This is a genomic window from Phyllobacterium myrsinacearum, from assembly GCF_002980555.1.
Classification (GTDB): Bacteria; Pseudomonadota; Alphaproteobacteria; order Rhizobiales; family Rhizobiaceae; genus Phyllobacterium; species Phyllobacterium myrsinacearum.
Map to the genome: position 1 here is coordinate 1 of NZ_PVBT01000004.1, position 56,305 is coordinate 56,305.

61 protein-coding genes and 3 pseudogenes (1 of these 64 cut by a window edge) are annotated in these 56,305 nt (G+C 55.5%); 31 read left to right on the forward strand and 33 right to left on the reverse strand.

The features are described from left to right. Positions 1-3 precede the first annotated feature (3 nt). The gene (gene repC, locus C5750_RS14575) at positions 4-663 is read left to right on the forward strand and encodes a plasmid replication protein RepC (protein ID WP_280952416.1); all 660 of its coding nucleotides are present in this window, start codon (positions 4-6) and stop codon (positions 661-663) included. A gap of 50 nt (positions 664-713) precedes the next feature. On the opposite strand, the gene C5750_RS14580 is transcribed toward repC, so the two are convergent. Next, positions 714-1,019 (reverse strand): hypothetical protein, encoded by a 306-nt coding sequence (locus C5750_RS14580; RefSeq protein WP_105734654.1) that lies wholly within the window; start codon positions 1,017-1,019, stop codon positions 714-716. 693 nt (positions 1,020-1,712) lie between these two features. On the opposite strand from C5750_RS14580, the gene C5750_RS14585 reads away from it, so the two are divergent. Beyond that, the gene (locus tag C5750_RS14585; protein WP_245421115.1) at positions 1,713-2,837 is read left to right on the forward strand and encodes an alpha/beta fold hydrolase; all 1,125 of its coding nucleotides are present in this window, start codon (positions 1,713-1,715) and stop codon (positions 2,835-2,837) included. Between the two features lie 243 nt (positions 2,838-3,080). On the opposite strand, the gene C5750_RS14590 is transcribed toward C5750_RS14585, so the two are convergent. From C5750_RS14590 to C5750_RS14605, 4 genes are all read right to left on the reverse strand, one after another. Continuing rightward, the gene (locus tag C5750_RS14590) at positions 3,081-4,250 is read right to left on the reverse strand and encodes an epoxide hydrolase family protein (RefSeq protein WP_105734655.1); all 1,170 of its coding nucleotides are present in this window, start codon (positions 4,248-4,250) and stop codon (positions 3,081-3,083) included. 222 nt (positions 4,251-4,472) lie between these two features. Beyond that, a complete protein-coding gene (locus tag C5750_RS14595; protein ID WP_105734656.1) occupies positions 4,473-5,108 on the reverse strand; it encodes a glutathione S-transferase family protein in 636 nt (211 codons plus the stop codon). 75 nt (positions 5,109-5,183) lie between these two features. Next, entirely contained in the window at positions 5,184-5,954 is a 771-nt protein-coding gene (locus tag C5750_RS14600) for an alpha/beta fold hydrolase (protein WP_342588466.1), read from the reverse strand. Positions 5,955-6,138: 184 nt separating this feature from the next. Beyond that, positions 6,139-7,047 carry a LysR family transcriptional regulator gene (locus C5750_RS14605; RefSeq protein ID WP_105734658.1) on the reverse strand — a complete coding sequence of 303 codons (909 nt, stop codon included), beginning with the start codon at positions 7,045-7,047 and terminating at the stop codon, positions 6,139-6,141. Positions 7,048-7,132: 85 nt separating this feature from the next. On the opposite strand from C5750_RS14605, the gene C5750_RS14610 reads away from it, so the two are divergent. The 3 genes and pseudogenes from C5750_RS14610 to C5750_RS14620 form a co-directional block, all read left to right on the forward strand. Beyond that, the gene (locus tag C5750_RS14610) at positions 7,133-7,447 is read left to right on the forward strand and encodes a CoA transferase (protein ID WP_199538088.1); all 315 of its coding nucleotides are present in this window, start codon (positions 7,133-7,135) and stop codon (positions 7,445-7,447) included. 274 nt (positions 7,448-7,721) lie between these two features. Further along, entirely contained in the window at positions 7,722-8,189 is a 468-nt protein-coding gene (locus tag C5750_RS14615; RefSeq protein WP_105734660.1) for a hypothetical protein, read from the forward strand. A 154-nt stretch (positions 8,190-8,343) separates the two neighbouring features. Continuing rightward, a pseudogene (locus tag C5750_RS14620) lies at positions 8,344-8,499 on the forward strand (class I SAM-dependent methyltransferase); the annotation flags it as partial. A gap of 142 nt (positions 8,500-8,641) precedes the next feature. Here C5750_RS14620 and C5750_RS14625 read toward each other — a convergent pair. The 17 genes from C5750_RS14625 to C5750_RS14705 all read right to left on the reverse strand — a co-directional run bounded on the left by C5750_RS14625 (position 8,642) and on the right by C5750_RS14705 (position 23,641). Further along, positions 8,642-9,316, reverse strand: a complete 675-nt coding sequence (locus C5750_RS14625) for a hypothetical protein (RefSeq protein ID WP_105734661.1) — start codon at positions 9,314-9,316, stop codon at positions 8,642-8,644. Between the two features lie 847 nt (positions 9,317-10,163). After that, complete coding sequence (locus tag C5750_RS14630; RefSeq protein WP_105734662.1) at positions 10,164-10,892, reverse strand: amino acid ABC transporter ATP-binding protein; 729 nt, start codon at positions 10,890-10,892, stop codon at positions 10,164-10,166. Between the two features lie 37 nt (positions 10,893-10,929). Next, positions 10,930-11,604, reverse strand: a complete 675-nt coding sequence (locus C5750_RS14635) for an amino acid ABC transporter permease (RefSeq protein ID WP_105734663.1) — start codon at positions 11,602-11,604, stop codon at positions 10,930-10,932. Then, the gene (locus C5750_RS14640) at positions 11,601-12,278 is read right to left on the reverse strand and encodes an amino acid ABC transporter permease (protein WP_105734664.1); all 678 of its coding nucleotides are present in this window, start codon (positions 12,276-12,278) and stop codon (positions 11,601-11,603) included. Before C5750_RS14640 ends, C5750_RS14635 begins: the two co-directional genes overlap by 4 nt. Before the next feature lie 104 nt (positions 12,279-12,382). Then, complete coding sequence (locus C5750_RS14645; protein WP_105734665.1) at positions 12,383-13,171, reverse strand: ABC transporter substrate-binding protein; 789 nt, start codon at positions 13,169-13,171, stop codon at positions 12,383-12,385. Positions 13,172-13,255: 84 nt separating this feature from the next. After that, a complete protein-coding gene (locus tag C5750_RS14650) occupies positions 13,256-13,762 on the reverse strand; it encodes an AsnC family transcriptional regulator (protein WP_105734666.1) in 507 nt (168 codons plus the stop codon). A gap of 12 nt (positions 13,763-13,774) precedes the next feature. After that, entirely contained in the window at positions 13,775-14,047 is a 273-nt protein-coding gene (locus tag C5750_RS26380; RefSeq protein ID WP_130502103.1) for a hypothetical protein, read from the reverse strand. Positions 14,048-14,108: 61 nt separating this feature from the next. Next, positions 14,109-15,176, reverse strand: a complete 1,068-nt coding sequence (pheS, locus tag C5750_RS14660) for a phenylalanine--tRNA ligase subunit alpha (protein ID WP_105734668.1) — start codon at positions 15,174-15,176, stop codon at positions 14,109-14,111. 4 nt (positions 15,177-15,180) lie between these two features. Then, on the reverse strand, positions 15,181-16,653 hold the full coding sequence (locus tag C5750_RS14665; RefSeq protein ID WP_105734669.1) for an FAD/NAD(P)-dependent oxidoreductase: 1,473 nt from the start codon (positions 16,651-16,653) through the stop codon (positions 15,181-15,183). Then, positions 16,650-16,901 (reverse strand): (2Fe-2S)-binding protein, encoded by a 252-nt coding sequence (locus C5750_RS14670; RefSeq protein WP_245421138.1) that lies wholly within the window; start codon positions 16,899-16,901, stop codon positions 16,650-16,652. The genes C5750_RS14665 and C5750_RS14670 overlap by 4 nt, the downstream gene beginning before the upstream one ends. A 79-nt stretch (positions 16,902-16,980) precedes the next feature. After that, positions 16,981-18,096 carry an NAD(P)/FAD-dependent oxidoreductase gene (locus C5750_RS14675; RefSeq protein ID WP_105734671.1) on the reverse strand — a complete coding sequence of 372 codons (1,116 nt, stop codon included), beginning with the start codon at positions 18,094-18,096 and terminating at the stop codon, positions 16,981-16,983. A gap of 126 nt (positions 18,097-18,222) precedes the next feature. After that, a complete protein-coding gene (locus C5750_RS14680) occupies positions 18,223-19,590 on the reverse strand; it encodes an amidase (protein WP_158531352.1) in 1,368 nt (455 codons plus the stop codon). A gap of 13 nt (positions 19,591-19,603) precedes the next feature. Beyond that, positions 19,604-20,350 carry an amino acid ABC transporter ATP-binding protein gene (locus C5750_RS14685; RefSeq protein WP_105734673.1) on the reverse strand — a complete coding sequence of 249 codons (747 nt, stop codon included), beginning with the start codon at positions 20,348-20,350 and terminating at the stop codon, positions 19,604-19,606. Positions 20,351-20,379: 29 nt separating this feature from the next. Continuing rightward, positions 20,380-21,042, reverse strand: coding sequence for an ectoine/hydroxyectoine ABC transporter permease subunit EhuD (ehuD, locus tag C5750_RS14690; RefSeq protein WP_105734674.1), 663 nt, complete (start codon positions 21,040-21,042; stop codon positions 20,380-20,382). Beyond that, the gene (locus C5750_RS14695) at positions 21,032-21,691 is read right to left on the reverse strand and encodes an amino acid ABC transporter permease (protein ID WP_105734675.1); all 660 of its coding nucleotides are present in this window, start codon (positions 21,689-21,691) and stop codon (positions 21,032-21,034) included. Before C5750_RS14695 ends, ehuD begins: the two co-directional genes overlap by 11 nt. Continuing rightward, the gene (gene ehuB / locus C5750_RS14700; RefSeq protein WP_105734676.1) at positions 21,688-22,575 is read right to left on the reverse strand and encodes an ectoine/hydroxyectoine ABC transporter substrate-binding protein EhuB; all 888 of its coding nucleotides are present in this window, start codon (positions 22,573-22,575) and stop codon (positions 21,688-21,690) included. The genes C5750_RS14695 and ehuB overlap by 4 nt, the downstream gene beginning before the upstream one ends. 148 nt (positions 22,576-22,723) lie before the next feature. Beyond that, complete coding sequence (locus tag C5750_RS14705) at positions 22,724-23,641, reverse strand: LysR substrate-binding domain-containing protein (protein WP_105734677.1); 918 nt, start codon at positions 23,639-23,641, stop codon at positions 22,724-22,726. Between the two features lie 145 nt (positions 23,642-23,786). Here C5750_RS14705 and C5750_RS14710 point away from each other — a divergent pair, with 145 nt between their 5' ends. The 6 genes and pseudogenes from C5750_RS14710 to C5750_RS14735 form a co-directional block, all read left to right on the forward strand. Further along, positions 23,787-24,986 carry a trans-sulfuration enzyme family protein gene (locus C5750_RS14710; RefSeq protein WP_105734678.1) on the forward strand — a complete coding sequence of 400 codons (1,200 nt, stop codon included), beginning with the start codon at positions 23,787-23,789 and terminating at the stop codon, positions 24,984-24,986. A gap of 13 nt (positions 24,987-24,999) precedes the next feature. Beyond that, the gene (locus C5750_RS14715) at positions 25,000-25,350 is read left to right on the forward strand and encodes a RidA family protein (RefSeq protein WP_105734679.1); all 351 of its coding nucleotides are present in this window, start codon (positions 25,000-25,002) and stop codon (positions 25,348-25,350) included. A gap of 70 nt (positions 25,351-25,420) precedes the next feature. Continuing rightward, on the forward strand, positions 25,421-25,978 hold the full coding sequence (locus C5750_RS14720) for a peroxiredoxin (protein ID WP_105734680.1): 558 nt from the start codon (positions 25,421-25,423) through the stop codon (positions 25,976-25,978). Between the two features lie 14 nt (positions 25,979-25,992). Further along, positions 25,993-26,511, forward strand: a complete 519-nt coding sequence (gene ahpD, locus C5750_RS14725) for an alkylhydroperoxidase, AhpD family (RefSeq protein WP_105734681.1) — start codon at positions 25,993-25,995, stop codon at positions 26,509-26,511. Between the two features lie 132 nt (positions 26,512-26,643). Next, positions 26,644-27,318: a class I SAM-dependent methyltransferase gene (locus tag C5750_RS14730; RefSeq protein WP_105734682.1), complete on the forward strand. Its 675-nt coding sequence runs from the start codon at positions 26,644-26,646 to the stop codon at positions 27,316-27,318. Positions 27,319-27,382: 64 nt separating this feature from the next. After that, a pseudogene (locus C5750_RS14735) lies at positions 27,383-27,664 on the forward strand (HlyD family type I secretion periplasmic adaptor subunit); the annotation flags it as partial. 340 nt (positions 27,665-28,004) lie between these two features. Here C5750_RS14735 and C5750_RS14740 read toward each other — a convergent pair. Beyond that, positions 28,005-28,889: an AraC family transcriptional regulator gene (locus C5750_RS14740; RefSeq protein WP_105734683.1), complete on the reverse strand. Its 885-nt coding sequence runs from the start codon at positions 28,887-28,889 to the stop codon at positions 28,005-28,007. Positions 28,890-28,974: 85 nt separating this feature from the next. Beyond that, positions 28,975-29,766, reverse strand: a complete 792-nt coding sequence (locus C5750_RS14745; RefSeq protein WP_105735007.1) for a helix-turn-helix domain-containing protein — start codon at positions 29,764-29,766, stop codon at positions 28,975-28,977. A gap of 168 nt (positions 29,767-29,934) precedes the next feature. On the opposite strand from C5750_RS14745, the gene C5750_RS14750 reads away from it, so the two are divergent. From C5750_RS14750 to C5750_RS14780, 8 genes are all read left to right on the forward strand, one after another. Beyond that, positions 29,935-30,315, forward strand: coding sequence for a hypothetical protein (locus tag C5750_RS14750; RefSeq protein ID WP_105734684.1), 381 nt, complete (start codon positions 29,935-29,937; stop codon positions 30,313-30,315). Positions 30,316-30,328: 13 nt separating this feature from the next. Beyond that, a complete protein-coding gene (locus tag C5750_RS14755) occupies positions 30,329-30,658 on the forward strand; it encodes a putative quinol monooxygenase (protein ID WP_105734685.1) in 330 nt (109 codons plus the stop codon). A gap of 121 nt (positions 30,659-30,779) precedes the next feature. Further along, positions 30,780-30,989 carry a hypothetical protein gene (locus tag C5750_RS26580; RefSeq protein WP_130502104.1) on the forward strand — a complete coding sequence of 70 codons (210 nt, stop codon included), beginning with the start codon at positions 30,780-30,782 and terminating at the stop codon, positions 30,987-30,989. A gap of 17 nt (positions 30,990-31,006) precedes the next feature. Continuing rightward, positions 31,007-31,561 carry a hypothetical protein gene (locus tag C5750_RS14760; RefSeq protein WP_105734686.1) on the forward strand — a complete coding sequence of 185 codons (555 nt, stop codon included), beginning with the start codon at positions 31,007-31,009 and terminating at the stop codon, positions 31,559-31,561. A 192-nt stretch (positions 31,562-31,753) separates the two neighbouring features. Then, positions 31,754-32,098 carry a hypothetical protein gene (locus tag C5750_RS14765; RefSeq protein ID WP_105734687.1) on the forward strand — a complete coding sequence of 115 codons (345 nt, stop codon included), beginning with the start codon at positions 31,754-31,756 and terminating at the stop codon, positions 32,096-32,098. A gap of 214 nt (positions 32,099-32,312) precedes the next feature. Beyond that, a complete protein-coding gene (locus C5750_RS14770) occupies positions 32,313-33,173 on the forward strand; it encodes a DUF3313 domain-containing protein (RefSeq protein ID WP_105734688.1) in 861 nt (286 codons plus the stop codon). A gap of 243 nt (positions 33,174-33,416) precedes the next feature. Then, positions 33,417-33,773 carry an ArsR/SmtB family transcription factor gene (locus C5750_RS14775; RefSeq protein WP_105734689.1) on the forward strand — a complete coding sequence of 119 codons (357 nt, stop codon included), beginning with the start codon at positions 33,417-33,419 and terminating at the stop codon, positions 33,771-33,773. Continuing rightward, positions 33,757-34,260: an SRPBCC family protein gene (locus C5750_RS14780; RefSeq protein WP_105734690.1), complete on the forward strand. Its 504-nt coding sequence runs from the start codon at positions 33,757-33,759 to the stop codon at positions 34,258-34,260. The genes C5750_RS14775 and C5750_RS14780 overlap by 17 nt, the downstream gene beginning before the upstream one ends. A gap of 223 nt (positions 34,261-34,483) precedes the next feature. Here the strand turns inward: C5750_RS14780 and C5750_RS14785 are convergent, their stop codons facing one another. Further along, positions 34,484-34,936, reverse strand: a complete 453-nt coding sequence (locus C5750_RS14785; RefSeq protein WP_199538087.1) for a GbsR/MarR family transcriptional regulator — start codon at positions 34,934-34,936, stop codon at positions 34,484-34,486. A 110-nt stretch (positions 34,937-35,046) separates the two neighbouring features. Here C5750_RS14785 and C5750_RS14790 point away from each other — a divergent pair, with 110 nt between their 5' ends. Then, a complete protein-coding gene (locus tag C5750_RS14790; RefSeq protein WP_105734691.1) occupies positions 35,047-35,715 on the forward strand; it encodes a methyltransferase family protein in 669 nt (222 codons plus the stop codon). Between the two features lie 364 nt (positions 35,716-36,079). Here C5750_RS14790 and C5750_RS14795 read toward each other — a convergent pair whose 3' ends face one another. Beyond that, positions 36,080-37,156 (reverse strand): alpha/beta hydrolase family protein, encoded by a 1,077-nt coding sequence (locus tag C5750_RS14795; RefSeq protein WP_105734692.1) that lies wholly within the window; start codon positions 37,154-37,156, stop codon positions 36,080-36,082. 90 nt (positions 37,157-37,246) lie between these two features. On the opposite strand from C5750_RS14795, the gene C5750_RS14800 reads away from it, so the two are divergent. From C5750_RS14800 to C5750_RS14825, 6 genes are all read left to right on the forward strand, one after another. Next, positions 37,247-38,035 (forward strand): LytTR family transcriptional regulator DNA-binding domain-containing protein, encoded by a 789-nt coding sequence (locus C5750_RS14800; protein ID WP_130502105.1) that lies wholly within the window; start codon positions 37,247-37,249, stop codon positions 38,033-38,035. Positions 38,036-38,229: 194 nt separating this feature from the next. Next, positions 38,230-39,048, forward strand: a complete 819-nt coding sequence (locus C5750_RS14805; protein WP_105734694.1) for a chromate resistance protein ChrB domain-containing protein — start codon at positions 38,230-38,232, stop codon at positions 39,046-39,048. A gap of 1 nt (position 39,049) precedes the next feature. Further along, positions 39,050-40,450 carry a chromate efflux transporter gene (gene chrA / locus C5750_RS14810; RefSeq protein ID WP_105734695.1) on the forward strand — a complete coding sequence of 467 codons (1,401 nt, stop codon included), beginning with the start codon at positions 39,050-39,052 and terminating at the stop codon, positions 40,448-40,450. 285 nt (positions 40,451-40,735) lie between these two features. Further along, positions 40,736-41,053 (forward strand): hypothetical protein, encoded by a 318-nt coding sequence (locus C5750_RS14815; protein WP_105734696.1) that lies wholly within the window; start codon positions 40,736-40,738, stop codon positions 41,051-41,053. 217 nt (positions 41,054-41,270) lie between these two features. Beyond that, positions 41,271-42,311 carry an SGNH/GDSL hydrolase family protein gene (locus C5750_RS14820; protein ID WP_105734697.1) on the forward strand — a complete coding sequence of 347 codons (1,041 nt, stop codon included), beginning with the start codon at positions 41,271-41,273 and terminating at the stop codon, positions 42,309-42,311. Positions 42,312-42,453: 142 nt separating this feature from the next. Further along, entirely contained in the window at positions 42,454-43,560 is a 1,107-nt protein-coding gene (locus tag C5750_RS14825; RefSeq protein ID WP_130502106.1) for an acyltransferase family protein, read from the forward strand. A 67-nt stretch (positions 43,561-43,627) separates the two neighbouring features. On the opposite strand, the gene C5750_RS14830 is transcribed toward C5750_RS14825, so the two are convergent. After that, positions 43,628-45,028, reverse strand: coding sequence for an O-antigen ligase family protein (locus tag C5750_RS14830; protein ID WP_245421117.1), 1,401 nt, complete (start codon positions 45,026-45,028; stop codon positions 43,628-43,630). 383 nt (positions 45,029-45,411) lie between these two features. On the opposite strand from C5750_RS14830, the gene C5750_RS14840 reads away from it, so the two are divergent. From C5750_RS14840 to C5750_RS14855, 4 genes are read left to right on the forward strand one after another with little or no spacing between them, the layout of a single operon-like run. Further along, positions 45,412-46,464 (forward strand): ABC transporter substrate-binding protein, encoded by a 1,053-nt coding sequence (locus tag C5750_RS14840; protein WP_105734700.1) that lies wholly within the window; start codon positions 45,412-45,414, stop codon positions 46,462-46,464. A 25-nt stretch (positions 46,465-46,489) separates the two neighbouring features. Then, the gene (locus tag C5750_RS14845; protein ID WP_245421118.1) at positions 46,490-47,611 is read left to right on the forward strand and encodes an ABC transporter ATP-binding protein; all 1,122 of its coding nucleotides are present in this window, start codon (positions 46,490-46,492) and stop codon (positions 47,609-47,611) included. A 3-nt stretch (positions 47,612-47,614) separates the two neighbouring features. Beyond that, a complete protein-coding gene (locus tag C5750_RS14850) occupies positions 47,615-48,844 on the forward strand; it encodes an ABC transporter permease (RefSeq protein ID WP_105734702.1) in 1,230 nt (409 codons plus the stop codon). A 4-nt stretch (positions 48,845-48,848) separates the two neighbouring features. Then, the gene (locus tag C5750_RS14855; RefSeq protein WP_105734703.1) at positions 48,849-49,658 is read left to right on the forward strand and encodes an ABC transporter permease; all 810 of its coding nucleotides are present in this window, start codon (positions 48,849-48,851) and stop codon (positions 49,656-49,658) included. Between the two features lie 41 nt (positions 49,659-49,699). Here the strand turns inward: C5750_RS14855 and C5750_RS14860 are convergent, their stop codons facing one another. From C5750_RS14860 to C5750_RS14870, 3 genes are all read right to left on the reverse strand, one after another. Continuing rightward, positions 49,700-50,593, reverse strand: a complete 894-nt coding sequence (locus C5750_RS14860) for a LysR substrate-binding domain-containing protein (RefSeq protein WP_105734704.1) — start codon at positions 50,591-50,593, stop codon at positions 49,700-49,702. 100 nt (positions 50,594-50,693) lie between these two features. Then, positions 50,694-51,908: a M24 family metallopeptidase gene (locus C5750_RS14865; protein ID WP_105735009.1), complete on the reverse strand. Its 1,215-nt coding sequence runs from the start codon at positions 51,906-51,908 to the stop codon at positions 50,694-50,696. Positions 51,909-52,226: 318 nt separating this feature from the next. Beyond that, complete coding sequence (locus C5750_RS14870) at positions 52,227-53,219, reverse strand: GlxA family transcriptional regulator (protein ID WP_105734705.1); 993 nt, start codon at positions 53,217-53,219, stop codon at positions 52,227-52,229. A gap of 621 nt (positions 53,220-53,840) precedes the next feature. Between C5750_RS14870 and C5750_RS14875 the strand changes: the two genes are divergently transcribed. Further along, entirely contained in the window at positions 53,841-54,479 is a 639-nt protein-coding gene (locus tag C5750_RS14875; RefSeq protein WP_105735010.1) for a transcriptional regulator, read from the forward strand. 493 nt (positions 54,480-54,972) lie between these two features. On the opposite strand, the pseudogene C5750_RS27020 reads toward C5750_RS14875, so the two are convergent. From C5750_RS27020 to C5750_RS14890, 3 genes and pseudogenes are all read right to left on the reverse strand, one after another. Continuing rightward, a pseudogene (locus C5750_RS27020) lies at positions 54,973-55,074 on the reverse strand (IS6 family transposase); the annotation flags it as partial. Between the two features lie 60 nt (positions 55,075-55,134). Further along, positions 55,135-56,283 carry a galactonate dehydratase gene (dgoD, locus tag C5750_RS14885; RefSeq protein WP_105734707.1) on the reverse strand — a complete coding sequence of 383 codons (1,149 nt, stop codon included), beginning with the start codon at positions 56,281-56,283 and terminating at the stop codon, positions 55,135-55,137. 14 nt (positions 56,284-56,297) lie between these two features. Continuing rightward, on the reverse strand, positions 56,298-56,305 hold the 3' portion of the coding sequence (locus C5750_RS14890) for a FadR/GntR family transcriptional regulator (RefSeq protein WP_105734708.1). 751 nt of this gene lie beyond the right edge of the window; only the last 8 of its 759 coding nucleotides appear in the window; its start codon lies beyond the right edge, outside the window — the gene reads right to left on this strand; it ends in the stop codon at positions 56,298-56,300.

Below are 56,305 nucleotides of genomic sequence, written 5' to 3' on the forward strand. Positions count from 1 at the left end.
CTGTTGCAGGATAAGCTGAATTTAACACAAACGAGCGCCAAAGAGTCTCATTCTGAGCGCCACAAACAAAATTCAAATACCAAATCCACTTCTGATCTTGAACCTGGCTTTAGAAAAGACCAAGGCCGGAACGACACACACAATCCCGACGGGGAAGGTTTGAGCGAACCGCAGCAAGGGCAAGACAAGGCAGCGGAAAACCCGGACCGGACCCTGGACGCGGAGATGAGCGGGGCCGCCGGGCTGCCGGCAGATGTGTCCGGCCGCGGCATTGATCTTTCCGGGCTGGGCGCGGATGCCTTCGAGGCCAAACCGGTTCCGCTCGGGCTGGTGCGCCAGGCCTGCCCGGATATTGCGGCCTATGCCAAAAACGGCCTGGCCAGCTGGTCCGAGCTGATGGGGGCGGCCATTGTCGTGCGCTCCATGCTCGGGGTCAGCCCCTCCGCCTATGAGGAGGCCTGTGCGGTGCTTGGCCAGGAAAACGCCGCCATTGCCGTGGCCTGCATCCTGCAAAGGGCCGGGCAGATCAATTCGGCCGGCGGGTATCTGCGCTCCCTCACCGACAAGGCGGCCAAGGGCGAATTCTCCGTCTGGCCGATGCTGCTGGCCCAGCTCAGGGCCAACGGCTCCCATGTCCGCCTCGTCAAGGGACAGATGGAATGACACCGATGCGGAGCGTGCCATCCATGACCGCCGGCTTGTGCCCGCGCCCGTCAGCCGGGGAGCGTCTCGGCTGCCACGGCCAGCGTGTAGCGGTTGCTGCCGGCAAAGCGCCCGCCTTCATCCCACGGGCCGGCGCCGCTCAGATATTCCGCCAGCGCCAGCGCCTGCAGGCTGAGCGTGCTGCCGCCGCCGAAAGCCACCGCCGTCTCGGCGCAGTCCTGCCAGGCGGCAATCCGCGCATCTCCTGTTGCCGGAGCCAGGGCATCGCCAGCCCCGCTCAGTTCCAGCATGCGTTGCAGGATCTCGTCCTGCGCCCGCCGGTTCAGGATGATCTGCACCATCGCCATTGTCTCCATTGCACACCCTCAGTCCTGCCGTTTCAGTCCCTCTTCGAAACGTCCCCTAGCGCCTCAAGGTTGCAGGGGCGTGATCGCATGGGCCAAACCGCGCCGCTTGGCCGGCAAACAGCGGTGACACCGCCGGAAAACCCGCCATGTACAAACTCGCAAGTCACAAGAAAACGAACAGTTATATATGCCGATAAGACGAAAACAGGCACGAGCCGGCGGGTGACGGGAAAAAGCCAAGAGGGCAGGGGACACCGGAAAACCTTCAAAACCAATGCTGTACAGCCGAGCAGAACTGCAAATACTGTGATAAACCGGTAGATGGACGGCCACAGTGCGCAATCGCTCTTATAAGGCAGCTCAGGAAGCAAGCGTCACATCGTTGAGCAATATTCTTAGTCCGTAATGAGGAAGTTAGCGTCATTATAATTGCGGAATAAGGCAATTAATATAATGAAAACAACACTAACTAATCTGGGTTTGGTGTTGGAGCTCGTTTCGGATTGGGGTAAATGGGGTAAATTTTGTGGCCGCAATGAGCCTGCAGACATTGGTCCGATCTGATCTCTGGAACTGATGGTTGAGCCAAAAAGCATGTGCACCATCCGCTCGTCATTGCGAGCACTAACGGTCAGTGAGCTAATGACATCAAATGACCGCGATGGGGCCGAAACCATCTGACTTCAACAGGAGTACCTGACGATGACCGCTTTACGTCAATCAATGGATTTCGCCATCCTCCCGACGCTCGACCGGCGTGCCGTCCTTATCGACATGTGTGCGGCGGCGCTGTCCGGCACGGCGTGGGGAGCGTCCACGCCGCCGTTGTCGTCGCGCACCGTCAGCACGGATCGCCACACCACCCATTACCTTGAAAGCGGGCCTGCCGATGGGCCGCTGATCGTCTTCGTTCACGGCTTTCCGAGCTCAAGCCTGATATGGCGCGCTCAGATGGAGGCCTTTGCCGCGGAGGGATGGCGTTGCATTGCTCCCGACATGCGTGGCTATGGCGGTTCTTCGGCACCTTTGGCCAAGGACGCCTACGCCATGAAGGAAATCGTGAAGGACATGGCAGAACTTCACGATCACCTTGGCGGCAATCCCGCCGTCTGGGTGGGGCACGACTGGGGAAGCATCGTCGTCGGTTCGCTGGCCGCCCATGAAACCAAACGATGCAGTGGCGTCGTGTTGACCTCCTGGGCGTATTTTCCGCAGGGCAACAGCCTGGACACGCTCGTCTCGCTGGTCGACCGCGATATCTATCCCGCCGACGCGTATCCAGACGGCCAGTGGGATTACGCCCGCTACTACAATACGCATTTCGACCAGGCGATCGCCGACCTCGATACTGACAAGGCCGCATATCTTGCATCGGCCTATCGATCCGGCAGTCCTGCTTCCGTCGGTACGGTTTCGCCGATGGCAAAGGTCACGCGCAACGGAGGCCGCTTCGGAGCTGCCCACCGTGCCCCGCCGCGCCAGCCCGATCCAGCTCTTTGGCCCGTTGCAGACTTCGAGGCGCTGGTAAAGTCGTTCGACGCGCATGGCTTCCGTCCGCCTTGCTCCTGGTATGTGAATGACAAAGCCAACATTGCCTATGCGGGGGAAGCGCCCGATGAAGGTCGATTGTCGTTACCGGTGCTGTTCGTCAACGGCGACTATGACCAGATCTGCAGCATCCTCGGCAATCGCCAGGGGGATCCAATGCGCGCCGCCTGCCGTGACCTGAGTTTTGTGAGCTTGCCCAGCGGCCATTGGCTGCCGTTGGAACGCAAGGCTGAGCACATTCGGGCGATCCGCGATTGGCTCGACAGAAAGAACTTGTAGCACCGGTGAAAAGCAGTGGTGTCGATCCCATCTCCGGTACGGAAACCAGATGGGCTCAGCACGATGGGTAACCGGCCCCGCAACGAACTCGAGGCACAGGGGAGTCAAAGTGAGGCCTAGAGCACCACTGAGCTGGTGCACTTGAACGACCGAGATAGAGCCGCTTGATAGCTTCCTTCGTTCGACCTCCCAGTGACGCTGCACGAGCATGGCAAAGCTTCGTCCGCTGCGCTACTGGTGCATTCAAACCGCTGCGGCGGTTATCGGCGCGCGAGACACGCGGAATGAATCCTGAATATCGCGAACCAAGAGTTCGGGCTGTTCAAGCGCGGCGAAATGCCCGCCTTTCGCCATATCTGTCCATCGCCGCACATCGAATACACGCTCGACCCATGAACGCGGTGGAGTCGGTAGCTCCTTCGGGAAATGTGCGAACGACATCGGTACGCTTACGTTTGAAACATCCGGAAACGAAAAAGGCTGCAGCCGGTTTTCCTTGTACATGCGAAGGGATGAGTCGATGGTGTTTCCAAACCAGTAGATTGATACATTCGTCAGCAACGCATCTGCGGATATCACCGTCTGCAGGTCGCCGTCACAGTCGGACCAGCTCGCGAACTTTTCGGCTATCCAGCCGAGCAAACCGACAGGACTGTCTGACAAGGAGAACGAGAGTGTCTGCGGCTTGGTCGCCTGCAGCAGTGAATAGGCACCCTCTACGCTCGCGAACTTTGTGGCACGGTCCAGGAACTGCTGTTCCTCACTTGTAATGGCCGGATAATCCGCCCCCAAAGGCGGCCGAAAACTTCCGGGAATGTAATTTAAGTGAATTCCGTCGACGGAGGCCGGATAGAGAGCGCCAAGCCAGGCCGATACTCCCGCCCCGATATCGCCACCCTGTGCAAAATATCGCTCATAGCCAAGTTGAAGCATCAGCTTCTGCCAAAGTCCGGCAACCCGCCGGGCATTCAATCCAGGTTGCCTCGGCGCTGCTGAGAAGCCGAAACCAGGAAGCGAGGGCACCACAACGTCAAATGCATCGCGCGGGTCACCTCCGTGTGAACCGGGGTCCGTCAACAGTGGAATTACTCTTTCAAACTCTACGAAGGAGCCCGGCCAGCCGTGTGTCAATATAAGGGGCCGTGCATTCGGTCCCACGCCCCTTTTATGGATGAAATGAATGTCTTGCCCATCGATATCAACGGTGAATTGGGGCAACTCGTTCAATTGCGATTCCCTCGCACGCCAATCAAACTCTTCCGACCAATGTGTTGCAAGTTTTTGAACGAGTGCGAGGCTCACCCCATCCTCGTCCCCGCCCTGAAATATCGAGCCGGGCCAGCGCGTTTGGCGCACGCGTGTTTTTAAGTCCTCGATCTGTTCGTCGGTGATCCTGATCTGGAAGGGCTTCATGTAGCGGTTCCTTCAACGATGTGTTTTGTACTTCCACACTCCGCTACGTTTCGGCGGCTGCCATTTCATGCGTAGTCGGGAATAGCCTGTCAATGATCAAGGCGGAGCGGCATCACCATCTTTTTTCAGGTAATCGCCTGGGAGATCTGCGTCGTTAGTCGTGGTGATCGACTTGGGCTTTCGCCATCGTGCAAGGGCGTGCCGCGGGCGTCAACCAACTGCTCACAGGGATAGTAGGATACTTCTTTCTTTTTCAAGCACCCGACGAGTTGCCGGTCGCTCTATCAGACGATCTTTCAGGGCCATGAGATTGGTCAGGTCGCTGATCGGCAACCCAAGATCGCGCCCCCAAGAGAAGAACACCAGGGCGTATGGATCAGCAACGGTGAAGTGACTACCCATCATCCACGAACGACCTTCCATGATACGATCCATTTCCTGAAGGTGATTCCAATAGTTTTCCTTGCTTTTCGCCTTTACGGCTAAAAACAGGCCCGGCTCCGAAACCACCTGTTCAGGATGGTAAAACTTCGTGAATGTGGGATGGACGGTACCGGAGAGCCAGGCACAGGTCGCAATTGTCTGCGCCCGTTCAAACGGATCTCTGCCGAGGAGTGCTTGATCTGGAAAAGCATTCCCAATCCAGCCGAGAATGGCGGTGGATTCCAACAGAACCTGACCATCGTCGAAGCGAAGTGCCGGCACCTTTGCCCGCGGGTTGATCTCGCGGTACTCAGGTTTGAACTGTTCGCCCGTTAGGATGTTTACCTTCTTCAATTCGAAGGTAGCTCCCGCCTCTTCCAGTGCGACGTGGGAAGCCATTGAGCAGGCATGTGGAAAGTAATAAAGCGTCAACATGTGGAGTAATCCTTATTTGTAACCGGATGTAGCAATCGCTGCATCGTTCTATCTGTGCGGCGGGGATCCGCTACGCTAGGCCTGGTTCACTCCACAATCCGCCGTGGCTCTTGCCGCCTGCACAATCGTCATGGCGATGGTTTCGGGTTGGGTCATGTAGATCGCATGGCTGCCGGCGACTTCAACGACGTGCGCCCCGGCCCTCTCTGCCATCCGGCGCTGAAGGCTGGGGTGGACAAGTCTGTCGTCTGTGGCCACCACGTACCAGTTGGGTTTAACACGCCACGCGGCAGCAGTGACCTTGCCGGCCATTGATGCGATGGCCCAAGGCTTGAGCGCCGCTGCCATAAAGCCGCTTGTTTCGGGAGGAATATCCCCGCCGAAGACTTCGGGGAATTTGGAGGTGTCAAACAGGAGATAGCCATCCCCGGTTGGCAGGAAGGGTGGTTTCGATCCGACCGGCACATGATTGGCTGTCAATGTCTGGACCGACTCCCCCGCATCGGCGATGAAGGCAGCGACATATACGAGGGCAACGACCTTTGGGTCATTGCCCGCTTCTGAGATGACGACGCCACCATAGGAGTGGCCAACAAGGATCACGGCACCTGGTGCTGCAGCGATCGCGCGCCGCGTATTGGCTACATCATCCTCAAGCGATCGGATGGCGTTCTGCACGACTACGACACGATAACCGTTGCGGTTCAGTCTATCGTGCACCGCTCGCCAACCCGAACCATCCACAAACGCCCCATGCACCAGCACAATAGTTATGCCGGGCGCGGCCTCTTTGATATCTTCTTGCATGGAAGTCGTGCGGTCGTGTGAAAACTCTGCCGTAGCCACGATTCTACCTCCTTCATAATACGGGCGAGGATCTGCGAGGCTACAAAGAACTCACAACACCGCCGCTTGCCGAAAACCTATCTAGCGGCTGCGTCGGGAGCGGAGAACTACGCAAATCGACAAGACATTATTTCATTAAATGGAAGTATCGCGCCCACTCGACGGTTTACGATGGTCGTGGGGCCTATGATAGGCTTGCGAGGTCACTGCGAAGCCGCGGTGCGGCAAAGTCCAGGAAACGGCGGAGTTTGAGCGGCAGCGGAGCCTTTGATGTATGGAGCAGATGAACAGGAGACGGGGCCGGTTCCATCTCTTCGAGAACAATCCGCAGCGTTCCGGCTCTTACAGCATCGGCCACTTGATAATGAAGGAGTTGCGTCAGCCCAGCCCCCAGGATTGCCGCCGCCGCTGCCGCCTCCGGCGTTGTTACTGTCAGGCGAGATGACAATGGCGGAATGCGTGCGTCCAGGGAGCCGGGGACACCAAAGCGCCACTGTGCGACTGGAATGGGCATGTTTACCGCAATTGAGGGAAAGTGCGCGACGTCATCCAGTGCGCGCGGTTCACCCTTGTCTGCAAACAAACGGGGACTGCCACACAGGACGGTCCGGATCGATCCCACACGGCTAATGGTCATGGCGCTATCTGGTAGCTGGCCGATCCGGATCGCCACATCAACATTCTCCTCGACTAGCGCCAGATTGGTGTCGATCAGCACCAACCGCACGTGAATTCCGGAGTAACGTTCCAGAAACTCAGTGATGATCGGTAAGACATGAAGGCGCCCGAACATCGTGGGAGCTGTTACGACCAATTCGCCGATCGGCTCAATGAACTCGCCTGCGACTTCGCGCTCCGCTTGTTTTACCTTATTGAGAATCTCTCGTGCGGCGGCGACGTAGACAGCGCCGGCATCGGTCAGCATGATTTTGCGGGTCGTGCGCGTGAGCAGGCGGGCGCCAAGCAAATCCTCCAGTTCAGAAATCCGACGGCTCAGCGTTGGCAGCGATACCCGCATCGCCCGCCCGGCAGCGGAGAAACTACCACGATCGACAACTTCCAGCAGCATCGACATGGCCTCAAGGCGATCCATCCGATCCTCTCAATAAATGGAATAGTCATTTCTAACCGCAACTCATAGTTCATGCGTGGTTGGAATGCTAGTTGGCGCATGTCACATGACGCTCAACCGGGGCAAGAAGTCCGTGGTGCTTGACCTGAAGAAGGAAGATGATCTGGAGGCCATGCGGCAACTGACAGCATCGGCGGACGTCTTCATCACCAATGTCCGGGAGAAGGCGCTGGCTCGTCTCAATATGGGTTACGAGCAAGTCAAAGCGCTCCATGAAGGCATCGTCTACGTGCATTGTGCAGGCTTCGGCTCCGCGGGGCGGTACCGTGATTTACCGGCTTACGACGACGTCATCCAGGCGACGACCGGAGCGGCTACATCAGCATCGTGCTCTACACGGATAAGATTGCCGCTGACATAATTGATCTGATTGGTGACAAGAAGTTGAAGGAAGACGGCAGGTTCAAGGACCGCGAGGGGCGCATGCTCAACGCGCGGCATCTCAATGACTAAGAAGCGGCCGACAATGGCTCGTCCGGTTTCAGGCTCGCTCAAAGAACAGCTGCCCTTCGGCAACCGACCTGATGCCGAAGTTCCTTGGAACAGCGGCTTGCAAAAATTTATGGGCGCTGTCGGAATCCGTTCGTCAAATTCGTCTTTGAACAAGGTAGCGGCTTGAAGAGGAGATCGCGTCAATGTTCAATGTGACTGCTAGTGACCTGCATGCCTATTTTGGTTTCGATCCGGAGCGAGAGTCAGACCTCAAGAAATTGGATGGATTGATCCGCAGCGCTGCTCCCTCACTCAAGTGCTATTTTCATGAGGGTAAACGGGCAGGAAGCGCCGGTATGCGTATGAAAATGATAGGCTACGGCAAGTTTCGCTATTCAATAAAGTCCGGCAAATCGACCGACTGGCCGGTGATCGGCGTCGCTCTTCAGAAGAACTATATAAGCGTCTATTTCTCCGTCACCATCGATGGCCACCCGATCGTTGATTGCTACAGGGGCAAACTTGGGGAAAAGCGATCGGGGAAGAACAACTTCAGCTTCGCGAGATTTGACGAACTGAAGAGCGGAGAAGTTGTCAAACTGGTTGTGGAAACAGCCAAGGCATTCAACAGGGATCCCGAGAATCCTGTTTATTACCGGGAGGGTTCATGAATGGCGCAATCCACCCGTCTTGGAAACTGCAGTAACCTAAGCGGACCGGCTACTGTTCGGAGTCGCAGAGGCGGCTGAAGCGACCAGCATGGGTCGCATTGTCGCCCGGCAGCATTGGCAATATGGCCTGATGTCTTGAAGGAGGAGCGCTAGGATGAGCACCGACCTGGATACCGTGCGGTCCTATGATACGGTCGCGGCCCAGTACGCTGCTGAAGCCGCCGCGATGCCCGAATGGGTCGCGACAGAGATCGATGCGTTCGTGACCGCGCTGGGCGGCTCGGGCAGGGTGCTGGAGATCGGAAGCGGGGAATAGCCAGTTGTGGCACGACTATGAACTCCAGGCGGTCACTGCAATGTCGGCTTCAAGGCGAAGGCGAAGATCGCCTCTGTGGTAGACATCGGGCGCAAAGGGTGCGACGGCGCCTATGAGTTCGCCAGGATGGCGCCTATTAAAGAACCCCTCCATCTGCCTGCATGTAATCCGCGACGCTGTAGCAATGGCTCGCCTGATAGGCATTACGCCCCCGGTTCATGTGCGTCAGGTTGAACGTCCGAATGGCGCGCACCATGCGGCGGCTCGTCAGGAATTTGCGGATCGAGACGGAACCATGCACTTTGATGCCGAAAATGTCCGCACCACGCGGGAAGAAATAGCTGACGTGCTCCGGTATCGCGACACTTTGCTCGAGCAGGGGTTCGTCCACCCGGCTCGGCGTGGCTGAACGATCCGTTGTGAAATCCGAAAGATGCACGATGAATCTGGCGCGGATATCTTCGTCCTGGGCATAGAGCGTGAAAAGCTCCATCCAGCTCGCATTGACGCGGACGAGCGGTTTGTCCGAGGTCGACGGCAGACAGGAAACCGACCAGTAGTAGCGCTCGGTCTTGCGCGGGATCGGAATGCAGTTTGGACCGTACAGCCCGAGAATTTCCAGGACTTCCCCTGCTTGCGGGCGACCAAGCAGCTTCTCAAATCGCGCCAGGTATTTGAAACGCTGTTCCAGGGATTCCAAGCGGTCGGCCGTGTCCGGCAAGTCGATCTTGCCCTCTATCCAATCGCGCTGTTGTTCAAGATCAAGGAATTGCCGTAGGCCGGTGGTTCTAGGCCGAGAGGTTGCACCCATATCAAAAGCCCTGCGAATTTCGTGTGCTCATCGTCGGCCGACTCCTGTGTTCTCGCTTGGGCGTTTGCAAGTCTGAGCACCGCGCCCAACGCCCCTCCGAATGATATCTCGCAGAGGGGGAATTTGGAATGTCTGTGCGACCACGAAGGTAAAGTCACGTTGATCGTCCGTTTGGCGCTTTCACTCGACTGCCGTCCTCCACGGGAGTCGAGCTTACGCAGGGCGGCCATGCGATTTTTGGGTCATGACGCAATCACACCAAGGAATATAGCATGTTAACAAAACTGGCCAAGGTGCTGGGGCTAAGGCATTCGAACGGTTCGAGTGCAGAGCACGCTCTTGCAGTCTTAGCTTTGAAGGGCAAATGCGCCGGCGATGCCTATTACCATCACGTGGACTAGTCGACCTTCACGCGATCGCTCAGCATCACACTTATGATAGTGGTACTTGGTTCACACAGATCGTCGCTCAAGCAAGATGCGAAACGAGACGCTTGATCTTTCCTGCCAGGACACTTTTGGCCTCCTCCATGCCCAGGCCAATTTGCTCGATCAGATCGAACACAAGGCACGGTTCGACGCATTTGCGCAGAATCTTCCTGTGCTTGACATTGGATATTTCGTGGATGACCAACCGGACTGTTCGGTGAAGCCGTTCATAAATATTCCAGTCGAGCTCTGCATTTATTTGTGGAGAGTGGGGTGCTACGTCGCGGTAGTCTTGTCGCGGTCCTCAGGTCGGGGACCATAAAGAACTGTGGGGCAACTGTTCCTGAGTGCCGATCCAACAGAAACGAACTTGAACCGGCAATCGCCCTACGTTTTTTTGGCTCCCAAGCTCTTTAATATCAGTGGCGAAGGATCTTGCTGAGGAAGGCACGGCTGCGATCGGTCTTTGGATGAGAGAAAAAATCTTCCGGTGTACCACTTTCCACAATGCCACCTGCATCCATGAATACGACGCGCTGTGCGACCTTGCGCGCAAAACCCATTTCGTGGGTGACAACCATCATGGTCATGCCTTCTTCGGCTACGCTGACCATGACGTCGAGCACTTCGCTGATCATCTCGGGGTCGAGGGCTGATGTCGGTTCATCAAACAGCATGATCTTGGGTCGCATGCAAAGGCATCGGGCAATAGCGACCCGCTGCTGTTGTCCTCCGGAGAGCTCCGATGGGTAAGCGTTGAACTTGTCGGCGAGCCCAACTCTTGCGAGTAACTCGCGCCCAGCCGCTTCGGCGGTCGAACGGGCGATTTTCCGCACGTGAATCGGCGCGAGTGTAACATTCTCCAATGCAGTTTTGTGCGGATAGAGATTGAAGGATTGGAACACAAAGCCAATTTCGGCGCGCAGATCGGTCATGTTGGTTGCCGGATCGCCGACGCGTTGACCGTCGACGATGAGATCACCGTCCTTTGTGGTCTCAAGACCGTTGACGCAGCGGATCAAGGTGCTTTTGCCGGAACCGCTTGGCCCGCATATCACCACCACCTCGCGCGGTTCGATGCTGAGGGTGATATCCTTGAGCACATGCAGTGCTCCAAACCATTTGTTGACACCGCGAAACTCAATCATGCCTGGGTACCTTCCTTGATGGTGTATCTGCCAGAGTTCACAATTGCACCTCGCCATGAGCCGTTCCCATGCGACGTTCAAGTTTGCGGGCAAGCAAGATGAGGGGATAGCAAACGATGAAATAGCCAACGCCGACAATGGCGAACACAAGCAGCCCATTGGGTACCCGTTGCACCACTAGCCAGCCAACCCGGGTGAGGTCGGTCAAGCCGATTGCTGAGACGACAGAGGAATCCTTGATAAGGAGAACATATTGCCCCACCAGTGGTGGCAAAGACATTCGCATTGCTTGTGGTAACACTACTTGCTGTATTCGCTGTCGGCGCGACAGGCCCGATGCAAGCGCCGCCTCGACCTGGCCGTTTGGAACGGCGCGGATACCAGCGGCAACGATTTCGCAAATGAAACACGCCGCAAGGTTGGACAGTGCAATGATACCAGCTGTGAAAGCATCAAGCTCAATGCCCAACTCCGGTAGGATGAAGAAAATCAGAAAAATCTGCACAAGGAATGGAGTTCCACGTATCAGGTCGACCCAAGCGCCGATCACGCGACTGATCAACTGATTGCTGCCAGTCCGCACTATACCGAGGGCAAAGCCGATGAGCGTGCCCAGAACAAGACTGATCAATGACAGCGCCACAGTCATGCCAAGGCCCCGCAAGGCCAGCGGATAGCTCCCGATGAGACCTTGGAATTGTTGCCAGATCATGTTCGGCTCCTCATCGGCTGTGAACCAAGCCAACGCCCTGACAGGGCCGCCAGACCCTTCAATCCATAGTAGAGGATGAGATAGCACGCTGCGGTTGTTATAAAACCCTCCGCCGGCATGAAGCGGTCAGAGGCGAGAAGCTGCCCGGCCCGCGTTAGTTCGGAAACGGAAATCAGGGACAGCAGCGCGGAATCCTTCACCAGCACAATGGCTTGGCCGAGGAGGGGGGGAATGGTCACGCGAAAAGCCTGAGGCAGGACCACCAAGCGCATGCGCTGCATGTAAGTCATGCCGGACGCAATACCCGCTTCCACCTGCCCGCGGGCGATCGAAAGGATGCCCGCCCGGATGATCTCGGCGATATAAGCTCCACTGTTCAACGATAGAGCAAGAATGCCGACAACGAGTTCCGGCAGTACGATACCCAGTCGCGGCAAACCAAAATAAAGAAAATAAAGCTGCGCCAGCAGAGGGGTTGCACGGATGGCATCGATATAGATCTTTGCCGGAACTTTGGACAAGCGGGAGCGTTGCAAATTCATTGCACAAAGCACAATTCCAACCGCCAGTGCGCCGGCGAAGGAAACGACGGACAACCAAAGCGTGGCAAGGAAGCCGTGTCCGAACAGCGGCAGGTACTCGGCAATGGTGCGAAAGCTGAAATTTTCAAGCATGTCCGGGATGATTCCTCAGGCGACTGTGCAGACGATAATCGGGCAGACGGGTGGCCGTGGACAGGTTGAAAAACCAGCACGCGACCACCCAAATCTATCCCTGTCTAGTGATCTTTCTTCCATGCGTCTGAGTTGACCCAGTAATCCAGATTCTTCTGGAGGCGACCGTCAATGGCGACCTGATCGAGAAACAGATTCATCCAGATGAGGAGATCCTGTTCGTCATAACGTGTCGCAAAGGCCAAAGGCTCTTTCGACAGCATTTCCGGCATGATTGTGAAGCTTCCGACCGGATAGGCAGCTGACTGGCCTTTCACAGCAGAGACATCGTTGACGCCGCAATCGGCCTGACCATTGTTGACGGCGTCGAGGAGGAGTGGGCCACCACCCTTGTAGCTCTTGATGTCAGCATCCGGGAATGTGGCTTTGGCGACCTTTTCACCGGTAGCACCCAATAGTACCGCGATTTTGGCGCCGGCTGCCTTGCAGGAATCGATCGTGGTGAACTTACTGCCCGCTTTTGCAAAAACGGTACTGCCCGTGAACATGAAAGGTTTGGTGAAGGCGACTTTCATGGCGCGCGGCAGAGTCGGGGTCATGTCCGCAACCAGCAGATCGGCCTTGCCGGACAGGAGCGCCGGAATAAGCCCATCCCAGTCGAAGTCGAGAAAACTGATTTTCACGCCCATTTCCTTTGCCATCAGTTCGGCAAGTTCCACAGAACTTCCTGTGCGCTTACCGGCTTGATCAACCATGGAAAAGGGTGGGCCTTGTGTCTGGACTGCGACACGCAATTCTCCGCGCTTGACGATATCATCGAGCGTTCCGGCGCTTGCGGCGCCAGCGGCGGTGAGTATCGCAAGACCTGCGATGAACAAGTTGGCAATCTTCATTTCCGGTTCCTCCTCGTTATATGTCGTCTATTTTAGACGTTCTTGGTATGGGTCCGATCTCCTCGGACAAGATTTTCAGAATGACTATTCGCTGTGTGGCACCTCTGTGCTTTCGGACCAGCATCCTTCAGGCAGATTGACCCATTTGTTGCACGATGCCATCACCACGAAGGTTTCCGTGCGGACGATTTCTCCCAGATCGCCAACCGCCGGAATTAACTCGCTGGTGACCCGATAAAGGTCTGCTACATCCCCGGCAACGACAACATCGACAATAATATCGAACCGTCCTGTCACGACAGATGCGGAATTGACGAAGGGTAGTTCTGCAATGCGGCGTGCGATCTCCCGCGCGCGGCCCCGCCCTTGAGCGTTGACGCCGACAATGGCTGAAATCAGTTCCGGACGCTCGGTCAGGTTCAGCAGACCTGTAATCTTGAGAAGGTTCCGGTCAAGCAGATTGCGCAGCCGTGTCCGTACTGTCGGTACGGATATCTCCATCATCTCAGCGAGCCGCGTAATACCTAGCTGGGCATTCTGTGAAAGCAGTTTGACGAGCCGGCGATCGGTTTGGTCGAGATGATCTCGCAAGGAGCCTAACTTTCATAAACGGAAAAAAATGGAGAGAAATTTTTGCAATAGACCACATCCTACGCATGGGATATTGAAAATACAAGAGCTGTACCCGGTCTGATCCGCACGCTGCGACCATTGACGGGAAATGGGCTGTACTTCAAGCGGTCCGCCAGATTGATCATTTTCAAGCAGCTTATGGATTTGTACAATCGGCAAAGCCCGAACCAAATCCGAGCTGATCCAGCGGCTGCCTTTCGGATTTTCAACGCGCTCCAGAATATTGGCGACCCCGTCAATCAAAACCGCTTTCCGGATAACGCTGCCGCAACTCCCAATTTCTCTGCGCGTCGTTTACCGTAGCTCAGAGTCCTCCAAACAAAGTTGGAATATCGAGCGGACGAAAGCCATAGTGATCGAGCCAACGCACGTCGGCGTCAAAGAAGGCGCGCAGATCAGGCATTCCGTATTTCAGCATAGCGATCCGATCTATGCCCATGCCCCACGCAAAGCCTTGATAGATGTCAGGATCAAGCCCGCAATTACGCAGCACATTTGGATGTACCATTCCACAACCAAGGATCTCCATCCATTTGTTGCCTTGCCCGATCCGAAGTTCCCCGCCTTCTGTTGAACAAAGAATATCCGCCTCCATAGAAGGTTCGGTAAAAGGGAAGAAGGATGGGCGAAAGCGCATTTTCAGATGTTCGACCTCGAAAAACGCTTTCAGGAAGTTTTCAAGAACCCACTTCAGGTGGCCCATATGTGAGCTCTTGTCTATGACAAGTCCCTCAACCTGATGGAACATTGGTGTGTGCGTCTGATCGCTGTCGTTGCGATAGGTACGGCCGGGGATGATGACACGGATCGGCGGCTCAACGTTTTCCATAGTCCGGATCTGGACCGGAGAGGTATGCGTTCGCAGAACTTTGCGGTGGCCACTCACATCCGCATTCATAAAGAACGTGTCATGCATTTCCCGAGCCGGGTGACCGATTGGGAAGTTCAACGCAGTGAAATTATAGAAGTCCGTCTCGATTTCGGGGCCTTCCGCGATCGCAAATCCCATATCAGCAAAAATGGCGGTGATTTCATCGATTACTTGCGATACAGGATGAATTCGTCCGTGAGTTTCGGAGCCGGAGCGCACTGGCAAGCTTACGTCGAGCCCTTCCTGAGCGAGCTTCGCACTTACATTCAATTGCTTCAGGTGGATTTTTCGTTCTGACAATGCCGACTGAACGACATCGCGCAACCCATTGATCTCTGCGCCCCGAAGCTTGCGATCCGCTATGGACATGGAGCCGAGCGATCTGAGCTGGGCAGTGATTACCCCCTGCTTTCCGAGCGCTTCGATACGGATTGCCTCGAGCTTTTGCTCGTCGCTTGCTTCAGCAATTCCGGACAGGAATTCTGCGATGATTTTCTGCATGGGTTTATCTCATCACCGCATTCTTCGCTGCCTGGCTTTGCGGCATCGACGCAATCTCTTCCAAGGTTATAGGCTTAATCGGCATACGTAAGTGCAGATGGCCAACCTCATGCACAGGCACACCGCGCTGTTCGGCAATCAGTTCGATTATGCTCGATCCGCACATCCGCCCCTGACAAGGCCCCATGCCTGTGCGCAGATACGCCTTAAGTTGGTTTGGCCCCTGCACATTCAGGTCATTCACTACGTCCCGGATTTGCTGCGCTCGAACTTCCTCGCACCGACAGATGATTGTTGATGGGTCTGTTGGGCGCAGCATCGGTTGCGTAGGGCAAAAGAGACGGTCGATGAAAGCCCGGCCGCGCGCAAGCCGCACTGCTTGCTTTTTCAAGGGACGCGACATTGTATTCCGCGATGCGACATCAATCCGGCCAAGCGCGGCAGCGGCTGCAATCGCCGCCATTTTTCCACGAACGGCAGCGCTGGGTGCCCCTGCGATACCGGCACCGTCGCCAGCGATCCCGATCCCCGCTACCGAAGATTCCAGCCAATCGTCTACAACCGGTGTCCACGCATGCACCGACTCATCCCAGAACAGCTCACAGCCTAGCGCGCTGGCCATATTGATGTTGGGGATGATGCCGTGATGCAGTAATACATGATCGCACTCAATGCTTCTACTTATTCCGTTATCGTTAAAATCAATACGCTGCACACAATCACTGCCAACTATACTAAGACCGCTGACCTTTCTACGCATCGGCAGTGAGAAGCGGCTCTTTGCCAGAAGTTTTAAACCGTAGAGAGCATAAGTCGAGCACAGAAAGTCCGCCAGTTGCGGCAGGGCTGCGGTGAAATTACCCCTTGGCGTAGTCTCCAGAACGGCAACAATGTTGGCGCCCGACCGCTTCAACTGGTCGGCTAGCAAAAGCAGAAGGGGGCCGCTGCCGGCTATAATGGTTCGACCCTCCGGCACAAGACCGGAGGATTTAAGCGCAATCTGTGCCGCCCCTGCGGTCATAACGCCCGGCAAGGTCCAGCCGGGTACTGGCACAGGGCGTTCTATTGCCCCGGTTGCTAGAATTAGGCGTCTCGCTCGAATGAGCCGGGCCTTGCCGGTCTGGGACAATCCAACTTCGAAATGCGTCGGCTCGATCAGCTTACCAGTATCATCAAGGGCGGGTTCAACTGACCACACGACAGTCCTCGCCGTGTAATCAACCACGGATTTTTCGAGATCATGCACGAGGGCAAGGCCTTCCCAATAGGCGCTACCAAGGACACTGCGACGTTTTACGGGCGTGGTGGTTATAGCGCGATAAATCTGACCTCCAGGGCTGATATTTTCATCCGCTAAAAGGGTTGTTAGACCCAGTTGGTTAGCCTCGGCCGCCGCAGCAAGGCCGGCCGGTCCCGCACCAACGATCACAAGATCGTAACGATCGGCGATGCTATCAATGTTGTCGATTCTGTTCATTGATCGGTGTTCTCCAATGCGTCAACTGTGCGTGCGCCGCGCTGCGGTTCGACAACCATGCCCTGACGTACCGGCGTGAGGCACGCCTGACGATTTCCGATACCATCGACGACGACAAGGCAATCGAAGCAGACACCCATCAGACAATAGGGACCGCGCTCAGTACCCGAAATCGAGGTTCGGCGGAACGCATTCACACCATTGGCGAGCAGGGACGCCGCCAAGGTATCGCCGTTGCGCGCGCGCATCAGGCGTCCGTCAAAGGTGAACTCGATGATCAGATCGAGCGGATTGCTGGGCTGATCGGTGGCTTGTGACAGCTGTCTGCTAATTGGCCGGAACATGGAACCTCTTCGGAGTGAATGCGGCAAGAGTTTCAGGCAGCCGTGCGTTTTGTGCCAGCGCGGGTCCCAGCGTCATGGCGTGGACGCCAGCGAGCGTGACGCCCGAATGGCAGCTCGTTACGAAGGCTGGGGGATCACAACTCGTCTGATCATAGATCGGGAAACCATCCGGGCTCATGACACGAAGCGCGGACCAGGTGCGCACCACATTGAGGTGTCGCAGCCGCGGAAACATCTGGATCGCCCGGTCCGCCATGACCGAAAGTACACCTGTGCCGGTGACGTTTTCGAATCCGGCATCTTCTTTGCTGTCGCCGATCAGGACTCCGCCTTCATTCGTCTGGCGGATTGTGACCATCGGATTGTGCAGGAAGGGAACGGTTTTTTCCGTGACGATCAATTGCCCGCGGCTGGGTTTGACAGGAGCCTCAAGTCCCACCATCGGAGCCAATCTGGCATTGCCAAGACCGGCTGCCAGAACCAGCTTCGCTGTCCTGATCTCGCCCCAGCCGCCTTTAACCCGGAAGCCCTCTGGCGTCCGCTCGATGATCTCGACCGCATGGGTCGGCCGGTATTCGCTTCCCTTCATCGCTAAATAGCTATGGAGTGCGCGCATGAGTAGCAGCGGGTTTGCATGCCCATCGAGAGGGCTAAAGACGGCACCGACGACTTTGTCTCCGATATGCGGCAGGCGTCTTTTCACCTCGTCATGGTCAAGGATTTCGTACGGGAAGTGCGCGACATTCGGCTGACTGTGAAATTGCTGCAATTTTGTAAGCCGCGCATCCACCTCTTTCTGGGAGAGACAAAGAGTGAAACCTCCCGGCTGGCTATGCGCGATATCAATACCGGTCTCGCTGCGGAGAATCGCAGCAAGGTCATTCCATTCCTTGGCGGATCGCTGTGTCCAGGCAGCGTAAGCGGGCATTGCCAGGCCTTTCGATTGCACCCAGACCAGAGCGAAATTACCGCGCGAAGCCCGAAACGCGATATCTCCTTCATCAAGCAATATGACACTTTCGCCGCTTCGCGCGAGGCCAAATGCGATCGATGCACCTACTATACCACCACCAACAACGACGGTATCGGCCTCTGTCATCTTATATCGTAACACGTCATTTCTTTCAGTTTTTTGTAACTGGTAAGCTCAACGGCTTTAACGAAAGGAATAGCCCTCGCGCCATGTACCTTCAATGAGCTCGCCGCATAAGTCTATTACTTGGGGTTATAGTTGAGCAGCAATCAGCGCTTCTTGAATAGCGATGCCGATTGAAAGGAGATCGCGGTCGCACTTGTTATGGCCGACGAGCATCAAGCCTACCGGCGCCGTACCTGGCAAATGAATTGGTATGGACAATGCAGGTCGGTCGAGAAAGTTCGCCAGATTGCAGTTGCGCAGAATGAGTGCGCTCATGGCCTCGAAGGCTTCGGGCGTCTGCACATCGGCAATGGGTGGTGCGACGACAGGACAGGTGGGCATGATGATCGCATCAAAGCGGTGTGTTTTCGTGCAAACCACTTCCGTAATTGTCTGTCTCTGTCGGAGAGCGTCGACGTAGTCGGATGCACTGACTGTTGCGCCCTTCCGAAGACGAGCCAGAAAGATCGGATCGATCAGTTCCGGACTTTTGGCGACCAGATTCCGGTGAATAGCGAAAGCTTCGGCAGGAGAAATGCCTCCTCTGGCATTAATATTACGAATTTCCGCAATCTCGGGCAGAGAGAAGTGGGAGAGGCGAACACCTTGCTCAGACAGTTGTGACAATGCCACAGAGTATGCCCTCGCGACTTCGAGGGCCAGATCTTCCAAAGGTTCTCCCTCAACGATGCCAATATGAAGGCCTTTGACTGATTTACTACGCGGGTATGAAATCGGTATTCTATCGTCACCGGACATGGCGGCATTGAGGATGGCGCAACAGGAGACCGATTTCGCGATTGGGCCGACAGTATCCAACGAGTAGGATCTTGGAAAAACGCCTTCGAGCAGAGCAGGCGAAAACGTGGGTTTGAAACCGGAAATGCCGCAAAGAGCAGCGGGCGCCCGAATAGATCCGCCTGTGTCTGTGGCAAGCGAACCTGCACACATCCCATCAGCAACGGCGACAGCAGATCCTGACGAAGAGCCGCCCGGAATCCGTCCCGCGTGCCGGTCATAGGGGTTGCTGGGCGTGCCGTAATTACGATTCAGGCCGATGCCTGAAAAAGCGAACTCCGACATGGTGGTCCGGCCAATAAGAATGGCACCTGCGGCGCGTAGTCGCCTGACAGGTTCTGCGTCGAACTTAGCCGTCGGCTCGTGATGACGTGCTACAGACCCGGCTCGCGTGATTTCACCGGCCACATCGAAAGCATCTTTGATCGAGATTGGAATACCGCAGAGCAGTAGCCGCTCGTCGCGCCATACAGCATGGCGGTCGATATGATCGGCAAGATCACGAGCGCGATCGTGCCACACAGTCATGAAAGTCCGACTACCCTCGCCACGAGGGTCATCGATCCGCTCCAGGGCTTCTTCGACAAGTTGTCGGGCGGTTACAGCTCCAGCGCGCAGATTGTCTGAGAGTTCCGCAATTGTCTTGTTGTGCAACACGATGGGCTGCTCACTATAGTATTTGCGAAAGGAACAGCTTCGAGCGTGGATGTTGCGGGGTGGAGAAAAATGCCTCAGGTGCGTTTGTCTCTACAATCTGGCCAGCATCCATAAAAATAACCCTGTCAGCGACTTCACGCGCAAAGCCCATCTCATGGGTGACACACAGCATTGTCATTCCGTCGCTCGCGAGCGACACCATTGTGTCAAGCACTTCCTTGACCATTTCCGGATCAAGGGCCGAGGTCGGTTCGTCGAAAAGCATGATTTTGGGGTTCATGCACAAACTCCGCGCAATAGCGACCCGCTGCTGCTGTCCGCCTGAAAGTTGACCCGGATATTTATGTGCCTGTTCAGGTATCTTGACCCGCTGGAGATAATCCATCGCGACTTCCTCCGCATCACGACGGGACATTTTCCGTACCCAGATGGGGGCGAGTGTGCAGTTTTGCAAAATGGTCAGGTGCGGAAAGAGATTAAAGTGCTGAAACACCATGCCGACATCCCGGCGTACTTCATCGACTTTTTTCAGGTCATTCGTCAGCTCTGTATCACCAACGACGATTTTTCCGCGCTGGTGTCCCTCAAGGCGATTGATGCAACGGATCATTGTTGACTTTCCTGAGCCTGATGGTCCGCAGATGACGATCTTTTCACCTCTTTTGACGGTCAAATTTATATCCGTCAGAACCTGAAACTTTCCGTACCATTTGCTGACATTGGAAAGTGCAACAGCGATGGGTGGCAATGCAGATTGCATGGTTTTGATCCTTGGAATTTGAGTATGGCTCAGCCCGCTTTAGGAGAGAGACGCAAACGCGACTCGATAACCTTGACAAGCCCTGAGAAACAAAGCGCCAGTGTGAGAAAGATTATGCCGACCACCGTCATAGGCTCGGTGTAGCGGAAGGTCTCAGAAGCAATTTCAAGTGCGACCGACAACATTTCTGGTACCGCGATAATTGCGAGGTAAGGTGTCGCTTTAAGCAGGGACACAAAGTAGTTTCCCATCGGAGCGGCGACGTTACGAAGCATCTGAGGCGCTATCACGAACATAATGAGCTGCAATCGCGATAAACCGAGAGCCTTTGCTGCTTCGAACTGGCCTGCGGGGATTGAATCAATTCCCCCTTTGAATACCTCGGCGAGATAGCCGCTGTAATAGAGGCTCAAGGCAAGAACACCGACCACGAGTCCAGGCAATGTGAGACCATATTCTGGTAAGACAAAGTAAAAAAAGTAGATTTGCACCAGCAGTGGTGTCGATCTTATGAAGTCAATCAGGAATCGCATTGTATAGCGACCAGGCTTGCTCGATCGCCGTACAATTTCCCAAAGAAAGCCAAGGGCCGCGGCGCCCATACATCCAATTATAGTGGCAAATAACGTAGTCGTTATGGTGCTGAGAATACGTGGTAGGATCGACAATGCGAACTCAGGATCAAAGGTCATGGGAAACCTCACGTCCACGGCTCACCCGACGCTCAATCATCCGTCCGACGATTGTCGCTGGATAACACATCAAAAAGTATACGATCAGAAGAGCCGTGTAGATCTTGGCGGGGGCGTAGTGAATTTGAGACAGAGCTTTGGCAAGAAAGGTCATATCGGCCAGGGTAACCAAAGATACCAGCGACGTTCCTTTTACGAGCTGGATGAACTGGTTGATGAAAGTCGGCGTCATCGCCGCCAATGCCTGTGGTAGTTCAATCAGATATAAAATACGGAGGCGACGAAAGCCGAGAGCATAACCTGCTTCAACCTGTCCCGGATCGAGCGCCTGGAGGGCGGCACGAACGGCCTGACTGCCATAGCCGCCAATGTTCAGACCCAACACCATAGCTCCCACAGTCATGGCTGACAGATTGATGCCAAGACCAGGCAGGGAGAAGTAGAAGCCGTAGATCAAGATAATTACCGGGGAACTTCGCCAAAACTCAATGATGGACGTTACGATCAGCCGAGGAATGCCATTGGTGAAATGCTGCGCCACACCAAATACAAAAGCGAATGGAACCGCATAAAGCATACCGTACAACGTCACCTTCATGGTGACGTTGATGCCGACAAGAATACTGGCCATAATATCGAACAAACTCATTTTGGCTGTTCCGGTTCTGAACAAAGCCGATCGGCAGTCTTGTTAGGAGGAAGGTTGTCTTCTGTGAAGCCAGTGGCGAGGATGATCTTCTCCAGTTCGCCGCTCTCCTTGAGCTTCCTGAGTTGCTCATTGTATAGATCCCGCAGATCGATATCGTCCGGACGGAATGCAATTCCCGTAACCAACGCAACATCGTTGCCTTCCGCGTCTTTCAAAGGAACAAACGGCTTGGCTTTCTCGATCCCCTTCACGTTTGGATCGGACATGGTTGCGATAATCGTGGCCGCCGACATGATGACGGCATCGACACGCTTAGCAACGAGTGCAGACACCATTGACTCAACGTCTTGGAACTGTTGGATCTGGGATGTTGGCACACCTGCCTGAATAGCATGTGCCGCATTGGCTGACCCCCTCGCGCCAGCTAGCCTGATATCCGGATTGTTCTTGATATCCTCAAAGCCATGGATCTTCAACGGATTGCCGGCTGCAACAAGCAACCCATCCCCACTAGTGAGATCTGGCTCGCTGAAGATAACAGACTTACAGCGCGCTGGCGTAATGGCAACGCCTGCCGCCGTCATATCAAAACGACCGGCCAACAGGCCGGGGATCATCGTATTAAATTCGCCGATCACAAACTTTACATCAGTTACGCCGAGGGGCGCCAGGGCCGCCCGAATGATCGAGGGCTGCAGACCTAAAACGTTGCCTGCTTGGTCGCGATAGCCCCATGGAACGCGATTGTGAATGCCGATGGTCACGCTCTTCTGCGACAAGATGCGTTCCTTGGTCGTTTCCGCCTGCGCGGAAGAGCAAGCAAGGCCGACCGTGATCGCAAACGTGAAAGCAGATGCGCCAAGTGTTGGATAAAGTCGTGTCATGATGATCCCCTGACATATTTTTGCTTAGAGACCGCGGTGTTGCGAGAACATCCTTGGTCTGGCAAAGGATCATAATATGCGAACCTGCGAGGGCAATTGACCGCGAGACAATGCTCTATAATCTGCGGTTATAGGCAGGGAGGGGCTATCAGATGAGATCGCGTTGGCTTTTTGCCCCTGTCGGCGGCAAGCTTCGTGCCTGCATCAGAGCAGCAGCCATGGCGTTCACGATACGTGATCTTTGCACGTCGGGCCTAAAGAGAAGGTGGCTCTTGAAATGAACATCAGGTGTGAATGGCCTAACTTCCAAGCCACGCTCGGAATATCCCTCGGCAGCAATCGGATTTGCTATGCCGACGCCGATACCTTCCAGAGCTAACGCACAGACGGTTGACGAGTTTGGGGTCTCAACGACAATCGACGGTACAGCTTCATGCTTTCTGAAAATGAGATCCAGCTCAGTGCGCGCACGATCGCCCGGTGCCAGAGCAATGAAAGGTTCGCGATGGAGAAACTCGGGTCTGATTGCCTTTTGAGAGGTCAACGGATGGTTGTGGGGGAGAACACAAACAGCTTTGAAACTGGCAAATCGTTGGTGATCGACACCAGTAAGATCGATTTCGTCTGCAGCCAAACCAATATCGAATTGGCCCTTCGCGACAAACTCTTTCACATTCGGAGAGGAATCTACGTGGAGCGTGACGCCAACGCCCTTATGTTCTTCCTGAAACAATTTGATTGCCCGCGGTATCAGAGTCGATCCCATCGCGGCCAGACTTGCAATACGAATATGTCCGGACCCGAGATCGCGGATTGTAAGTGAGGACGCTTTAAGGCGATCCATTGCCAGGAACGCATTCGCTACTTCTTCAGAAAAGAGCTGTCCCTCTGGCGTAATCACCAGCCGACCGCGGACCCGATTGAACAGCGGAAATCCGAGCGAAGCTTCGAGATCGGTAATTGAACGGCTAATCGCTGGCTGTGATATATCCAGCAACTCAGAGGCTCGCGAAGCCGAGCCACCGCTAATTACCGCTCGGAAAATCTCCAATTGACGAAAGTTCACAAGCCTTCTGCTCCCCTTTTTTAGCGCAGCATTAGCAAGATTTTATGCATCCACCTATAACAAGATTGCATGGAGCTAGAACCCGTAGTCAATTGAGTTCAGTTCGCATCGGCGTTTTCTGTGGGGAGAGAAAGGTACCCTGCCGATGTACGACCAGACCAAGTGCGTTCACCATCCAATAGTTTCCCTAGAAGGCTATGTAAGCATCGGCGTAGCGACTTATCGCGCCTCGACCATTGTCTTTGACGACGTCCAATCCTATGCGGATCGCCATACACGTGGACCGACCGGCTACAGTTACGGTCTTTACGGCACTCCGACGAGCCGCACGCTCGAGGCGCAACTCACACAGTTGCATGGCGGTGTGGGGACGGTCCTCTTACCTTCGGGGCAAGCTGCCATAACGAGCATTATGCTCTCGGTCCTTCGTCCTGGTGATCGTGTTCTGATACCGAGTAGCGTTTACCCGCCGGTGATGACGCACTGTGCGACTTACCTTAGAGAATTTGGCATCGACCATACAATATATGATCCGCTTTGCGGTTCTGGAATAGAACAGCTGATTGATTCTCGGACCAAGCTTGTCTGGGTAGAAAGCCCGGGATCGACAAGCCTTGAAGTACAAGACCTTCCAGCCATCGCGGATGCGTCTCATCGTGCGGGCGCTCTTGTTGGCTGCGACAACACATGGGCTTCGCCTCTGTTATGCAAGCCACTTACTCTCGGTGCTGATTTCGTGGTGGAGGCCTTGACCAAATATGCCGGCGGTCACTCAGATGTGCTTCTGGGCTCGGTCACCGTACGCGACGAACCAAATGACACAAAGCTTCGCGACTGGTTACGCACGATGGGCATCGGCGTCTCTCCTGATGATTGTACGCTTGTTTTGCGTGGGTTAGAGACAATGGGCGTACGGCTTGCGCATGTGGGGCGCGTAGCAGCCGATATCGCTCGCAAACTTGGTCGATCCACTGCCGTGCAGCGGGTGCTTCATCCTGCTTTGCCGGAACATCCTGGCAACGCAAGCTTTGTCAGGGATTTCACAGGAGCAAGTGGACTGTTCAGCGTTGAACTGAAGCAGCAGGCCGTTCCGTTACTCCCTATGGCGCTCGAGGGGCTGAAGTATTTTAAAATCGGCGCTTCCTGGGGCGGAACCCATAGCCTGCTGGCGCCGATTACACTCGCAGCAACGCAAAGTACGCGTTCTCGGTGCAAGAGCCGCACCTATCTCAGGATCAGTATCGGTCTTGAGGACCCTGATGACATCTGGGACGACCTGAATACGATTTTCTACCGGCTCGAGCGTCAGCTGCAAAACATCTCGCTCCCAAATAAAGACTATTGAAAGGAAACAAGACATGACTGTCAAGCGACACGTCCAGACACCCATCATGCACCGCGTTGTCGAGGCTGCCGGCCTGATTTTCATCGGCGGTACAACTGCGGATGATAAAAGTGCGGGTATCGAGGGGCAAACCAACCAGATTCTGTCAAAACTGGAGAAGCTTTTGCAGCAGGGAGGGAGCGACAAGAATCACGTTGTCCAGGCAACGATCTATCTCTCCGACCTGTCTCTCAAAGCGGAAATGAATGAGGTCTGGACCCGTTGGTTCGCGGCCGACAGTCTCCCTGCGCGCGCTGCCGTTGGAGTAGCAGAACTTGCAAAAGGCACCCTGGTCGAAATTACCTTTATCGCTGCGAAAGTCTGATCGAGACGCACCCAGCACCATCTGCAAACTGGTGATTTGCCGCGAATACGCATGTAAAGGAAGATACACTATGCTCGGAATCGGCGACAGGCTGCCTGAATTCGAAGTGACCGGGGTAAAACCCGGTTTCCAAACCATCGAAGAGAACGGAGTGAGCGCATTTGAGGCGCTGACGCGCGACAGCTTTCCTGGAAAATGGAAGGTGATCTTTTTCTACCCGAAAGATTTCACATTCGTATGCCCGACCGAGATTTCAGAATTTGCGCGGCTGGCAGAAGAGTTTGCCGAACGGGACGCCGTTGTCCTTGGCGGTTCGACGGACAACGAATTCTGTAAACTTGCTTGGCGACGGGACCATCCTGACCTGCAGCGGTTGGCGATCTGGTCGTTTGCCGACACAAATGGGAGTCTTGTGGACGGACTGGGGGTGCGTGCTCCGGAAGGCGTCGCATATCGCTATACGTTCATCGTTGATCCAGAAGATGCGATTCAACACGTCTATGCGACCAACCTGAATGTCGGTCGCAATCCCGGTGATACACTGCGGGTTCTGGATGCCCTTCAGACCGACGAACTTTGCCCCTGCAATCGTCAGCCTGGTGGCGCGACCATCAGCGTTGCAGTGTAGGCAGGAAGTAACGGATGGCGCTCGAAAAACTGAAAAGCCAAATCCCGGAGTTTGCTAAAGACGTGAGGCTAAATTTGTCTCTTTTTGCCCAGGATGAGGCATTAACTGCTGCTCAGAAGGCTGGTCTCGCGCTTGCCTGTGCTATTTCTAGTCGCAATCAAGAAGTTCAAAAGGCTTGCAACGCTTATGCCTCGTCCATTCTGGACGAGGCGGGTTTATCTGCGGCGCGAGCCGCCGCGAGCATCATGGCGATGAACAATGTCTATTACCGGTTCACCCATCTTGTTTCGGACGACAGTTATTCGCGCATGCCTGCAGGCCTGCGTATGAATGTGATCGCCAATCCAGGCGTTCCCGCTGTCGATTTTGAGATCTGGTGTCTGGCGGTGTCCGTGGTCAACGGCTGCGGCCGCTGCGTGGATGCTCATGAGCAGACGCTGCGGAAAGCTGGAGTGGCTGCAAATGTAATTCATACCGCAGTAAGGCTTGCGGCCATCTTGCAATCTGCTGCAATCGCTCTTGAGGCCGCCTGACGATGGAATTGCATGAAGAACAGCAGCCTATCCGATACGTGTATTCTGATATCAGGCCTTTCACCAGTTAAATGCTGGAATGTTAATTTCCAAGCAATACCGCAAGCAAGAAAATAGGCAGTGATTACCGCTATGGAACAGACCTATCCCACGTGGCATCTCGATCCAACCGGTGAGGCGGTGATGGAAGACATTCACACGCCCTACTGGCGCCATTTCATCAACATTATTCTTGAACAAAACTTATCTGATTGCACGGTTCTGGATTTCGGCTGCAGCCGAGGCGGTTTCTTACGACTTCTCCACGACAGCCGGCCTTTTGCCAAAGGTGTAGGTGTTGATATCGCATCCACATCGATTGGCGACGCCAGCGAGTTGGCGGGAAAACGCCCCCTCAGCTATCATGTCACTGGCGATCCCAGCCAGCTTGGCGTGGTATTCGATTTCGCCTTCAGTTATGAAGTGATCTACCTGCTCCAAGATCTTTCAGAGCATGCGCGGCAGATAAAGGACGTCTTGAAAGAGAACGGAGTTTATTACGCTGTTACTGGTTGCCATACTGAATCTCCGCTGTGGAACAGACGGAAAGAGGTTATTTCGAGCAGCAGCAGCAGCCGGGTTCTCAGTTATTCGCCGGATGATTATATTGATGCTTTTGCCTCACAAGGTTTCAAGGTGACCCTTCGTCGCTTCGGGTTCAACGATTTCGTACCGCCGCCGGTCAATCGCAAATTCCACCCCAGTATAATGGATGCTTTAACTTACAATTCTGAGGAGAAAATCCTCTTCCGATTCTGCAAGAAATGATTCTGGTGGGGTTGGAGATCGTCCTGGGCCGGGCGGCAAGGAGGGCCAGACCGCCGTCATCAAAGTCGATGCCATTCCGGAACCAGATGCGCAGCAGCTGGAAGGCGCGGCGGCCAAGGAGCTGCAGAGCATCATTCCCACCGGCAATGCCCAGCGCATGCAGAACCTGGTATTCCCCGTCGCCATTTGCCCGGATGTGACCCTCATCAACGTCGATGGCAAACCTATGCCGCTCTCTCCTGGCATGTCCGTGACCGTGGAGGTGAAGACCGGAAAGCGCCGCATTCCCGAATATCTCTTCTCGCCGCTCGCCGAAATCTCGTCACAGACCATGCAGGAAAGGTGAGGGGAGATGCTACCGACCACAGTAGAAAGACAGAATTTATGGAAAACAGCGTCCATGATACCGGTTACCCAAGGATCAGGATTGGGTGAGTTTTTATCCGCGCGTACGTAAACATCATGCCACGACAGTATTCGCGGACATTCCATTTGTGTTCGACAGGTCGAACTATCAAGGACAGCACGTGACGGTGGTTAAGGTGCAAATAAGGGTAGCTTATTTTCCTGCTGCCAGCGGCGATTTTACGTCCGGTTGTTGCGCGAGGCGGCCGATGATTGTTTGGTCTCCCTCATTCCCATTATTGGGCAAGATAACGCCCAAATCGGAATAGGTATGCAGTAAACTATTTCAGCGGCAGAAACAGTTCTGTAATCACTTCATGTGCTGATACCTCTGGAATGAACGACAGCCGGCGTTGGCAATAGATTGGGAAATCGCGCGCTGCTTCGCCGCTGATCGGAAGCCAATCCCGGTAAAGGTAGAGCGCAGCGGGCTCCAGATTGTTGGTATTGCCTGGATAACGCAATACCGCGCAACGCCCGCCAGGAATCACGCCGGCCTTCATTTGCTCATGGTTCGCCTCAATCGGCTGATCAGTACCGACACATAAATCCATGCTATAGTCGGCGGCGATCGCAGGCTCTCTTTCGGAGCGGAAAACCATGAAAGTAGGGTTTGTCTCCGGCGATAAGTTGTTCGCCTTGCTCCAGGCCCTGAATCGCCTGAATGTGTCTGCGAGTCTCGCCCGGTCTCCCCGATGCTGCATGACAGCCACCGGCGTGGCGGGGACATCTCGTATCGTTACGTCGTCGTGGTCAAAGATTATATGCATGAACTTGTTCCTTGCGTTGTCAAGCGGCCCCAAGGCCATAAGCCACGTCCCCCAATCGGGAGTTTTACGGAACGATGAAGGCGATTGCCCTACCCGTTGCCGAAATGCGCGGGCGAAGGCATCCGGTGCTTCGTAACCGGCATCCATCGCTATATCAGTGACGCTTTGAGCGTCTTTGCGGGCAAGCCGGTACGAAGCACGTTTCATACGGGTGAGCTGGACATAGCGATGCACGGACAAGCCAAACGTTGCCGTAAATTGCCGCTGGAAATGGAACTTCGAGAATGCCGCGATGCGGCTCAAAGTTTCCAAATCCAGATCGTCATCAAGGTGCTGATCTATGTGAATCAGCACCCGCTGCATTCGGGCGCGATAGTTTTCAGGTGCCGTCTTCATTGTCTCTTTCCCTGTGGCGACATTAGCTACGCCTTTCCGGGTATTTCACGCTCGACCGATCTTGCGATTTCAATCAGAGAAATATTCATTTTCCTGATGTCGTTCTGACAATCAGGTCGGTCTCATGGTCGGCGGGATAGAGCATTTCAAGTGCGATTTCCGAGATCGTCACGTCCACGGGTGTGCCAAAGATGGTGACCGTGCTGAAGAATGACAGAGGGCCAAGTCTGGTCTGGATACGCAACGGGATCGCAAGTGCGGAAGTGTGAGGTGAATGAGCCGCCTTCTTTGACGGTCTGTGCAATGTCTCGGCCTCCTTCAGCAGCTCGCACAGTCGAGGGTCGGCCGTCAGTTCGACCTCGCGCCGCAATCTCGTTAGGAGATGGTCCGCCCAGTCGTCGAGATTGAGGATTCGCGGCGCGAGACCATCGGGGCGGAGCGATAGACGCATAACGTTAACTGGCGGTTCCAGCAGATCGGCGCTTACCCCCTCATATAACTCCTGAAGGGCGGCATTCGACACCACCACATTCCACTGCCGGTCAATCGCAAAAGCGGGAAAGGGTTTGTGTGCCTCGATGGTACTTCCGATGGCGGACAGCAAAGGCTGGATCGAAGCATCGTGAAGCGGCGTTTCGTGAAAGACAGGCGCAAAGCCCGCTGCAACCAGCCAGACATTCCGCTCGCGCAAAGGAATGTCCAATTCCTCTGCCAGGCGCAGCAGCAAGCCACGGCTTGGCGCGGCTCGGCCCAGTTCCACGAAGCCCAGATGGCGCACGGATACGTTTACCCGTAATGCGAGAGCGAGTTGCGAGAGCCTGCGCCTGTGGCGCCATTCGCAAAGGTGCTTCCCGAAGCTTACGGTCGCTTGCAGCATCTCTATCTGACTTTCCTGTGATTGCGCGGATAATTGCTCATCCTGAAAATAGTACAGAGAATAGATCTCAAAAATCATCCTGAAAACTACCTTTCAGGTAGCTGACTTGATGCTTGGCATTGCCGCATTATCGGCTGGCTATGCAACTTCAGCGCAGGAAAAAGCGATATGACAACCGATCTTGATAAACTGGCGAACCGGTATGTTGCCGTCTGGAATGAGCCGGATCAGACGAAGCGCCGTAACGGCATCGAAAGGCTATGGGTGCAGGACGGTTTGCATTTCACGCCCACCAGAGAAGTTAAAGGTTATGACGCATTGGAAGCCCGAGTTGAGGAGTCCCATAGCAAGTTCGTCCGAGACCAGGGATTTATTTTCCGGGTGTCGGGCGAGCCGCTGGGCCACCACGGCCTCGTCAAGTTCTATTGGGTGATGGTCGATCCGAAATCGGATACTGTCAACGCCGTTGGCTCCGACGTCGTGCTGCTGGATGCAAGCGGCTGTATCATCTCCGACTATCAATTCACCGAACCGCTCTCGCGAGCCTGAAGAGGAGCGGCCCATGTCTATCACTTATATCATCACGTTTGATGTCGTCGCTCAGCAACGGTCCCGCTTCCTTTCGCTTCTTGAGGGCGTGCTCGACGCAATGAGATCGGAGCCCATGTTCCATGAAGCGGTCCTGCACAGCGATCCGGTTTCGAATTGCCGCTTCATGCTTTATGAGACCTGGGAAGATCACGACGACGTGCTGAATGTGCAACTACAGCGGCCTTACCGGCAGGCGTGGCACGAAGCGCTGCCCGAATTGCTTGAGAGAGACCGCGACATTTCGATCTGGAAGCCTGTCCGCTCGGATCGCGCGCGAGTCTTTCGCAGTGCGATCAAGTGATCGTTTTTTATGACTTCCAAGTTTGTACAATTGGCACGGATCGAATTTGTCTTGCATTTACTGTGGCGCCTACAGATGTTCATCGGCCATAGAAGAAAGAACTACTAACTTTGGAGGAGTCATGTTTCAGGTTGGAAAAACAATCTACCTAATGGTTCTGGTTTCTTCCATCTGGAATGTCGCAATCCGTGCATATGCTGCTGAGGATATCAACAGCCAGCGGCATCCGATGCGGATTGCCATCGTGCGTGAGGCTGAACATCAATGCGAACCTATATGTCCTGAGTGGATATATGCATTTGGTTCAATTGAACCCACGACACCTTGCTGAATAAGGTCTTCCGCCAAATGGGTAACCGCCGGCTGCCGATCATCATCGAGTCGCAAGGGGGTGACTTAGACGCGGGGATAAAAATGGGACGGATGGTCCGCAATCGAGGGCTTAACGTTGCCGTGGGCCACACCCGTTTCGAGGTATGTCGGCCGGAGCTCAAATCCTGTAAGCCGCTATTCTCAAAAGATATCGCCTTTGCAGGAACGGCTGTTCCCGAAAGAGCCAATTGCGACTCGGCGTGCCAGTATGTGCTGGCTGGAGGGACAAGGCGAATTGCGAGCCCATACAATTATTTGGGCGTCCACAAACCATTCAAGCCAAATCAAAATGTTGAGAAGGCTGTTGCACGGGTTAAGCCCATGCTCAAAGACTTCTTTTCTGAAATGAACGTTGATCCGACCATCGTTGATCTTGCATATGCATCGACGAAAATGACCGATCTGACATCAAAACAAGCTACGGATTTTCGTTTGATCACAGAGCCGGGTGACGTGTTCAACCTGATGGCGGTTGATGTTTGCAAGCAAGTGCCTTTGCCGGAGAATTGCATTACTCGTACCGGTAAATGATTTTCAAATGCCACGCTCAGGCTAAAGTTACGATGCCGTAAACTCGGTGCTGCAGTTCTATGGCCTTTTACACATGATGACGGTCATGAGAGCGTATGGTTTGGACAAATCTTGTCGTCGCCCGGTTAAGCGCAGTCAAGTTGTGTTAAGTTGGGTAAAATTCCACTGCCTGCGCGCGTTTGCGCCTTATGGATGGCCGGCATTGGCCTGACTTTCGGGTCATTCGCGATTGCGGCCTTCTATTTCCTGTTTGGGTATCTGGTATTTGCTTATGTCTCAGCTCGCGAATCGGTCGCTCTGGACGGGCTTTTCGGCGACGCTTACCGGGAATATCGCCACAAGGTTCCCGCCTTCTTCCCTCGCCTCAGACGAAGCGCCTGCAATGTCGCGCATCAGTTGCCTATGACCTTCAACCCTGTTGCACTGAAGCGTACGGCTATCGACAGTTCTTGCTTTCTCCTGGCAATCCCCGCGTCCAAGCTTATAGAGTCATTGCAATTGGCAAGACTCCTTAAGCCGGTATTGCATCTCTTTTGATAGCTGCTGTCCGCCTGGTGAAACAGTTTCGTTGAGCCTGCGTGCGGTTGTTGCCGCGCCATCAGGCCGGCGCTTCGGGACAGCCGGCGCTGTACACGCCGGCTGAAGACCGAGACAGACCGCAGGGTTTACCGAACTTTACACTGCCTTTACCGCCAATAACGCTGAAGCCGTTAAAGCTTGGGCCCGTGATCCCGGTTCAGGCGATTTGACAATGATCTTGAAGCTTCGACAACTTGAAAGGCGGCGGCGGGCGGCGCTCTGCGTGGCCCTATTCTCATGGTTGTCCGCTTGTACAAGTGTGCCTTTGCCCGAGGGAAACTCCCTCAGTTCCCATGCAGGAATGAGCCCATCGCGCGGTACCCTCATGCCAGCAAAATTGCGCGTGGATTCGACGGCGGTGCTTACCGCACAGACGGTGCGCATCGTACCGACCTCGACACAGATCGACAGTCGTGCCTTCGATCCCAACGACCTGGCGCTCGTCACCAATGCGATCGACCGCGCACTCTGCACTGATCTTAGCGATCGTTTCAAGATTGTGGCCATAAACCAGCCGGCGGACCTCATCGTCCACGCGACGGTTACAAACATCGTTGCGACGAACCGGTCAGCAGCGGTGACTTCCACCGTCGCTTCATTTGGTGGTTCGGCAGCGCTCGGGATTCCGATTCCACGCCTTCCCATCGGCCTCGGCGGCCTGGCCATCGAGGCCGAGGCGGTCGGCGAGGATGGTTTGCAGAGGGCGGCAATGCTCTGGTCGCGCGGCGCTAACATGATCACGACAAGGGCCCGGGTGTCTGCTGTCGGGGACGCATACTCCCTCTCCTCGGCCTTCGCCGCCGCCTTCAGCCGCATGCTTGTCACGGGCAAGGACCCGTTCAATAGAATGCTGGCGATACCGTCGATGCAAAGATTGCGGGCCTCGCTCGGCGGCGATCCGAAATACGATGCCTGCAAGGCGTTCGGAACGGCTCCCGGCATCCCGGGAATCGTCGCCGCCCGATTTGGTCTGCCACCCGCCTGGACCGACAAGGGTGCGGGATTACCCTCGCGGGGTGGCGCAGCGCATTGAGGTTGCCCCTGTTGCGCGCGCCTATCGGACAACTTCCGTTCTGCAACCGATTCCAATCTGGATTTTGCAGTCTTCGTTAGGGATGCCTGAAGCGAACAGGCACGACGAACCATCCTGGCCACTCCGCGCACGCAGCAGACGATTTTTGCAGCCGTGGCGGTGCATGACCCCGGAAACCGGTCTACTGCATGGATAGTTGGGGATACTTGCGCTTCCGGCGCGGGTCGGTTAATACTGAACTATATGGTTCTGTATTTAAGTTCTACCCTCGATCTATCGTTTGCGGCGCTGTCCGATGCAACCCGCCGCGGCATCATCGATCAGCTGGGGCGAGGGGACGCGTCGATCACCAGTCTTGCGGATAAGTTCCAGATGACGCTGACCGGCATGAAGAAGCACGTCCAGGTTCTCGAGCGGGCGGGGCTCGTCGTCACGCAGAAGGTCGGACGGGTGAGAACCTGCAAGCTTGGGAACCACGGTCTCAAGGCGGAGGCCGAGTGGATCGAGGCGCATCGCAGGCTCTTCGAAATCCGCTTCGAAGCACTGGATGAAATCATCGGCGAAATGAAACGGGAGGACAGCGATGAACCAGAAAATTAGCAGTGCAGATGGTGTGCAGAACCGCACGACAGTCGAGCGCCGAGGTGATCGCGAACTCGTCGTAACGCGGATATTCAATGCGCCGCCGAGCATAGTTTACAGGGCGTGGAGCCAGCCCGGGCTGTTCCAGCGCTGGTGGGTGCCAAAATCGGTATCCGGCGTTTCGCTCGTATCGTGTGAAATGGACGTCCGTACCGGCGGCAGATATCGGCTGGAATTCGGTGCCGGTGGTTCGGACACCATGGCCTTCTACGGGAAGTATCTGGAGGTGGTACCGAATGAGCGCATCGTCTGGACCAACGATGAGGGCGAAGAGGGCGCGATCACGACCGTGACCTTCGAGGACCAGGGCGGGAAGACACTGCTGAATTTCCACGAAGTCTATCCATCCAAGGAGGCGCTTGAGGAAGCGCTACAGGGTTCGGCGGCCGCATTGCCGGAGCAGTTGGAACAGCTCGACCAATTGCTTTCCAGTATAGGCGGATAGCGCAGGTCGGGGGAAACTGGCCTTGAGCGAACGCCCGCTTTTGGGAAGTGACTTCCCCAGCCTTTCTGGCCGGAGTGGGAGGCAAACCCCCAGATAGCCGCCAATCACCAACTATTTTCAATCGAACAATGGTAAGTTGCCCGTTCCGGCTGTTCGCGTCGAGGCTTGGTGGGATCGCCTGCCGCTCATCGGAACTCGCCCCCGTGTCAACCGATGAAGAGCATCAATCTTCGCCGCGCGCTTTCCAGCGCCTAAGCGCCTGTTCCGTCGCATCGCCGATCATCCCGTAGAATTCGGCCATTTCGGCGATGCGTTCTCGCGGGCCACCCTGTTCTGAGCGCTTGCGGAGAAGGTCGGCCAAGGCCGTGACCAGCCTGATCTGGCCGGTCATTATCCCCTCGTAATTGTCAGATGCTTCATAAAGGGCGCGCTTGCTGCCCGCTTCGCCCCGGCGGCGCGCGAGGGTATATTGCTCGAGAAGACGTGCGGCGACGCTGGCACTGCTCTTGCTCATCTCAAGTTCGGCGGCGATGCAATCGAGGCTCGCCGGTTCGGGACGCAACAGCAGGTAACCATAGAGGCGCGCGGCGGTCTGCGGCACGCCCCAGGGAACGAGCAATCCGGCCACATCCTCGATGAAGGTATGATCGCGGCCAGCCAGACCTTTGTTTGACATATTCGACATATTTCGAATATAAAGAATGCGCAGGATGGGGTCCAGACGAAATTTGCGGGCGCTGACATATCTATGCCCATCCGTTGCCGAGGCGTCGACAGGAGCAAGGCATGATCCGCTATGTGTTGCAGCTTCTGGCCTGGATGGTCTTCATGGCTGCCGTGATACTGTGGCCGGCGGGCACGCTCAATTATCCCGCCGCGTGGGTTCTGATCGCGATCTTCACGCTCGGCGGCGCGGCGATGGTTCTCTGGCTGGGCAAGCATGATCCGAAGTTGCTGCGCGAGCGCATGGCGTCGCCTGTGCAACGCGGGCAAAAGCCGTGGGACCGCATCTGGCTAACGCTCTTCATGCTCGGCTTCTGCATCTGGCTGCCACTCAGCAGCTGGGATGCGGCGCGCTCCGGTTTCACGGCTGTTCCTTTCTGGTTGCAGGCGCTCGGCGCCGTCTTCATTCTGATCGAGGGCGCCGGCATCTGGTGGACCTTTCGCGAGAACAGCTTCGCGGCGCCGGTAGTGAAGCTGCAGGAGGGGCAGCGAACGATCGATACAGGTCCCTACGCCATCGTCCGCCACCCAATGTATGCAAGCGCCTTGTTTCTGTTCCTGGGGGTACCACTGCTGCTCGGTTCGTGGCTGGGACTGGTGTTTGCAACTCTCTTTGTCTTCGCGATTGCATGGCGCGCCGTGCATGAAGAAATGGCGCTCCGCGCCGAACTCGACGGCTACGAGGCCTATGCAAAGCGCGTGCGCTATCGGCTTCTGCCGGGCGTCTGGTGATAACCACGCTTCGACCTACCGCGACGCGATACCCAGCAGTGTGGCGCCCACGGTCCGGACCGGATACTCCGCTGTCTTGATCGGGTTTCGATCTTCGCATTGCGAGGGATCAACTTGGGACCAGCCAGGGTTCGATGGCAAGCTCCCCCGCGCGGCAGCCATGTTCGTCCACCAGTTTCGAGTGCGCCAATGGAGCTGCGTTGTCGCCGCGCGTTGCGACTACTTGCTGTTACCCACACCGCCAGTGATTACAGGTGCTGGACTTCTTTCCCGCATTGCAGCCTTGGCTCGTTGGCATGCAAGCTTGTCGCAGCACGCATTGTTGGACTATTCATGCAAGAAACCCTGATCCTAGACTAAGGAATCATGGTGATACGTTACTATTGATCGCATTCGGTGCAAGCGTGAGCGCTCGATCGAAGAATGCCGGGACTTCTTCGCCGAGTTGCTTCAGAAATTCGGCGCGATCGAAGCCGGGCGGATTGGCGCTGATGTCGCCATCCAATGTCGGGATCGGTGCGCTGGCGGGATTCATGAATGCGAAGTGCCCGGCATTGGCGACAATGCGATAGGTTGCGCCAGGAAGGTTCTGCCCGATCCACGCCGCGTGAAAGCGTGGCGGCAGCCAGCGATCCTTTTCCGCGGCGTAGATCAGTGCCGGAACGGTGATGGTCTTCAGGGATTGCTCCGTGAACATGACGCCAACGGGTGCCATGGCAACGATTGCGCGGACACGCGGATCGGTGGTCGACTCGAGCACAAGCGGCGCATGCATGTGGTGAACGTCGCGGACCATGCTGCAAGAGATCGGGTCCTGCGCGGCGTCCTTCGCGCAATGCGCGCCCATCCGGGATAGATCGACCCGCCCTCCCGCCAAGGCAACCACCGTGTAGCCGCCGGCCGAATGCCCGGCGGCACCAATCCGCGGACCTTTGGCATCGGTCGCGATGCGGTCCTTCCATTCGGGATCCGCAAGCAGCGCATCAATCAGGCGCGAGACCTGGCGGGGCCGCTCTGTGAAGTAGGCGCCCAGTGGTTTTTGCCACAGCGAACCGTCTTGGTAATTGTCGCCCGGGTGACGCAGCGCCGCCACCAGATAGCCGTCCCGCGCGAGAGCTTCGGCCAAGCTGCTTTGGCCGAATTCCGAACCGCCTGTTCCGTGGCTGATCACGATGAGGCCTTTGGTCTTTGCCTCGGGGACGGCCATGGGGGTCGCGTGGATCGTGAACGACCCCACCATGATTGAGCGCATGGGCTCCTGCGTCGGGTAGAACAGAGCGACCGGGATCTTCTCGGCGTTGGTGTTGGAGGGCGGGACCTCGTAGGGCCGCCAGCCTGCCTCGGCGGCGCTCGCTGCGCCAAAGAGCAGACCCATTACCACCGGTGTGCTGCAGAACAGCAAGGCGGCCGAGTGGAACCGCTTGGAAAACGCGAATGTCATTGATGCACCTCCTATGAACCGCTATCCTGTTATGTAAGGGCAACCGAGCAGGTCGAGCCCGTTTTCGCGAACGGTAGGGTTTATTCGCCAGTGACCATTCCCGGCATCCTCTCGGCGGGTGCGCCCCTTCAGTGGCACCGTCCCGCAGCCCTCTTGCTCCCGCTCGTCGTCGCGATGGCGCTCGCCGTAACGGGTGCGTTCGGCACCTATGTCAGCATGACGCTTGCGCTCCGCTTGTTGCATTTCGTCGGGGTTGCCATTGCCATCTACGCGATCGTCTTTGCGCTCTGCGAAATCGTTCAGCGATTTTGGTTCGGCGGCACATTGCCGTTTTGGGCGATGCTCGCCATTGGCGTCATCACAGCTCCGGCTGGCGGCTGGATCGTTCTCGAAGCCTTGGGCTTATCGGCGCCGCGCGCGCTTTCGCACGTCACCTATTCCGAGCTGACCACTCAGGTGCTGGTGTCCAACCTCGCGATCGGAAGCCTCGTCTGGATATTGCTCCGGCAATCCCGCACACGGAGTGCCGCATGCGAGGCGCAGCGTCAGCCGCGTTCGAATTCCGGCCAAGCGTTGCGCGCGAAGCTTCCGCTCGGGATCCGCAACGCTGCCATCCTCGCCCTCAGCGCCGAGGACCATTACGTGAGAGTACGGACCGACCGTGGCGATGCCCTGATCCTGATGAATCTCGCGGCCGCGATTGCAGCACTCGGCAAGGAGGCTGGCGTGCGTATCCATCGCTCGCATTGGGTGTCGTGCCAGTTCGCTGAAAAGGCGTCGATGCGAGGCCGCCTGCGCGGCGTCCGCCTCAATGACGATACGGTGCTGCCGGTCAGCCGTTCGGGCCGGAAGCTTTTGAACGAGGTCTGGACGAGCTAGTGGACTCCGGCTGGAGTTACGGCGCTCTTTTGAGCATCGTCCTTGCGAGCGGCTGGAACGGGGAACCGGCATGCAATCGCTTGACATAATTTCGGTTCGTGCCAATTTACTATGCATGGGGATTGCGATCTCCCCACGAGGCGTCAGCCCAAGTATCGCGTCCAATAAACCCGACTTTAACGGAAGGACGCGACATGTCTTCGACCACAACTATTGCACATGACAAATTGGCACGGCTGATTGGAACACCCGGCTGCCCGGTACTCATTGACGTGCGGATCGATGAGGATTTTGACCTCGATCCGCGATTGATCCCCGGCGCGCGCAGGCGATCCCACAGGGATGTTGACGTTTGGGCAAATGAGCTTCACGGCAAACGATCAGTCATCATCTGCCAGCAGGGCAAGAAATTGAGCGAGGGCACCGCTGCCCTGTTGCGGTATCATGGCGTCGCCGCTGAAAATCTGGTCGGTGGCCATGAAGCCTGGAGCAATGCCGGGCTTCCCGCCGTTCCCCTGGCAAAACTCCCCGCTCTCAATCCTCTGGGAAGGACGGTATGGGTCACACGGGCACGGCCGAAGGTGGACCGGATTGCCTGCCCCTGGCTGATCCGCCGCTTTATTGATCCGGATGCGGTCTTCCTGTTCGTCACGCCTGCAGAAGTAGAAGCGGTTGCCGACCGGTTCAACGCGGCAGCCTTTGACATTGAGAATGTCTTCTGGAGCCATCGCGGCGCGCTTTGCACCTTCGACGTGATGATCGAAGAATTTGGGCTCAACACGGAGCCGCTGTCTCGGCTGGCGGCCATTGTGCGGGGGGCAGATACGGCCCGTCCCGATCTTGCACCGGAAGCACCGGGGTTGCTGGCAGCTTCACTTGGTCTGTCGCGCCTTTTCTCCGACGATCTGGAGCAGCTTGAAGCCGGCATGATACTCTACGACGCATTCTACCGGTGGTGCCGGGATGCCACCGACGAAACGCACAACTGGCCCAACAGAAGGCCGGGAGCGTGAGATGGTCCAGATTGTCGGCGCTGAAAGGGAGGTTGCTTCGGCAACCTCCAGAGACCACGATATTTCCTTTGCTGAAGCAGTACGCGTCTGGGTGTGCATTGCCGCGTTGAGCTTTGGCGGACCGGCCGGGCAGATAGCGATGATGCATCGCATCCTCGTTGACGAGAAACGATGGATCGGCGAGGGCCGGTTTCTGCATGCGCTCAATTATTGCATGCTGCTACCCGGACCTGAAGCCCATCAACTTGCCATCTACATCGGATGGCTTCTGCACAAGACCAAAGGCGGACTTGTCGCAGGCATTCTATTTGTCCTGCCGGGCTTTCTGTCGATACTTGCCCTAAGCTACATCTATGTCATCTTTGGCAATGTCGGTGTCATCGAAGGATTGTTCTTCGGCCTGAAAGCGGCTGTCCTTGCCGTCGTGTTGCAGGCGGTCGCGAGGATCGGCAGGCGGGCACTCAAGAATGAAGTGATGGTGCTTATTGCCGTCGCGGCGTTTTTGGCAATATTCGCATTCCGTGTGCCGTTCCCGCTCATCATTCTGGCCGCTGCAATCATCGGTTATTTTGGCGGCCGCGCGGGATCACAATGGTTTCAGCTGGGCGGCGGACATGGACGTTCGGATCCCGGACTTGCGGACCGGGATTCTGTCCTTGGCGAAGAGACACCGGCACATGCGCGCCCAAACCTTCTCTGGTCGTTGAAGATATCGGCCGCCTTTTTGCTCCTCTGGCTCATCCCCGTGGCAGCTCTTCTATTGATCCTCGGGCCGGACAATGTGTTCAGCCAGATCAGTATCTTTTTCAGCAAGATGGCAATGGTGACGTTCGGCGGCGCTTATGCGGTGCTGTCCTATGTGGCACAGGAAGCTGTTCAGAACTATGGCTGGCTCAAGCCGGGCGAAATGCTCGATGGTCTTGGTATGGCCGAAACCACGCCGGGGCCGTTGATACAGGTCGTGCAATTTGTCGGATTCATGGGCGCATTCAGGAACCCGGGGACGTTATCACCACTGATGGCTGCAACCTTCGCTTCCGTCCTGACGACCTGGGTGACCTTTGTTCCGTGCTTTCTCTGGATATTTCTTGGGGCACCCTTCATCGAAGGCTTGCGCGACAACAAGGCGCTGACGGGAGCCATGTCAGCAATCACGGCAGCAGTTGTTGGTGTGATCATGAACCTGGCAATCTGGTTTGCCCTTCACCTGCTGTTCAACAAACTCATCCACTGGCAAGCATATGGTATCGAGCTGGACGTTCCCGTAGCAAATTCAATCCATGTATCGTCACTGCTGCTGACACTTGCCTCCATCGTTGCGATCTTCCGCTTCAAGTTCGGGATGATCCCAGTGCTGCTGATGTCGTCATGTGCCGGAATCATCTGGAACGCAGTGACGTGAAATATCTGAGGTTGAGTGTGGAGAGCGCCAGGGCCTGGCCGGGTGCCGCTGCATCGCTTTTACAACAAATGGGGCTGCGGGCGGGAGCTTCCGGCTTGAAGTTCGGATCAAGCATCCCCACGTGATTCATAAGTGAAATCAGCGCGTTTGCTGGTTTTACAGACAACGACCGAAACGCAGAAAGGAGCGAGACGGTGCGTATGAAACGACGGGCTGTCATCCTTCCGGTATACTGAGCGCAACAACGCGCCTGCTGCCGAATCGGGTTCGGCCAGGAGGTGCGTTATGAAGCGCATTCACATCCACAGAACGATTATATCCGTGCTTGCGGCAATCTTGATTACTGCGAGCGGCACCACTGCCAATGCACAGGACATCGTCTGTGCAAAGCATGCCCTGATTGTCGAGTATTTGAAGGGTGAGTTCCAGGAACTTCAAAGGGCTTTCGGGCTGGTTGGAGACAAGGCAATCCTTGAGCTGTTTCTTTCACCCCATGGGGCCACCTGGACCATCGTTATCACAGATGTTTCAGGCAGGAGCTGCATTCTTGCAGCTGGCGATTCCTGGGAGCAGAGGCTTGAGGTTCCGGAATTGAAGACGTGAGGGTGGCCGCTGAAACCTATGACAGGTTTGTCCAGGGAGCGTGCGCATATGATTGATCCGTTTGAAAAGCGGCCCGATGGGTTATCGTACTTCTCCATATAATCCGATCACTTCCGTGATACGTGGATTGTCAAAGGATCTTGACGATCTGTGCGCGCCGACGGAGTGATAATGGCTGCTGAATTTCCACACTATTGTCAGGCGGTGATACGTATCCATGTCTAAGAGAACGATAATCAGCATTGCGATTGCGTGTCTCACTCTTTCGCCCGTATCCGCCGATACGGTCAAAGGCCCCGCCCGTTGGATTGGCAGAACAGATATTGCTTCAAAGCGTTTTGCTTGGCCGGGCAGCGGTGTTGAACTGCGCTTTATTGGAACGAGGGCCGAGATCACGCTTATCGATGATGGCAATAACAGCGTTATGGTCGAGCTCGATGGTCAGGCGAACCGGCTCGATCTCGCCAATGGTCGCAAGACATATGTGCTGGCAGAAAACCTTGAACAACGCGCGCATACTATCAGGCTCACACGGCGCACTGAGGGGCAATTGGGACCGACGCAGTTCGTCGATGCAATCACTGATGGTACTTTTGTCGGGGCAGGGACACCTGAAAAGCAGATTGTCGTCATCGGCGATTCCATCTCGGCAGGCTATGGTATCGAAGGCAAAAGCCACACATGCGCATTTTCGCCTGATACTGAAAACCAGTATCTTACCTATGCTGCGATTGCGGCGCGCAGTTTTGGTGCGGAAATTACAACGCTCGCTGCCTCTGGCCGCGGTGCAAGTATCAATGCCGACGGCACGTTAAATGGCACTTTACCACAACTGATGGACCGGACGATGCCTTTCGATGATGCCCCATTGGCTAATGCCGAAGAGGCTGGCAGGCCCGATGTAATTGTCGTGCATCTCGGCACGAACGATTTTGGTAACAAAAGGCGGCCAAGAACTTTTGAGAAAGACTATGGGTACCTGTTGACCAAGCTTCGCGCAGCACACCCTGATGCGATCATTTATGCTGCCATTGGCCCCATGCTGGATCAATATGATTTTCCGATTGCGCGCGATTCAATCGCCGAAATTGTATCGGCACGGGTCAATTCGGGAGACAAGTCACTTCGCAAGCTTGTCTTTGAACCTGGCATTGGTGGGATTGGTTGCGACTGGCATCCTGATACGGAAGCAAACATAGAGATGGCCAGGCAACTTGAGGCAGCTATCATCAGGGACCTCGGTTGGAATATCCGATGATTTTACCCAGCTTGACAGGCCGGGAGCTTTCGAAACTCTTGCCCTTCCTGGCGCGAATACTCCGGGCCATCCAATATTAATATGGATCGACTTACCACTTACACGCGATTAAACAGGAGCTAGCACCAAGCTGGGGGATAGCGTGAACAACAAATCAATGCAGCTGAAATCATTGCAACAGGGCCGTGGGTTAGCGGCGATGGCGGTCGTTGCCTTTCATCTTTCCTTGTTGCTGCAGGAACCCCGATACCTCGGCAAAGCAATCCTTCTCGACTTTACCCATCGTGGCAATCTGGGGGTCGACTTCTTCTTCGTTTTGTCGGGCTTCATAATCGTCTTCGCCCACCAAGGAGATATCGATCATCCGCGGCAGGTCGCCGACTATTTAATGAAACGCTTGATCCGCCTTTTTCCGGTGTATTGGCTTTACACGGCAATTTTCTGCACATTGGTAGGACTTGGATTTGGAAGCGCGGCAATTTTTCCGGAAACGTCCGGCAACTGGATTTCGACGATCTTTCTGATCCGTCTCGACAGTTTTGAATTACCCATCACGCCGGCATGGACACTGATCCATGAGGCAGCCTTCTATCTTGTCTTTGCCACTCTGATATTCAATCGAAAACTGGGCGTTCTGGTTATGGTTGCGTGGATCATTGCCGGCGGCATCGTATTCCAGTATCCAAATGAGGGTTTTAGATCGCCGTTAACGACATATTTCTCGCCCCTGAATTTCAATTTCATAATCGGCATGGCCGCATTCTATCTCTGGAAAACGTCGCGATACCAAGCCCTCAAAATCGCCTTTCCAGCAGGACTGGCGCTCTTGGTCATAACTTACGTCATTGAAAGTAACTGGCTTCCCTACGAATACGTCCAGATCGCTTATGCTGTATCGTTCGGTCTGCTGATTGCAGGCGCGGCAGCATGGGAGGCAGATGGCTTTCCGGCTTCCCGTTTTCGCCTACTCAGCTTGATTGGCGATGCTTCCTACACAATTTATCTCACCCATCTCGCCTTTCTCGGGCTCATAGCCAAGTTTCTGACCAAAGTATCAGGCCTTGTCCCGATAAATTCATATGTTTTCTATTTCGTCGCATTCGTAGCCGCGGTTTTCAGCGGCTGCATTCTCTACCTTTTTGTAGAGCGTCCATTGCTGAAGGCCTGCAGAAAATATTTACTTGGCGACAAGCCAGCACCGTCCCTTGCAACCAAAGTTGTCTCGCCCAACTCTCCTTGCGCGCGTTAGCGCAATGGATATGGATTGATTGTTGCTTCCCATTACATGAAATATTGCGACGTATGGCATAGTGATACTAGTCAGGCTTTGACACTATTTGCACGCGGGCCTGCAGCCGCAAACCAAATACAGAAAACATAAGGGCAAACCACAAAGGGCTACCGCTCTGGAAAAACAGGCTTTCCACACAGGCCGTATAAATAGCATAGAGCCAAATTCGGACGAACAATCTTGTAACATCAGGGTTATTCGAGGAGGCATAAGCTTTCGAAACATCGATCAAAGGAAGAAGCCAAAGCCATAAAAGCGTCAAGACCAGCCCAGGCACCCCCGCCGAAAGAAGTGTTTCCACGTAAGCATTGTGAGCACTGGTTGCGTTGACTGCCCATGTTTCCAGCCGCCCTCCACTGTAGACTAGGTCGGACGTTTGCCAGAACGCCTGAAGGCCATAACCGGTGATCGGCTTCTTGGCTATGGCCGAGATTGCGAACTCCCATATGTCCGACCTATTGGTGAACGTCGTGTCCACGCCTAATGATTTGACGAAAGAACGGATTGGTTCGTTGACAACTGAACCAAGGGTGACGGCGTTGACTGCGACAATCCCTCCCATAGCGATTGGTATCCGGCTCCATCGCCACTTTTCAAACCACCATGCAATTATCAGGATCGCGGGCAAGGCCGCGCTGGATGTTTTACCGCCGGTATTGAAGAGGAATATCGCGGACAGCAGAACGACAGCAATGCCAAGCAAACGCATTCCGGAACTGTAGACAAACAGCCCAAAAAACACCCCTACAACCATTATCGCAGCGGCTGCATTCTTGTGAATAAATTGGCCGCGCCAGAAGCCCGCCAACATTGGTTCTCGTATATCCGAGGCCTGATGGATACCAATGTTCGGGATAAAGATAACCCCGAAATAGGCAACGACAAGCATGATAAGCGCACCAACTCCAAGCAGCTTAGCAAAGTGAGCATCAGACCGCGGAAGGAGCAAAATAACACCTGCATTTATGCATGTCATGAAGGCCAGGACAACGCGCTTGACGGCGATATCTGAATGCGCGGAGAGAACTGACACGATCAGATACCAAGAGAAGAGCAGGCACAACAGAATGCGTGGTTGCAGAATGGTAGAGCGCAAAGGACTGCGAAGACCAACAATCAGCAGACTGCCGGAGAGCAATAATGTGACGATCTGGTTGATTAAGTTGGAATTGCCTGCGAGAGGATCGGCGCTCGACGTGTTCAGCGATACAGAATAAGGGCTTGTCGTAACCCAAAAGAAAAGGAATAGGGCGATGAACAGAAAAGCGCCTGTTTTTCCTGGTTGCTCTACGCTTTCGTAGGTCTCATTTCCAAATGTAGACAAACATACCGCCTGATGTGCCCCCCAGAAATACATTGGCGCAAGGGGTTTACCCGTCAATGCAATGAGAACAAGATAAGCCGCAATTTTATATCCATTTATCAATGATGATCATTGATAAATGGATTTTGAGCCACATTAAAGCCCCCCAAACTGGACCATGCGCGTTTGTAGGACTAAGCCAACCGCTTGGCAAGTTGAGCTTCAAACCTGTTCCGCACAAAAGAGCCCGCGGTAACCCAGGCCGTCCAATGGGCGCTGTTATCTTGTCTTGGGTTGAACGAATTGTTGCAACTGATCAGGGGGTGAAACAGCGCATTGCCGCAACGTTCGAGATGCTGGACGCCAGCGATGCGATAACGCTTTCTCATGGAGCCATGCAATGTACTTATTTGCTGTCATGCCCGGGTCAAAGTACCGTTTTGCACCGGCCAATGCTCACTCAGTCCAAGTCGAGGCCGTGATAATAATCAAGGGGAGAGGCGGAAATGAAGCATCGCTTAACAGGTCGCATACTGACTTTGTCGCTGGTGGCGCTTGCGCTGCTTTGTTCGAATACTGTGCGAGCGCAAGATGCGCTTTCGGTCATGAGTTTTGGTGGCGCTTACCAGGAGGCGCAACGCAAGGCGGTGTTCGAATCCTATACCGCCGAGACCGGGGCCAAGATCGACGAGCAGGAGTACGGCGGCGAGATCGCCAAGATCAAGGCGATGATCGAATCCGGCAACACCACCATCGATGTCGTGGATGTCGACGCGCCAACGCTTCTGCAGGGATGTGACGAAGGGATTTTCGAAAAGATCGACTGGGCGAAAATCGGACCGCAGGACGATTGGATCAAAGGCACAACGTCGGAATGCGGTGTCGGCACGATCGTCTATGCGACGGCCATTGCCTATGATGGCGCCAAACTGCCGGACGGCCCAAAGACGATTAAGGACTTGTTCGACATCAAGAAATTCCCGGGAAAGCGCGGTCTCTGGAAAAATCCGGCCACCAATCTGGAATTCGCATTGCTTGCTGACGGCGTGCCGCCTGATCAGGTCTACGAAACGCTGTCGACACCGGCGGGCGTGGATCGGGCCTTTGCCAAACTCGACACGATCAAGCACAGCATTGTGTGGTGGGAAGCTGGCGCCCAGGCCCCCCAGTTGCTCGCTTCGGGTGAGGTGACGATGACGACCGCGTGGAATGGCCGCATCTACAACGCCAACAAAGAAGGCAGAGATTTCCGGATCGTCTGGGACAACCAGATCCTCGATTCCAATTATTGGGTCATCCCCAAGGGCGCTAAGAATGCCGATGGATCTCTGGCATTTATTAAGTACGCTGTTGAGCCCAAGGTGCTCGCGGGTATAACCAAATATATTCCTTACGGCCCGGTCCGGAAATCGGCGGCCCAGTTCGTGGCGCCGCAGGACGCGAAGAATCTGCCAACCAGCCCACAGAACCTGACGGTTTCCCTGACCCTCAACAATGGCTTTTGGGCTGATAACGGAGACGAAATACGCAAGCGGTTCACCACCTGGCTCGCGCAGTAGTGAAGATTTCCGGAGGAGAGCATTGATGAACTTTTCCCAGCGAATGTCACTTGCAACGGACAGGCCAGTTGATGCTCTCGTTCGGTTTGAGGATGTAAAAAAATCCTACGATGGCATCAACTTCGTCGTGAAGGATCTTAACCTCGACGTCTTCCGCGGCGAGTTCCTGACCATGCTGGGACCTTCCGGCTCCGGCAAGACCACGACGCTGATGATGCTGGGCGGTTTCGAGCAGCCTACGCTTGGCCATATCTTGCTCGATGGCAAGCCTGTCGAGCGCTTGCCGCCGGAGAAGCGCAACATTGGCTTTGTGTTCCAGAACTATGCGCTGTTTCCACACATGACAGTGGCGGAGAATGTTGCGTTTCCACTGCGCTATCGTGGCATCACGGGCGCTGCCGCCAAGGAAAAAGTCCGCCAGGCCCTTGGCCGCGTCAGTCTCGAAGCGCTGGGCGACCGTCGTCCAGCGCAGCTTTCTGGCGGCCAACAGCAACGGGTCGCGTTGGCCCGCTCTTTGGTGTTCGAGCCTGCATTGGTGCTGATGGACGAGCCGCTCGGCGCGCTCGACAAGCAATTGCGTGAACGCATGCAGATCGAAATCAAGCAACTGCAGACCTCGCTCGGCATCACCATGGTCTACGTTACGCATGACCAGTCCGAAGCATTGACCATGTCGGACCGTATCGCTGTGTTCCATGACGGGCGCATCCAGCAGCTTTCAGATCCGGAAACGCTGTACAACGCGCCAGCCAACCGCTTCGTTGCCTCCTTTATCGGCGAGAACAACTCGCTGCCATGCACGTTGCTCGGGTGGGAAGGGGGACTGGCCGTCGTGCGCATGGCCGACGGCACGACGCTCAAGGCAGCCGGTGCCAATGTGTCCGGCATGGGCGTAGACATGAGTATATCCATACGACCGGAGAATATTTCGCTGGCAGGCCAGCGGCCCCATGCCGGGTTCAACCGCTTTTCGGGCATGGCACGCGATGTCTTCTTTCTCGGCGACCACATGCGGTTGTCGATCGAGGCATTTGGCGGCCAGCTTGTCACCGCGCGCATACCGGCGCTGCAAGCGCGGCATTTCGCATTAGGCACGGATGTCGCCTTTGAGTGCAGCATTTCCGAATGCCGTTTGCTGGAGGAGTGAGCCATGACCGCAGTGGAAGTAGACCGCATAAATGTCTTCATGGCCGTGCGCAGAGCCCAGAGACCCGCCCGGCGTGCCGCGCTTTCGCTAGCCCTGCCGCTGATCGTCTTCTTGGCGATCGCCTTTGTAGCTCCAATCCTTTACCTGCTTGTCACGGCGGTAGGCAATCCGGAGACACGTGAGGTGTTGCCGCAGACATTGCGGGCCCTCGAAAGCTGGGATGGTATTTCGACACTGGACGAGCCAGTCTACGCCGCGTTCGCTAACGACTTGAAGGTCGCCAAGGACAAAAGCACGGCCGCCTTGCTCGGCAAGCGTCTCAACTATGAGATTTCCGGCATGCGTAGCCGCGTGCTGGCGGCTGCGCGGATGGTCGAAAAACTGGATACTGGTCCGTACAAGGAGAAGTTCCTCGAACTCAACAAGGATTGGGACTCGCGGGAAACCTGGGAGATCATCAAGCGCAACGGTGCTTCCTTCACTCCCTACTATATGCTGACCGCGCTCGACCTCCAGCAAGCTAACGGGTCGATCAAACGCGTGCAAGGCGACCAGGCGATCTTCCTTGACGTGCTGGCTCGTACGTTGTTTGTCGCTGGGCTGGTAACCCTGTTCACCCTCATCCTGGGCTATCCCGTCGCCTATGTGCTGACCATAGCGCCCAAGGCAATTGCCGGCTTCATGATGCTGATGGTGCTGCTTCCATTGTGGACGTCGTTGCTGGTACGCACCACCGCATGGGTCGTGCTGTTGCAGTCGGATGGCATCATCAACGACGTGCTGACGGCCTTGCATCTGACAAGCGAGCGGCTTCAGCTGATCTTCACACGCACCGGAACGGTCATCGCAATGACGCACATCCAATTGCCCTTCACCATCCTGCCGATCTACAGTGTCATGCGCTCGATTCCCGCTACGCAACTCAGGGCGGCTCGCTCGCTCGGGGCTCCGCCATCTTCGGCCTTTTGGCGAATCTATGCGCCGCAGACGCTGCCTGGCGTCGTTGCCGGATGTTTGATGACCTTCATCCTGTCACTTGGCTACTACATAACGCCAGCGCTTGTCGGCGGGCCACGCGACCAGATGGTGTCCAACTTCATCTCGGTTTACATCAATCGCGATCTCAATTGGGGTTTGGCGGCCGCTCTCGGCGTGGTCCTGCTTGTTGTGACGCTTGCAATTTACCTGTTGTTCCTGCGCCTCGTTGGCGCGGACAAGATCAAGCTGGGGTGACGCTATGTGGCTGCCTTCTTACACGACGCCATCCGAACGCCTGATGCGCACGCTGGTATTGGCGTTCGCCGTTGCAGTGCTTCTGTTCTTGATTGCACCGCTGTTCATCATTGTGCCGCTGTCCTTCTCGAAGGACCCGTTCTTCACCTTGCCCGTACGGGAGTATTCCCTGCGCTGGTATGCCGATTTCTTTGGCAATACGCGCTGGATGAATGCCATCTTCAACAGCGCGGTTGTCGCGGTGATGACGACGGTCCTGGCGACCACGCTTGGCACGTTGGCGGCACTCGGCATCTCGCGCGCCGATTTCCCCGCCCGGCGGCTGATCATGGCCCTGCTGATCGCGCCGATGATCGTACCGATCGTCATTGTGGCTGTCGGCAGCTATCTCTTCTTTGGCCAGTTCGGTCTGACGAACACGCGTATAGGACTCGTCCTGGCGCATACTGCTCTGGCGACGCCTTTCGTGGTCATCACGGTAACGGCGACGCTCTCCACCTATGACACAAATCTGACGCGTGCGGCATTGAGCCTCGGCGCATCGCCGTCGTCGGCGTTCTTTCACGTAACGTTGCCAAACATCATGCCGGGTGTGGTGTCCGGCGCGATCTTCGCCTTTGCGATCTCGTTCGATGAAGTGGTCGTCGCGCTGTTCATGACGGCGGCAGAACAGCGAACGCTTCCCGTGCAGATGTTTTCCGGCATCCGCGACCAGATCAATCCAACCATCATGGCCGCCGCGACTCTGTTGCTTGCGTTGTCGATCATCCTCTTCACGATACTGGCTCTCATGACCCGGCGTCGGGTGAAGTAGTCAGTTATGATCTCTCTTCGGCGCGGGTGCCAAAGTGGTTCTCAATCGACCTTGGCTGTACCTTCGCCGGCGACGAACATATCGGCGAATCGTGCAGCAAAACTCTGTGCTACGGTCGACCGCTTGCGGTCAGGACTGACATAGATGCCGACCACGACATCGGCAAGCCGGGGCAGGTGGCCCGACGGTTCGACGATCCTGAGTTTCGCGGGAATGATCCGGCGCGCCAGTACCGTCAGGCCGAAGTCTGCGCCCACAGCGGCCTCGAGGCCGGCGAGACTTGGGCTCGTATAGACGATCTCGAAATTACGACCATCGCGCTGCAGCGCGGTCAGCATGTTGCGGCGATAGAGGCATCCTTCGGGATAGCAGACGATGCGCAGTTCGCTTTGTCTTGCAATCTCCTCCGCCAGTTTTGGGGACTGGGCTCCACAAACCCAGGCTAGTGTCTCCTTCCAGGTCATGAATGCGCCTTCGGAAGGCCCGTCCGCGGTCATCGCCACGACAATGTCAAAGAGACCATTGCGCAAGCCTTGCAGCAAATTATGCGACAGATCGCATACGACGTCGAAGGTCAGGTCGCCGCCATCATGTGCCAGGCTAGCCATCAGCTTGGGCAGGAAATGATCGGCGTAGTCGTTGGGAATGCCGAGCCGAAGCCGGCCCTTGCTATCACGCTTGGAGAGCTTCAGCATCATGTCGTCGTTGAGAGCCAGGATCTGGCGCGCATAGCCGGCAACGAGTTCACCCTGTTCTGTGGTCTGCGCGCTGCCTTCCTTGGCAAAGAGCGAGACCCCAAGCAGCTCTTGAAGGCGCTTCATCTGCAGGCTGATGGCTGGCTGCGTGCGGCCAAGCTTTTCTCCTGCTCGCGTATAGCCACGCAAGTCGATAACGGTGATGAAGGCGCGGAGAAGGTCGGTTGGGATGCTGCGCATGGTTAACTCCACATTTACCGATTAGATCACGGCGCTCCAAACACACGCAAACGGGCCCTCCTATCCAGGAAGACCCGTCAGGATTCACGCTCGTCGACGATCACGCCTTGACGATGTTATGCTCCGGACCAAACGGGAACTTGGTAATGTTTTCCGCGCCGTCGTCGAGCATAACCAGAATGTCGTGCTCGCGATAGCCGCCGGCGCCCGGCAAACCTTCCGGGATAGTCAGCATCGGTTCCATCGAGACAACCATACCTGGTTGCAGCACGGTATTGATGTCTTCACGCAGTTCAACGCCTGCTTCCCGGCCGTAATAATGTGACAGCACGCCGAAGGAGTGACCGTATCCGAACGAGCGGTAACCGAGCAGATTGTGACTGCGGTAGATTTCGTTCAGCTCCGTAGCGACGTCGCCGCAGCGTGCACCAGGCTTCAGAAGTTCCAGACCGCGACGGTGAACATCGCAGTTGATCTCCCAGATTCGCAAGTGCTCATCGCTGGCATGGTCGAGGAACAGCGTACGCTCAAGCGCGGTGTAATAGCCCGAAATCATGGGAAAGCAATTGAGTGAAAGGATATCGCCTTTCTGGATCTTGCGTGATGTCACCGGGTTGTGAGCGCCGTCAGTGTTGATTCCCGATTGGAACCAGACCCACGTGTCCATCAGTTCTGCATCCGGAAAGGTTTCGGCTATATGCCGGACCATGGACTGTGTGCCGGCCAACGCGATCTCATACTCGGGCACGTTCTCGCGGATAGCCTTGTAGATCGCCGCGCCGCCGATGTCGGCGGTACGCGCACCTTCCTTTATCAGAACGATTTCCTCTGCCGACTTGATAGTGCGCAGCCACATGGTCGGCGCGCCAATGTCGACGAACTCGACGTTTGGGAAAGCGTCCTGCAAAAGCTTCCGGAATTCGAGGTTGACGTGGTCGAATTCGATACCGATGCGTTTTACGCCCGGCAGTGTCTTTTGCAGAGCGTGGAAATAGTTGTCGCGTTGCCAGTCGGTGTAAGTGATGTTGTCACCGAAGGTGCGGCGCCAAGGCTGGCCTGCATCAATGCCCGCCGAAACCGACAAGGCTTTCTCGGCGGTGACTACGAAGGCATAGCGGCGACCGAAATAGCAGAACATGAAGTCCGAGAAATAGCAGATGTTATGGTAGGAGGTCAGTACTGCCGCGTCGAGTTTCAATTCCGCCAGAATACTGCGCAGCCCATCCTGACGGCGCGTCATCTCGGCGGCGCTGAAGGTGGCGACGGCCTTCTCGCCATTATGCATCTTCTGCAGACGCAACAATTCATTGGGCATACCCGTGGCGTAGACGTTCATTCTTTCCTCCGCATCCAAATCGGCTCAGGTTGGAAGCGGACTATAAAAATTTGTCCGTGCTGCAGGAAATGAGAAGTCGATATCAAGCGATTAGTGTTCTTAATCGCCGAGCAAAGTTACAAACAAGTCTGCCCTCGGGATCAATGGCGTGCAAGCTTCAGCAATGGGTGAGGCGTTCATTGACGCTACCATGTCAATCGGCTGGAGAGTGCCTGGATCCAGATCTTATGGTGTGTCAATTCGAGCCACATCTTTTCGGGAAAACAGCAGACTAATTTTACGCGTTGCTTCTAAACATCATGGTTGCATTCCGCGTACGGATGCTCTGACTTGAGTGGGGGTCTGGCCGTATATGCGCTTGAAAGATCGCGCGAAGTGAGACGCATCACCGAAACCCACATCGAGTGCTATGTCAATCATTGGTGATTTGGTTTGCATCAGCAGTTTCTTTGCCCATTCCATTCTAATTTTAATATAGGCCTGCCCCGGGGACATCCCCGCCTTTTGGTGAAAGAGGCGTTCGAGCTGGCGGCGGGACAAGCCAACGGAGGCCGCCAGACCATCAAGAGATATCTCGCGATCAAGTTTCTGTTCCATCATGATGAGGGCGGTCTTAACTCGATCATCATCGCAGTCGAGGTGAAGCGGTCGCCTGGGTTGGACGTCGTGACCAAAACGGACATTTTCAATCTGTAGAACCTCTAATGCGTTGCGCTCTGCTGCCTTGCCAATGTATTGCCTGACCAGTGAAGCAGCCAGATCGGCACTGCTGGTACCTCCTGCACATGACCCCCTGGATTTGTCCAAAGCAAAGATTCTGTCCGATCGGACTTCATGGTCCGGAAATCGCTCGTGAAATGCTTGAAAGTGCAGCCAGCTCACGCAAGTCTCGTGATTTTTCATAAGCCCAGCGTCTGCCAAAATGAAGGAACCGGTACAAAGACCGATCAAACAGATGTTCTTAGCGTCGGCTTCCTTAAGAAAGGCAATTGTCTGTCGGTCGATAGGCTCTTCAACCGATAACAGCCCCCCAACCACGACAATGCAGTCAAATTTTGCGGGGTCGGTGAGATTGGATGTCGGGGCAACCTGGATTCCGCAGCTCGCAGTAATGAGGTGTTGCGTGCTGGCGAGAACTTGCCAATCTGCCGATACGCGACCCGAGCGATCCAGCTCATCGCTGGCTAGCCTCAACGTGTCGGTGAACAATGCGAAGGCAGATAGGGTGAACGATCTTGCGAGTATGAAGCCAATCTTCAACCTGTTTGCTTTTACAATTGAGCGCTGCACGCGTTACCCTTCCCACAACATGATCAGTTCTTCGAAAGCGCCCGAGCTTTTGGTGAGCAGCTTTAAGCCCGCCACGCATAACAGATTTACGCCCGGCCTCGTGCAGCCGAATATGCCTGCAGCAGCAGCGCCGTTTTAATCCAGGAATGCCTTAGCCATCGCTGCGGGAGGTAGACTGTGCCGCTCCCGTAGCAGGCAAAATAGTCAATATGGTCCTCAAGAGAAACAAGATCGACTTTCCTGCAGCATTCAAAAATCATTCTGACTGCCAGCATATTCCGGGCATTGTCGGATTCAACGTAAATCGGTGTGAAGAAGAAGTCTAGTTCGGCTTTGTCACGTTGCCTGCAGCCTAATCGTCGTCTGCCGGGCGCATCTCAACAGCGAGACGCCGACCTCGGCTGCCAACCGCTTCCTCGATCTCGTTCTTTCCAATAAATGGCGGCGGCGGGCTGGAATTTGTTTTTGCCTGAGGCTCTGTCGGGACAGCTCTCGCGCTCATGAGGAGGCGAGTGTCGCAATGGGGCTAGACCTTCGGTGCGGTTGTTGTTATCCGCAAGACGTGTTGCGATGCTGAAGACGTCGCCGAAACATCTGCGTAGACACCTAGGGCTCCGTAAAGTGAAAAAAGTAACACGTGGTTTTGCCATCGAGTACAAATCGAGGCGGCGAAAATCGGAACCCAAATCGAACGCGATTTGGGGAAATCTAGATCTTAAGACTGTTATTCAAGACCTGCAGAACGAGGCAATGCCCCTTTTGCAAACAGACGCTCAGGATAGTAATCTCGATGACGATTTATTTTTGTCCGAAGAACAAGCGGGGTCATTATTGACACCGCCGGTCGGACAGCCGACAACTGCGCAAGATTTACAGGAGACAAAAATGACCGACGAAGAAAACACGACGCTTGATGTTGGAGCTCCAGCCGCTGCGGGAGCCGATATACCTAAGAAGCCGCGGAAACCTCGCGCCAAGAAGGTAATCGGTGAAACGCTGTCCGGCGAAGTTGCTACAGCGTTGGCAGATGGAAAGCAGAAGAGGGGACGTAAGCCTAAGTCTGATCAAGGTGGGAGCCACGCCAAACAAGTACGTCGCAAACGTGCTTCGAACGCGGTGCAAACAGCAACGGCATCGTCGACAAATGAGATCGCCGATCTTCAGAAACTTGACGAGGAGAACCAAAGACTGCGCAAGCTGCTGGCTGATAAGCTCCGTGCTGAAAATGCCGATCTCCGAAAGCGGCTCAACCTCGGCTGATCGGCAGAACGCGGTCAAGCGTTTGTCTCATTTTTGCGCTTACCAAGATATGCATTCAGCAGAGTGCCGGATAAAGAGAAGGATCTGCCTAAGTCGAGTTCTCTTCGATCAAAAGGCTGCTACTTTGACGTCTCTCGGCACCACTCTTGAAATGATTGCGGCTCGCCATGCTAGCGAAACTGCAGATCCGGTTACACGGCAACTTGAATATGCGCGTGGAGAATAGGGGTTTGTTGCAAACTTTCAGTAAGGCGATATGAACCACTGTGACTTGAACGCCTGCTTGATTGATTCAGCTGCCGCCGCTTTTCAATCCATAGTCGGCAAGGGAGTCATCTTCGGCCTTGAAGCCGAGTCGCTCGAAGAAGGCCTGGCTGCGATCAGGCTCGGTCGCATGGCGGTTCCTCCGGAAGCGGCACTATCGGCACTGGCTTCCAACATAATGCAAGCCACGAATATCGTGCACTCGGGAAGTAGGCCTGGAAGCCCGGAAATGGAGATACAACCCCTTTACCTGTTTGTATGTCTCGTCGAAATTCCAGTTGCGGGTAATAATGCGCGTCCTGCGATTGAACCGTTCGAGCAATTTAGGACTGACATAAATCGCCCAGCGATGGATCGTGAAATATTCGATTAAAATGACGGCCCTTGAACATCACCATTCGGCAAAAGAGCCGTCTTTATGCCGCCAGATCGGATTGCGCCAGCGATGTCCTTCCCTGGCGCGTTCGATGACATATTCCTCATCGATCTCGATGCCGAGGCCGGGACCTTCCGGAATTGTCACATAGCCATCCTCGTAGTGAAAGACGGATTTGTCCTTGGCGTAGTCGAGCAGATCATTGGTGCTGTTGTAGTGGATACCGAGGCTCTGTTCCTGGATGAAGGCGTTGTAACTGACGGCATCAAGCTGCAGACAAGCTGCCAGTGCAATCGGGCCAAGCGGGCAATGGGGTGCCAGAGCCACGTCGTAGGCTTCGGCCATGGCTGCGATCTTGCGGCATTCCGTAATGCCGCCCGCGTGGGACAGATCCGGTTGGATGATATCAACGGCCCCTTGCTCAAGAACGCTCTTGAAATCCCAGCGGCTGTAAAGGCGCTCGCCCAGTGCAATCGGCGCCGAGGAAAATGCTGCAATTTCCTTGAGCGCCTCACGGTTTTCGCTCAAGACAGGTTCTTCGATGAACATCAGGCGGTAGGGATCGAGCTCCTTGACCAGGGCCCGGGCCATCGGCCGGTGGACACGGCCGTGAAAATCGACCGCAATGCCGATGTTCGGTCCCACTGCTTCACGGACAGTCGCGACACGTTCGATGACGGCATCGATCTTGTCATGGCTATCGACGATCTGCAGTTCTTCCGTCCCGTTCATTTTGAGCGCGGTGAAACCCCGGCTGGTGACGTCAAGGGCACCGGCGGCGATGTCAGCCGGCCGGTCACCGCCGATCCAGGAATATACCTTGATACGGTCGCGCAGTTTGCCGCCGAGAAGTGCATGGACGGGCACGCCCAGCGCCTTGCCCTTGATGTCCCAAAGCGCCTGATCGACACCGGCGATCGCACTCATCAGGATGGGGCCGCCGCGATAGAAGGCGCCGCGATACATCACCGTCCAGTGGTCCTCGATCAGACGCGGATCCTTGCCGATCAGATAATCGGCAAGTTCTGTGATTGCAGTTTCAACCGTATGCGCCCGGCCTTCGACAACGGGTTCGCCCCAGCCGCTGACACCTTCGTCGGTTTCAATTTTCAGAAAGAGCCAGCGCGGGGGAACAATGAATGTCTTGAGTGCGGTGATTTTCATCGTCTGTCTGACCTTTAACCGG

Coding starts and splice junctions, on each gene's coding strand:
- C5750_RS14580 (WP_105734654.1), bottom strand. CDS start 1,019: ATGGAGACAATGGCGATGGTGCAGATCATCCTGAACCGGCGGGCGCAG.
- C5750_RS14585 (WP_245421115.1), top strand. CDS start 1,713: ATGACCGCTTTACGTCAATCAATGGATTTCGCCATCCTCCCGACGCTC.
- C5750_RS14590 (WP_105734655.1), bottom strand. CDS start 4,250: ATGAAGCCCTTCCAGATCAGGATCACCGACGAACAGATCGAGGACTTA.
- C5750_RS14595 (WP_105734656.1), bottom strand. CDS start 5,108: ATGTTGACGCTTTATTACTTTCCACATGCCTGCTCAATGGCTTCCCAC.
- C5750_RS14605 (WP_105734658.1), bottom strand. CDS start 7,047: ATGGATCGCCTTGAGGCCATGTCGATGCTGCTGGAAGTTGTCGATCGT.
- C5750_RS14610 (WP_199538088.1), top strand. CDS start 7,133: ATGACGCTCAACCGGGGCAAGAAGTCCGTGGTGCTTGACCTGAAGAAG.
- C5750_RS14615 (WP_105734660.1), top strand. CDS start 7,722: ATGTTCAATGTGACTGCTAGTGACCTGCATGCCTATTTTGGTTTCGAT.
- C5750_RS14625 (WP_105734661.1), bottom strand. CDS start 9,316: ATGGGTGCAACCTCTCGGCCTAGAACCACCGGCCTACGGCAATTCCTT.
- C5750_RS14630 (WP_105734662.1), bottom strand. CDS start 10,892: ATGATTGAGTTTCGCGGTGTCAACAAATGGTTTGGAGCACTGCATGTG.
- C5750_RS14635 (WP_105734663.1), bottom strand. CDS start 11,604: ATGATCTGGCAACAATTCCAAGGTCTCATCGGGAGCTATCCGCTGGCC.
- C5750_RS14640 (WP_105734664.1), bottom strand. CDS start 12,278: ATGCTTGAAAATTTCAGCTTTCGCACCATTGCCGAGTACCTGCCGCTG.
- C5750_RS14645 (WP_105734665.1), bottom strand. CDS start 13,171: ATGAAGATTGCCAACTTGTTCATCGCAGGTCTTGCGATACTCACCGCC.
- pheS (WP_105734668.1), bottom strand. CDS start 15,176: ATGCAGAAAATCATCGCAGAATTCCTGTCCGGAATTGCTGAAGCAAGC.
- C5750_RS14665 (WP_105734669.1), bottom strand. CDS start 16,653: ATGAACAGAATCGACAACATTGATAGCATCGCCGATCGTTACGATCTT.
- C5750_RS14670 (WP_245421138.1), bottom strand. CDS start 16,901: ATGCGCGCGCGCAACGGCGATACCTTGGCGGCGTCCCTGCTCGCCAAT.
- C5750_RS14675 (WP_105734671.1), bottom strand. CDS start 18,096: ATGACAGAGGCCGATACCGTCGTTGTTGGTGGTGGTATAGTAGGTGCA.
- C5750_RS14685 (WP_105734673.1), bottom strand. CDS start 20,350: ATGCAATCTGCATTGCCACCCATCGCTGTTGCACTTTCCAATGTCAGC.
- ehuD (WP_105734674.1), bottom strand. CDS start 21,042: ATGACCTTTGATCCTGAGTTCGCATTGTCGATCCTACCACGTATTCTC.
- C5750_RS14695 (WP_105734675.1), bottom strand. CDS start 21,691: ATGAGTTTGTTCGATATTATGGCCAGTATTCTTGTCGGCATCAACGTC.
- ehuB (WP_105734676.1), bottom strand. CDS start 22,575: ATGACACGACTTTATCCAACACTTGGCGCATCTGCTTTCACGTTTGCG.
- C5750_RS14710 (WP_105734678.1), top strand. CDS start 23,787: ATGTACGACCAGACCAAGTGCGTTCACCATCCAATAGTTTCCCTAGAA.
- C5750_RS14715 (WP_105734679.1), top strand. CDS start 25,000: ATGACTGTCAAGCGACACGTCCAGACACCCATCATGCACCGCGTTGTC.
- C5750_RS14720 (WP_105734680.1), top strand. CDS start 25,421: ATGCTCGGAATCGGCGACAGGCTGCCTGAATTCGAAGTGACCGGGGTA.
- ahpD (WP_105734681.1), top strand. CDS start 25,993: ATGGCGCTCGAAAAACTGAAAAGCCAAATCCCGGAGTTTGCTAAAGAC.
- C5750_RS14730 (WP_105734682.1), top strand. CDS start 26,644: ATGGAACAGACCTATCCCACGTGGCATCTCGATCCAACCGGTGAGGCG.
- C5750_RS14740 (WP_105734683.1), bottom strand. CDS start 28,889: ATGAAGACGGCACCTGAAAACTATCGCGCCCGAATGCAGCGGGTGCTG.
- C5750_RS14745 (WP_105735007.1), bottom strand. CDS start 29,766: ATGCTGCAAGCGACCGTAAGCTTCGGGAAGCACCTTTGCGAATGGCGC.
- C5750_RS14750 (WP_105734684.1), top strand. CDS start 29,935: ATGACAACCGATCTTGATAAACTGGCGAACCGGTATGTTGCCGTCTGG.
- C5750_RS14755 (WP_105734685.1), top strand. CDS start 30,329: ATGTCTATCACTTATATCATCACGTTTGATGTCGTCGCTCAGCAACGG.
- C5750_RS26580 (WP_130502104.1), top strand. CDS start 30,780: ATGTTTCAGGTTGGAAAAACAATCTACCTAATGGTTCTGGTTTCTTCC.
- C5750_RS14760 (WP_105734686.1), top strand. CDS start 31,007: ATGGGTAACCGCCGGCTGCCGATCATCATCGAGTCGCAAGGGGGTGAC.
- C5750_RS14765 (WP_105734687.1), top strand. CDS start 31,754: ATGGCCGGCATTGGCCTGACTTTCGGGTCATTCGCGATTGCGGCCTTC.
- C5750_RS14770 (WP_105734688.1), top strand. CDS start 32,313: ATGATCTTGAAGCTTCGACAACTTGAAAGGCGGCGGCGGGCGGCGCTC.
- C5750_RS14775 (WP_105734689.1), top strand. CDS start 33,417: ATGGTTCTGTATTTAAGTTCTACCCTCGATCTATCGTTTGCGGCGCTG.
- C5750_RS14780 (WP_105734690.1), top strand. CDS start 33,757: ATGAACCAGAAAATTAGCAGTGCAGATGGTGTGCAGAACCGCACGACA.
- C5750_RS14785 (WP_199538087.1), bottom strand. CDS start 34,936: ATGTCAAACAAAGGTCTGGCTGGCCGCGATCATACCTTCATCGAGGAT.
- C5750_RS14790 (WP_105734691.1), top strand. CDS start 35,047: ATGATCCGCTATGTGTTGCAGCTTCTGGCCTGGATGGTCTTCATGGCT.
- C5750_RS14795 (WP_105734692.1), bottom strand. CDS start 37,156: ATGACATTCGCGTTTTCCAAGCGGTTCCACTCGGCCGCCTTGCTGTTC.
- C5750_RS14805 (WP_105734694.1), top strand. CDS start 38,230: ATGTCTTCGACCACAACTATTGCACATGACAAATTGGCACGGCTGATT.
- chrA (WP_105734695.1), top strand. CDS start 39,050: ATGGTCCAGATTGTCGGCGCTGAAAGGGAGGTTGCTTCGGCAACCTCC.
- C5750_RS14815 (WP_105734696.1), top strand. CDS start 40,736: ATGAAGCGCATTCACATCCACAGAACGATTATATCCGTGCTTGCGGCA.
- C5750_RS14820 (WP_105734697.1), top strand. CDS start 41,271: ATGTCTAAGAGAACGATAATCAGCATTGCGATTGCGTGTCTCACTCTT.
- C5750_RS14840 (WP_105734700.1), top strand. CDS start 45,412: ATGAAGCATCGCTTAACAGGTCGCATACTGACTTTGTCGCTGGTGGCG.
- C5750_RS14845 (WP_245421118.1), top strand. CDS start 46,490: ATGAACTTTTCCCAGCGAATGTCACTTGCAACGGACAGGCCAGTTGAT.
- C5750_RS14850 (WP_105734702.1), top strand. CDS start 47,615: ATGACCGCAGTGGAAGTAGACCGCATAAATGTCTTCATGGCCGTGCGC.
- C5750_RS14855 (WP_105734703.1), top strand. CDS start 48,849: ATGTGGCTGCCTTCTTACACGACGCCATCCGAACGCCTGATGCGCACG.
- C5750_RS14860 (WP_105734704.1), bottom strand. CDS start 50,593: ATGCGCAGCATCCCAACCGACCTTCTCCGCGCCTTCATCACCGTTATC.
- C5750_RS14865 (WP_105735009.1), bottom strand. CDS start 51,908: ATGCCCAATGAATTGTTGCGTCTGCAGAAGATGCATAATGGCGAGAAG.
- dgoD (WP_105734707.1), bottom strand. CDS start 56,283: ATGAAAATCACCGCACTCAAGACATTCATTGTTCCCCCGCGCTGGCTC.